The 56,893-nt window shown below is 73.3% G+C and carries 51 protein-coding genes (2 of these 51 running past the window's edge); 31 read left to right on the top strand and 20 right to left on the bottom strand.

Going from position 1 to position 56,893, the window contains the following annotated elements:
• From ACQP26_RS21180 to ACQP26_RS21160, 5 genes are all read right to left on the bottom strand, one after another.
• On the bottom strand, positions 1–612 hold the 5' portion of the coding sequence (locus ACQP26_RS21180) for an SDR family NAD(P)-dependent oxidoreductase (RefSeq protein WP_281577222.1). It extends 138 nt beyond the left edge of the window; 612 of the gene's 750 nt are visible here — the first part of the coding sequence; its start codon is at positions 610–612; its stop codon lies off the left edge, out of view.
• Positions 613–652: 40 nt separating this feature from the next.
• Positions 653–1,519: a lysostaphin resistance A-like protein gene (locus ACQP26_RS21175; RefSeq protein WP_433493803.1), complete on the bottom strand. Its 867-nt coding sequence runs from the start codon at positions 1,517–1,519 to the stop codon at positions 653–655.
• A 41-nt stretch (positions 1,520–1,560) separates the two neighbouring features.
• The gene (locus tag ACQP26_RS21170) at positions 1,561–1,908 is read right to left on the bottom strand and encodes a DUF3140 domain-containing protein (protein ID WP_194803517.1); all 348 of its coding nucleotides are present in this window, start codon (positions 1,906–1,908) and stop codon (positions 1,561–1,563) included.
• Positions 1,895–2,113, bottom strand: coding sequence for a DUF2945 domain-containing protein (locus tag ACQP26_RS21165; protein ID WP_030503817.1), 219 nt, complete (start codon positions 2,111–2,113; stop codon positions 1,895–1,897). The genes ACQP26_RS21170 and ACQP26_RS21165 overlap by 14 nt, the downstream gene beginning before the upstream one ends.
• 125 nt (positions 2,114–2,238) lie before the next feature.
• Positions 2,239–3,042, bottom strand: a complete 804-nt coding sequence (locus tag ACQP26_RS21160) for a class I SAM-dependent methyltransferase (RefSeq protein WP_269704978.1) — start codon at positions 3,040–3,042, stop codon at positions 2,239–2,241.
• 312 nt (positions 3,043–3,354) lie between these two features.
• Here ACQP26_RS21160 and rpsA point away from each other — a divergent pair, with 312 nt between their 5' ends.
• Positions 3,355–4,884: a 30S ribosomal protein S1 gene (rpsA, locus tag ACQP26_RS21155; RefSeq protein WP_051611429.1), complete on the top strand. Its 1,530-nt coding sequence runs from the start codon at positions 3,355–3,357 to the stop codon at positions 4,882–4,884.
• Positions 4,885–5,045: 161 nt separating this feature from the next.
• Positions 5,046–6,224, top strand: a complete 1,179-nt coding sequence (gene coaE / locus ACQP26_RS21150) for a dephospho-CoA kinase (RefSeq protein ID WP_269704979.1) — start codon at positions 5,046–5,048, stop codon at positions 6,222–6,224.
• A 30-nt stretch (positions 6,225–6,254) separates the two neighbouring features.
• Here coaE and ACQP26_RS21145 read toward each other — a convergent pair whose 3' ends face one another.
• The gene (locus tag ACQP26_RS21145) at positions 6,255–7,877 is read right to left on the bottom strand and encodes a hypothetical protein (RefSeq protein ID WP_269704980.1); all 1,623 of its coding nucleotides are present in this window, start codon (positions 7,875–7,877) and stop codon (positions 6,255–6,257) included.
• A gap of 314 nt (positions 7,878–8,191) precedes the next feature.
• Between ACQP26_RS21145 and uvrB the strand changes: the two genes are divergently transcribed.
• The 4 genes from uvrB (at position 8,192) to ACQP26_RS21125 (ending at position 12,538) form a co-directional block, all read left to right on the top strand.
• Positions 8,192–10,297, top strand: coding sequence for an excinuclease ABC subunit UvrB (uvrB, locus tag ACQP26_RS21140; protein WP_269704981.1), 2,106 nt, complete (start codon positions 8,192–8,194; stop codon positions 10,295–10,297).
• A 25-nt stretch (positions 10,298–10,322) separates the two neighbouring features.
• Positions 10,323–11,159 carry a helix-turn-helix domain-containing protein gene (locus ACQP26_RS21135; RefSeq protein ID WP_433493802.1) on the top strand — a complete coding sequence of 279 codons (837 nt, stop codon included), beginning with the start codon at positions 10,323–10,325 and terminating at the stop codon, positions 11,157–11,159.
• 25 nt (positions 11,160–11,184) lie between these two features.
• Positions 11,185–11,553, top strand: a complete 369-nt coding sequence (locus ACQP26_RS21130; protein WP_269704984.1) for a VOC family protein — start codon at positions 11,185–11,187, stop codon at positions 11,551–11,553.
• Positions 11,554–11,638: 85 nt separating this feature from the next.
• The gene (locus ACQP26_RS21125; RefSeq protein WP_269704986.1) at positions 11,639–12,538 is read left to right on the top strand and encodes a DUF5753 domain-containing protein; all 900 of its coding nucleotides are present in this window, start codon (positions 11,639–11,641) and stop codon (positions 12,536–12,538) included.
• Between the two features lie 108 nt (positions 12,539–12,646).
• Here the strand turns inward: ACQP26_RS21125 and ACQP26_RS21120 are convergent, their stop codons facing one another.
• Positions 12,647–12,940 carry an antibiotic biosynthesis monooxygenase family protein gene (locus tag ACQP26_RS21120; RefSeq protein ID WP_281577229.1) on the bottom strand — a complete coding sequence of 98 codons (294 nt, stop codon included), beginning with the start codon at positions 12,938–12,940 and terminating at the stop codon, positions 12,647–12,649.
• Between the two features lie 381 nt (positions 12,941–13,321).
• Between ACQP26_RS21120 and ACQP26_RS21115 the strand changes: the two genes are divergently transcribed.
• Complete coding sequence (locus ACQP26_RS21115) at positions 13,322–14,320, top strand: TerC family protein (protein WP_433496176.1); 999 nt, start codon at positions 13,322–13,324, stop codon at positions 14,318–14,320.
• 58 nt (positions 14,321–14,378) lie between these two features.
• Here the strand turns inward: ACQP26_RS21115 and ACQP26_RS21110 are convergent, their stop codons facing one another.
• Both ACQP26_RS21110 and ACQP26_RS21105 read right to left on the bottom strand, forming a co-directional pair.
• Positions 14,379–15,524: an NlpC/P60 family protein gene (locus tag ACQP26_RS21110; RefSeq protein ID WP_433493801.1), complete on the bottom strand. Its 1,146-nt coding sequence runs from the start codon at positions 15,522–15,524 to the stop codon at positions 14,379–14,381.
• A 57-nt stretch (positions 15,525–15,581) separates the two neighbouring features.
• Positions 15,582–16,679: a mandelate racemase/muconate lactonizing enzyme family protein gene (locus ACQP26_RS21105; RefSeq protein ID WP_433493800.1), complete on the bottom strand. Its 1,098-nt coding sequence runs from the start codon at positions 16,677–16,679 to the stop codon at positions 15,582–15,584.
• A gap of 44 nt (positions 16,680–16,723) precedes the next feature.
• Between ACQP26_RS21105 and ACQP26_RS21100 the strand changes: the two genes are divergently transcribed.
• On the top strand, positions 16,724–17,521 hold the full coding sequence (locus ACQP26_RS21100) for a tyrosine-protein phosphatase (protein WP_281577233.1): 798 nt from the start codon (positions 16,724–16,726) through the stop codon (positions 17,519–17,521).
• 41 nt (positions 17,522–17,562) lie between these two features.
• On the opposite strand, the gene ACQP26_RS21095 is transcribed toward ACQP26_RS21100, so the two are convergent.
• Positions 17,563–18,429 (bottom strand): serine hydrolase, encoded by an 867-nt coding sequence (locus ACQP26_RS21095; RefSeq protein ID WP_281577234.1) that lies wholly within the window; start codon positions 18,427–18,429, stop codon positions 17,563–17,565.
• A gap of 61 nt (positions 18,430–18,490) precedes the next feature.
• On the opposite strand from ACQP26_RS21095, the gene ACQP26_RS21090 reads away from it, so the two are divergent.
• Entirely contained in the window at positions 18,491–19,156 is a 666-nt protein-coding gene (locus ACQP26_RS21090) for a class I SAM-dependent methyltransferase (protein ID WP_281577235.1), read from the top strand.
• Positions 19,157–19,837: 681 nt separating this feature from the next.
• Here ACQP26_RS21090 and typA read toward each other — a convergent pair.
• Positions 19,838–21,706: a translational GTPase TypA gene (gene typA / locus ACQP26_RS21085; protein ID WP_433493799.1), complete on the bottom strand. Its 1,869-nt coding sequence runs from the start codon at positions 21,704–21,706 to the stop codon at positions 19,838–19,840.
• A gap of 131 nt (positions 21,707–21,837) precedes the next feature.
• Between typA and ACQP26_RS21080 the strand changes: the two genes are divergently transcribed.
• A complete protein-coding gene (locus tag ACQP26_RS21080) occupies positions 21,838–23,337 on the top strand; it encodes a DedA family protein (RefSeq protein ID WP_433493798.1) in 1,500 nt (499 codons plus the stop codon).
• 31 nt (positions 23,338–23,368) lie between these two features.
• Entirely contained in the window at positions 23,369–24,238 is an 870-nt protein-coding gene (locus ACQP26_RS21075) for a lytic transglycosylase domain-containing protein (RefSeq protein WP_433493797.1), read from the top strand.
• Positions 24,239–24,323: 85 nt separating this feature from the next.
• Here ACQP26_RS21075 and ACQP26_RS21070 read toward each other — a convergent pair whose 3' ends face one another.
• Complete coding sequence (locus ACQP26_RS21070) at positions 24,324–26,450, bottom strand: MMPL family transporter (protein ID WP_433493796.1); 2,127 nt, start codon at positions 26,448–26,450, stop codon at positions 24,324–24,326.
• Between the two features lie 136 nt (positions 26,451–26,586).
• Between ACQP26_RS21070 and ACQP26_RS21065 the strand changes: the two genes are divergently transcribed.
• The 5 genes from ACQP26_RS21065 to ACQP26_RS21045 all read left to right on the top strand — a co-directional run bounded on the left by ACQP26_RS21065 (position 26,587) and on the right by ACQP26_RS21045 (position 31,829).
• Positions 26,587–27,102 carry a MarR family winged helix-turn-helix transcriptional regulator gene (locus ACQP26_RS21065; RefSeq protein WP_269707055.1) on the top strand — a complete coding sequence of 172 codons (516 nt, stop codon included), beginning with the start codon at positions 26,587–26,589 and terminating at the stop codon, positions 27,100–27,102.
• Between the two features lie 2 nt (positions 27,103–27,104).
• A complete protein-coding gene (locus ACQP26_RS21060; RefSeq protein ID WP_433493795.1) occupies positions 27,105–28,754 on the top strand; it encodes a CocE/NonD family hydrolase in 1,650 nt (549 codons plus the stop codon).
• A 170-nt stretch (positions 28,755–28,924) separates the two neighbouring features.
• Positions 28,925–29,833 (top strand): hypothetical protein, encoded by a 909-nt coding sequence (locus tag ACQP26_RS21055; protein ID WP_269705003.1) that lies wholly within the window; start codon positions 28,925–28,927, stop codon positions 29,831–29,833.
• Between the two features lie 96 nt (positions 29,834–29,929).
• The gene (locus ACQP26_RS21050; protein ID WP_433493794.1) at positions 29,930–30,502 is read left to right on the top strand and encodes an ArsR/SmtB family transcription factor; all 573 of its coding nucleotides are present in this window, start codon (positions 29,930–29,932) and stop codon (positions 30,500–30,502) included.
• Positions 30,503–30,554: 52 nt separating this feature from the next.
• Positions 30,555–31,829, top strand: coding sequence for an MFS transporter (locus ACQP26_RS21045; RefSeq protein WP_433493793.1), 1,275 nt, complete (start codon positions 30,555–30,557; stop codon positions 31,827–31,829).
• A 49-nt stretch (positions 31,830–31,878) separates the two neighbouring features.
• Here ACQP26_RS21045 and ACQP26_RS21040 read toward each other — a convergent pair whose 3' ends face one another.
• Positions 31,879–32,082: a cold-shock protein gene (locus ACQP26_RS21040; protein ID WP_013287480.1), complete on the bottom strand. Its 204-nt coding sequence runs from the start codon at positions 32,080–32,082 to the stop codon at positions 31,879–31,881.
• Positions 32,083–32,263: 181 nt separating this feature from the next.
• Here ACQP26_RS21040 and ACQP26_RS21035 point away from each other — a divergent pair, with 181 nt between their 5' ends.
• Together ACQP26_RS21035 and ACQP26_RS21030 are read left to right on the top strand one after the other, a co-directional pair.
• Positions 32,264–32,938: a class I SAM-dependent methyltransferase gene (locus tag ACQP26_RS21035; RefSeq protein WP_433493792.1), complete on the top strand. Its 675-nt coding sequence runs from the start codon at positions 32,264–32,266 to the stop codon at positions 32,936–32,938.
• 96 nt (positions 32,939–33,034) lie between these two features.
• Positions 33,035–33,643 carry a DedA family protein gene (locus ACQP26_RS21030; RefSeq protein ID WP_433493791.1) on the top strand — a complete coding sequence of 203 codons (609 nt, stop codon included), beginning with the start codon at positions 33,035–33,037 and terminating at the stop codon, positions 33,641–33,643.
• Between the two features lie 45 nt (positions 33,644–33,688).
• On the opposite strand, the gene ACQP26_RS21025 is transcribed toward ACQP26_RS21030, so the two are convergent.
• Positions 33,689–34,342 (bottom strand): MBL fold metallo-hydrolase, encoded by a 654-nt coding sequence (locus ACQP26_RS21025; RefSeq protein WP_269705008.1) that lies wholly within the window; start codon positions 34,340–34,342, stop codon positions 33,689–33,691.
• Positions 34,343–34,350: 8 nt separating this feature from the next.
• Positions 34,351–35,067, bottom strand: coding sequence for a maleylpyruvate isomerase family mycothiol-dependent enzyme (locus ACQP26_RS21020; RefSeq protein WP_269705010.1), 717 nt, complete (start codon positions 35,065–35,067; stop codon positions 34,351–34,353).
• 224 nt (positions 35,068–35,291) lie between these two features.
• On the opposite strand from ACQP26_RS21020, the gene rsgA reads away from it, so the two are divergent.
• The 5 genes from rsgA (at position 35,292) to ACQP26_RS20995 (ending at position 43,711) form a co-directional block, all read left to right on the top strand.
• The gene (rsgA, locus tag ACQP26_RS21015) at positions 35,292–36,371 is read left to right on the top strand and encodes a ribosome small subunit-dependent GTPase A (protein ID WP_433493790.1); all 1,080 of its coding nucleotides are present in this window, start codon (positions 35,292–35,294) and stop codon (positions 36,369–36,371) included.
• Between the two features lie 208 nt (positions 36,372–36,579).
• A complete protein-coding gene (uvrA, locus tag ACQP26_RS21010) occupies positions 36,580–39,522 on the top strand; it encodes an excinuclease ABC subunit UvrA (protein ID WP_433493789.1) in 2,943 nt (980 codons plus the stop codon).
• A 118-nt stretch (positions 39,523–39,640) separates the two neighbouring features.
• Entirely contained in the window at positions 39,641–40,129 is a 489-nt protein-coding gene (locus tag ACQP26_RS21005; RefSeq protein ID WP_269705015.1) for a Rieske (2Fe-2S) protein, read from the top strand.
• Between the two features lie 83 nt (positions 40,130–40,212).
• Positions 40,213–42,159, top strand: coding sequence for an excinuclease ABC subunit UvrC (uvrC, locus tag ACQP26_RS21000; protein WP_433493788.1), 1,947 nt, complete (start codon positions 40,213–40,215; stop codon positions 42,157–42,159).
• Between the two features lie 892 nt (positions 42,160–43,051).
• On the top strand, positions 43,052–43,711 hold the full coding sequence (locus tag ACQP26_RS20995; protein ID WP_281578052.1) for a C39 family peptidase: 660 nt from the start codon (positions 43,052–43,054) through the stop codon (positions 43,709–43,711).
• 104 nt (positions 43,712–43,815) lie between these two features.
• Here ACQP26_RS20995 and recQ read toward each other — a convergent pair whose 3' ends face one another.
• The gene (recQ, locus tag ACQP26_RS20990; protein WP_269705020.1) at positions 43,816–45,702 is read right to left on the bottom strand and encodes a DNA helicase RecQ; all 1,887 of its coding nucleotides are present in this window, start codon (positions 45,700–45,702) and stop codon (positions 43,816–43,818) included.
• Between the two features lie 172 nt (positions 45,703–45,874).
• On the opposite strand from recQ, the gene rapZ reads away from it, so the two are divergent.
• From rapZ to ACQP26_RS20950, 8 genes are all read left to right on the top strand, one after another.
• The gene (gene rapZ, locus ACQP26_RS20985) at positions 45,875–46,798 is read left to right on the top strand and encodes an RNase adapter RapZ (RefSeq protein WP_433493787.1); all 924 of its coding nucleotides are present in this window, start codon (positions 45,875–45,877) and stop codon (positions 46,796–46,798) included.
• Positions 46,795–47,799, top strand: a complete 1,005-nt coding sequence (locus ACQP26_RS20980) for a gluconeogenesis factor YvcK family protein (protein ID WP_120568917.1) — start codon at positions 46,795–46,797, stop codon at positions 47,797–47,799. The genes rapZ and ACQP26_RS20980 overlap by 4 nt, the downstream gene beginning before the upstream one ends.
• Positions 47,800–47,853: 54 nt before the next feature.
• The gene (whiA, locus tag ACQP26_RS20975; protein ID WP_018788213.1) at positions 47,854–48,834 is read left to right on the top strand and encodes a DNA-binding protein WhiA; all 981 of its coding nucleotides are present in this window, start codon (positions 47,854–47,856) and stop codon (positions 48,832–48,834) included.
• A gap of 264 nt (positions 48,835–49,098) precedes the next feature.
• Positions 49,099–50,103: a type I glyceraldehyde-3-phosphate dehydrogenase gene (gene gap / locus ACQP26_RS20970; RefSeq protein WP_013287466.1), complete on the top strand. Its 1,005-nt coding sequence runs from the start codon at positions 49,099–49,101 to the stop codon at positions 50,101–50,103.
• Positions 50,100–51,299 (top strand): phosphoglycerate kinase, encoded by a 1,200-nt coding sequence (locus tag ACQP26_RS20965; protein WP_433493786.1) that lies wholly within the window; start codon positions 50,100–50,102, stop codon positions 51,297–51,299. Before gap ends, ACQP26_RS20965 begins: the two co-directional genes overlap by 4 nt.
• A complete protein-coding gene (tpiA, locus tag ACQP26_RS20960; RefSeq protein ID WP_433493785.1) occupies positions 51,300–52,091 on the top strand; it encodes a triose-phosphate isomerase in 792 nt (263 codons plus the stop codon). It begins immediately after the preceding gene.
• 95 nt (positions 52,092–52,186) lie between these two features.
• The gene (secG, locus tag ACQP26_RS20955) at positions 52,187–52,447 is read left to right on the top strand and encodes a preprotein translocase subunit SecG (protein ID WP_018788217.1); all 261 of its coding nucleotides are present in this window, start codon (positions 52,187–52,189) and stop codon (positions 52,445–52,447) included.
• A 130-nt stretch (positions 52,448–52,577) separates the two neighbouring features.
• The gene (locus ACQP26_RS20950; protein WP_269705032.1) at positions 52,578–52,922 is read left to right on the top strand and encodes an RNA polymerase-binding protein RbpA; all 345 of its coding nucleotides are present in this window, start codon (positions 52,578–52,580) and stop codon (positions 52,920–52,922) included.
• Positions 52,923–52,987: 65 nt separating this feature from the next.
• Here ACQP26_RS20950 and pgl read toward each other — a convergent pair whose 3' ends face one another.
• The 4 genes from pgl to ACQP26_RS20930 all read right to left on the bottom strand — a co-directional run.
• On the bottom strand, positions 52,988–53,758 hold the full coding sequence (gene pgl, locus ACQP26_RS20945; protein ID WP_433493784.1) for a 6-phosphogluconolactonase: 771 nt from the start codon (positions 53,756–53,758) through the stop codon (positions 52,988–52,990).
• A 69-nt stretch (positions 53,759–53,827) separates the two neighbouring features.
• Complete coding sequence (locus ACQP26_RS20940; RefSeq protein WP_281577246.1) at positions 53,828–54,844, bottom strand: glucose-6-phosphate dehydrogenase assembly protein OpcA; 1,017 nt, start codon at positions 54,842–54,844, stop codon at positions 53,828–53,830.
• Between the two features lie 31 nt (positions 54,845–54,875).
• The gene (gene zwf, locus ACQP26_RS20935) at positions 54,876–56,390 is read right to left on the bottom strand and encodes a glucose-6-phosphate dehydrogenase (RefSeq protein ID WP_269705036.1); all 1,515 of its coding nucleotides are present in this window, start codon (positions 56,388–56,390) and stop codon (positions 54,876–54,878) included.
• A gap of 50 nt (positions 56,391–56,440) precedes the next feature.
• Positions 56,441–56,893, bottom strand: the 3' end of a protein-coding gene (locus ACQP26_RS20930) for a glucose-6-phosphate isomerase (protein ID WP_433493783.1). It continues 1,125 nt past the right edge of the window; the window shows 453 of its 1,578 coding nt (coding positions 1,126–1,578); its start codon lies off the right edge, out of view; it ends in the stop codon at positions 56,441–56,443.

Raw genomic sequence — 56,893 nt, 5'->3', positions numbered from 1 at the left:
CCAGTCCCGCACCGCCGCGCGCCGCTCGGGGGACAGGCCACTGTGCACCCCGATGGGAGTGTCGATCGCGCCCGGCGCCACCGCCACCACCCGGACGCCGCGCGGCGCGAGTTCCACCGCCCAGCTGCGGGTCAGGGAGTCCAGCGCCGCCTTGCCCGCCGCGTACACCGAACTGCCCGGCCAGGCACGCAGGCCGACCGACGTGGTGACGTTGACCAGCACACCGCGTGTCGCGGCGAGCGCCTCGACGGCGGCGTGCGCCAGCCGGACGGGCGCGAGGAGGTTCGTCTCCAGTTGCCGCCGGGCGGCGTCCTCGTCCAGATCCGCGAGCGGCCCGCCGCCGGCTACGCCCGCGTTGTTGACCAGGACGTCCAGGCGGCCGTACCGGTCGAGCGTGACGCTGACGATCCGGCCGGGCCCGTCGGGCGCGGTGACGTCGGCGGTCAGTGGCGTGATGTCCGGCCGGCCGGCGGCGGTCTCCGACAGCGGCGCGGCGCGCCGGCCGACGGCGACGACGGCGTACCCGGCGGTGGCGAGGGCGTGTCCGGTGGCCCGGCCGATGCCGGTGCCCGCACCGGTGACCACGGCGACGCGTGGTGTGCGGCGTTCCATGCCGGCATCGTCCGACCCTGCCGCCTGCGGCAGGGTCAAGTCAGAGGCCGAGCAGGACGGGCATCGCGTTCACCGCGCCGTGCACCACGAGCAGCGGCCACATCCGGCGGTACCGGGACCACAGGTAGCCGAGGAACAGCCCGATCACGCCGTGGTTGACCAGCACCGCGGCCAGGTCGATGCCGGGCCGGCCGCTGCCCTGGATGGCCACGTGCCATACCGCCCACACCAGCGACGCGAGCACGATCGCCGGCCACCGGCCCAGCAGCGACTCCCACCGGGTCTGCAGCCACCGCCGGTAGAAGACCTCCTCCAGCAGTGCGTTCACCGCGAAGGCCACCAGCAGCGTGACGGCCAGCTCGACCGGCGTGACGGTCCGCCCCCAGTCGCTGGCCGGCACGGCCAGCGGCGTCGCGTAGCTGAGCACCAGCCACACCGCCACCGGCAGCGCCGGACCCCACCGGTGGGCGGCGTCCGCCGGGGCCGGCCCCGGACGCCACCGTGGCGGCCGGCGGCGCGCGGCCAGGAACACCACAAGGGGTACGCCGAGCAGCAGCGCGAGCTTCAACACCGTGTACGCGGGTTCGCCGCCGAGCAGCGGCATCACGGCGGCGAACGCGATCCCGGCCAGCAGCAGTGGCACCGCCTCGCGGTACGGCGCGACCGGGTCGGGCCACCTCGGGTCGGGCGCGGGCGGGATCAGCCGGATCAGCGCGATCCCGGCCAGCGCCGGGATCCAGCGGCTCCACATCGGCACGGTGCCGTCGTGGTCGGCGCTGTACCTGACGCCGGTGTTGCCGGTCACCACCAGGACAAGAGCCGCGACGGCGACGAGCCCGAGGCCCGCCAGGAGAACTACCCGTCCGGCGCGGGGATGACGGCCGGCGGTCGAAACGTCTGTCGTCATCGCCGGCACGGTACCAACGCGCGGCGAACGGCTCGGGCGGCTCAGCCCTTGAGCGGGTCGTGCCCCCAGTTCATCAGCGACCACCGCCACCGGGTGTCCCGGACGTCGCCGGACGGGCGCTGCGCCAGGTGGCGGTGGACGTACCCGATCACCTTGCGCATGTGCTTGTAGTCGGCGGCGGTCAGGTCGGCGCGCTTGCGGCGCAGCAGGTCGACGATGCGCCGGCCGGAGTCGTGCCCGACCGACTCGCCGCCCTGGGTGCCCTTCTTGTGCCAGCCGACGTGCTTGGACTCCTCGGTCTCCAGCCAGCGGGTCAGCTCACCGGGCTTCATGTTCACCGCGTCGGTGAACTCCCGGTACGTCTGCTGCGGGTCCTCAGCGCGACTCATGGCGCAGCACCTCCGGGCGGTGGGCGACGTCGCGGCCCGAGTCGTCGTTGGTGATCCGGTACTGCGGCTGCTCCGGCGAGGCGTTCACGGTGTGCCCGCGGACGTGGGTGCGCTCGGTCAGCTTCTCCTTGACGACCCCGTACGCCCGGCCGCTGTGGCTGGCCCAGGAGACGTGGTCGCCGGCGCGGAACTCCTTCTCGGCCATGCCGGCCGGTTACCCGCGGCCGGTACCGAGTAACGGAGAGGGTGGTGTCGCGATCGGCTCGGCGCTCACCGGGGCAGCATGGGGGCGCTACCGCCGGCCCGATCGCACCGCGCGTCCGTCCGGCGTCAGCGGGCCGGCTTCTCGGCGACGAAGATCGCGGTGCCGGGGAACAGCCGCCCGCGCAGCGGGCTCCACTGGCCCCAGATCCCCTCGTGCCCGGCCGGCCACTCCGGCTCCACCAGGTCCAGCAGGCGGAACCCGGCGCCGACCAGCTCCCGGATCCGGTCGCCCAGCGTGCGGTGCTGCTCGACGTACGTGGCCACGCCGTGCTCGTCCTGCTCGACGTAGGGGGAGCGGTCGAAGTACGAGTGCACGGCGGTCAGCCCGCCCTCGCCCGGGTCGTCCAGGAAGATCCAGCGCATCGGGTGGGTGACCGAGAAGACCCACCGGCCGCCGGGGCGCAGCACCCGGGCCACCTCGCGCATCGCGGCCGCCGAGTCGTCCACGAACGGGATCGCGCCGAACGCGGTGCAGACGGTGTCGAACGCGGCGTCGGCGAACGGCAGGGCGAGCGCGTCGGCCTGCACCAGCGGCACGCGTACCCCGGTGCGGTCGGCGGCCTCGGCGGCGTGCCGCAACATGCCGGCGGACAGGTCGAGCGCGACCGGCCGGGCGCCCTGGCCGGCGAGCCAGCGGGCGGCGGCGGCCGCCCCGGCGCCCAGTTCGAGGATCCGCCGGCCGGCCACATCGCCGAGCAGCCGCGCGTCGGCCTCGCGCAGGCCCTCCGGGCACCAGACGAAGTCGGCGTCGCCGAGGAACGCGCCGTGCTCGGCCTGGTACGCGTCGGCGTCGGTGTCCCACCAGCCGCGGTTGGCCCGGCGGATCTCACCGGCGTCGACCCGTCGGCGGGTCACCCTGTCGTCGTCCACCCGTCCAAGCTAGGTCCGGCGGCCTCCGGCCGGACGGGTGGGGTGGCGGTTGGGACGGGTGTGACGGACGAGACAGCTGTGGCCCCTTACCGCGCAAAATCTCCGCTTTCGCAGCGGATGAGTTCGCACGGACCCGGGAGGGCTTGCACGCTGTGGTAATGCAGCGGGTAGGCTAGACGATGCGCTCGCGGATCGTGTGCCTCGGCAGGGAGCAGGTGCGCGGTCACCGGAGCCACTAATGATCTTCTCGCGTCGATCGTTCGGTGTGCCCGGCGACGGATCCGTTGGCGCGGAAGAGTCACTGCGACACCCATGCCCGCTGTGACAACCCATCCGACCGGAGCAACCGCCCACATGACGAGCAGCATCGAGGCCACCTCGAGCGCCAACAAGGTCACCCACGACGACCTCGGCTCTGAGGAAGCTTTCCTCGCCGCGATCGACGAGACCATCAAGTACTTCAACGACGGCGACATTGTCGAAGGCACCGTCGTCAAGGTCGATCGGGACGAGGTCCTGCTCGACATCGGCTACAAGACCGAGGGTGTCATCCCCTCTCGGGAGCTGTCGATCAAGCACGACGTGGACCCGGCCGAGGTCGTTTCGGTGGGCGACCACATCGAGGCCCTCGTCCTCCAGAAGGAGGACAAGGAGGGTCGGCTGATCCTCTCCAAGAAGCGGGCGCAGTACGAGCGGGCCTGGGGCACGATCGAGAAGATCAAGGACGAGGACGGCGTCGTCCGCGGCTCGGTCATCGAGGTCGTCAAGGGTGGTCTCATCCTCGACATCGGCCTGCGTGGCTTCCTGCCCGCGTCGCTCGTCGAGATGCGGCGCGTGCGTGACCTGCAGCCGTACGTCGGCCGCGAGCTCGAGGCCAAGATCATCGAGCTGGACAAGAACCGCAACAACGTGGTCCTGTCCCGCCGTGCCTGGCTGGAGCAGACGCAGTCCGAGGTGCGCACCGAGTTCCTCAACAAGCTCCAGAAGGGGCAGGTCCGCAAGGGCGTCGTCTCCTCGATCGTCAACTTCGGCGCGTTCGTCGACCTGGGCGGCGTGGACGGCCTCGTGCACGTCTCCGAGCTGTCCTGGAAGCACATCGACCACCCGTCCGAGGTCGTCGAGGTGGGCCAGGAGGTCGAGGTCGAGGTCCTGGACGTCGACCTGGACCGCGAGCGGGTCTCGCTGTCGCTGAAGGCGACGCAGGAGGACCCGTGGCGTCAGTTCGCCCGCACCCACGCGATCCAGCAGATCGTGCCGGGTAAGGTCACCAAGCTGGTTCCGTTCGGCGCGTTCGTCCGGGTGGACGACGGCATCGAGGGCCTGGTCCACATCTCCGAGCTGGCCGAGCGCCACGTGGAGATCCCGGAGCAGGTCGTGCAGGTCGGCTCCGAGGTCATGGTCAAGGTCATCGACATCGACCTGGAGCGCCGCCGGATCTCGCTGTCGCTCAAGCAGGCCAACGAGGGCTTCGTCGAGGGCGAGGAGCACTTCGACCCGACCCTCTACGGCATGGCCGCGACCTACGACGAGCAGGGCAACTACATCTACCCGGAGGGCTTCGACCCGGAGACGGGCGAGTGGCTCGAGGGCTACGACAAGCAGCGCGAGACCTGGGAGCAGCAGTACGCCGAGGCGCGTCAGCGCTGGGAGGCCCACACCAAGCAGGTGCAGACCTCCCGCGCCGCCGACGCCGAGGCCGCTGCCAACCCGGCTCCGCCCGCCACCAGCGGCACCACCACCTCGACCTCGGCCCCGAGCCGTCAGGCCGAGGAGCCGGCCGGCACGCTCGCGACCGACGAGGCGCTCGCCGCGCTGCGGGAGAAGCTCGCCGGCGGCAAGTGACCGGACGCTGACGCCCGTTCGTCCCACCGGACGAACCGGCGACTGCCTCTGACGACGGGCCCCGTCCCCGCGTTCCGCACCAGCGGAGCGCCGGGGGCGGGGCCCGCGTCGTGTGCCGGGGCGGTTTGGCATGCCGACACCGCATCCGGTTGACTGTCCGGGTGCTGAAGGTGGGGCTGACCGGCGGAATCGGATCGGGCAAGAGCGCGGTGGCGAGCCGGCTCGCCACGCTGGGCGCGGTGATCGTCGACTCGGACCGCATCGCCCGCGAGATCGTCGCGCCCGGCACCGACGGGCTGGCCGAGGTGGTCGCCGCCTTCTCCGACAGGGTCCTGGACGCCGACGGGGCGCTGGACCGGGCCGCCCTCGGCGCGCTGGTATTCGGCGACGAGGCCGCCCGCCGCACGCTCGAAGGGATCACCCATCCCCGGGTACGGGCGCGCAGCGCCGAACTGGTGGCCGCCGCTCCCGCCGACGCGATCGTCGTGAACGACGTACCGCTGCTGGTGGAGGTGGGACTCGCGCCGACGTACCACCTGGTGGTCGTGGTGCAGACGGCCGTGCCGATCCGGACGGCCCGGCTGACCCGCGACCGGGGGATGGCCCCGGCGGAGGCGCAGCGGCGCATCGCCGCGCAGGCCGACGACGCCACCCGCGGCGCGGCCGCCGACGTGCTGCTGAGCAACGACGGCACGCTGACCGAGTTGCACGCCGCGGTGGACGCCCTGTGGCGGGACCGCCTGCTGCCCTACGAGCGCAACGTCCGCGAGCACCGCGCCGTCCCGCCCGACCCGGTGGCGCTCGCCGGGCCGGACCCGACGTGGCCCGAGCAGTACGCCCGGCTCGCCGCCCGGATCCGCCACGCCGCCGGCGGTGACATCCGGGTCGACCACGTCGGCTCCACCGCCGTGCCCGGGCTCGCCGCGCCGGACGTGATCGACATCCAGGTGACGGTGTCCTCCCTGGACGAGGCGGACGGGCCGCTCGCGCAGCGGCTGGCCGAGGCGGGGTTCCCGCGTCTGCCGGGTGACTGGTGGGACGCGCCGCGACAGCCGGAACCGGTGCGCTGGGCCAAGCGGCTGCACGGCGGTGCGGACCCGGGGCGTCCGGTGCGCCTGCACCTGCGGGAGGCCGGTTCACCCGGCTGGCGGTACGCGCTGCTGATGCGCGACCACCTGCGTGCCGACCCGGCACGGCGGGCCGACTACCTCCAGGTGAAGCGGGAGTTGGCGGCCGCGGCGCCGGAGCACGCCGCGTGGGGCACGGTGACCGATCCGTGGTTCGACGAGGAGCACCTGCGCGCCGAGGAGTGGGCCGCGCAGACCGGCTGGCGCCCCTGAACGGGCCGTCCCGCCCGCGCCGGGTCCGGTTCAGCGGGCCGTCGACGCCGACGAGCCGCCGCCGCCCGCCGCGCCCGGGGTGAGGTCGAGCCGGATCCACACACCCGGCCCGGTCCGCAGTTCCAGCCGGTGCGGCAGGCCGCCCCGGTCCAGCCACCAGCGCCTGCCGCCCGGCACCTCGAACACGTCGACCGCCCGGTCGCCCAGCCGGTCCTCCCGGACCCGGACGGTGTCGCCGGCCGGTGCGCGCCGGGTTGTCCGCAGCGCCGCGTCGAGCAGCCGGTCCAGGTCGTCGCCGGGCGGGCGCGCGGGGGCCGCGAGCAGCGCTGCCGGCATCGGCGCCGGGGGTGTCGCGGGTCCGTCGGGGGAGCGCTGCACCTCGGCCACCCGTCCCGGCCGGGCCCACCGCAGGGTACGCCGGCCGCTGCCCTGCTCGATCACCGTGACGTACGCCGACGGCGTCGTCCCGTTCACCGTGCCGGTGGCCCGCAGGTTTGCCGACGGGGCGAGCGGAGCGTCCACCGCCACCGTCGCGCCGCGCAGTGCCCGGAGCCGGGCGGGCAGCGCGGCCAGCCGGGCGGTCTCGTCGTCGGTGAGCGCCCGGGGCTGCCCGGGCCGGCCGCCGAGGGCGTCCACCGGATGCACGGTGGGCCGGTCGGCGCGGGTCAGGTCGACGGTGACGGGGGTGCCGTCGGCCAGCCGACCGGTGAGCCGGTGCAGCCGGGCGTCCGCGTCCACCCACAGCGTCGGCGGCGGGTCACCGGGCGGTCCGAGGGGCGCCTGGAGCACGTCCACCGGGATGCCGCCGACCCGGTCGCCGCGCAGCCACCGCCCGTCGGTGGCGGGCCTGTCGACCCGGTCGGCGCCGAGCCCGATCAGCAGGTCGCGTACCGCGCCCAGGCCGTGCCCGCCGACCGGCTCCCGCATCCGCCAGCGGTCCGCCGGCGGCACCAGCGGGGGACGGGCGGGGGTGGGGAGCGCGCCGGGGTCGGGCCGCACCAGCAGCGCGGACGCGGTGGCCTGGACCAGGCCCCGGTCGGCGCTCGCGCCCGGGCCGCCGACGTCCAGGTAGACCAGGGGGCGCGCCCAGTCGACCCAGCCGACAAGTTCGGTACGGGCACCGCCGGCCCCGACGGTGACCCGGACGCCGGCGCGTACGTCGCGCAGGTTGGTGACCCGCAGCGCTGCCACCCGGTCGGCCTCGGCGGTGGTGAGCGGACGTGCGGTCCCGGTGTCGTCGGCCCGGTCGGGTACCCAGGCGAGAAGGGCGGCGACGAGCATGGCGGCGGAGAGCGCGGCCGCCGCCACGAGCGTGACGAGCGCGATGCGGCGCCGGTCCGGCCCGTCCGGCGGGTCGTCGGCGCCGTCCAGTTCCGGGTCGACTCCCGGCCGGGTGGTGAGTGTGGGGTGGCGGCCGCCGAGCGGGTCGGCCCGGCGGCGCCGGCCGGCCACCGCGGCGGGCCGGGTCGGTGTGCTGGTGCGGCCGCGGCGGTGGCCGCGTCCCGGCTCCCGGGGTACGGCCTGGTCGCCGTCGCCCCGGGCGGAGAGCCGGTGGGGGCGGCTCGCGCCGCGGCGGCGGCCCGGCTCGTCGGCGGGCGGGGGCGCGGCGGGGTCGGGCTCACGTCGCGGCCGGCGCTCGGGAGAGGTCCCCACGAGTGGAGAACGCGAGAGCGGGGTTTCGGTGACGAGCGGGCTCGGTGACGAGCAGGGGCGCTCGCGGCGGCCGGTCAGCGCTGCGCGCGACCACCGTCGGCGCGCACGCCGGTCGTCCCGGGTGCTGCGGCCCTGGCGCCGGGGGCGACCGGCCCCGCGAGGGGGCGATCACCGGCCCGGTCGGCCGCCGCGAGCGGCCTACGGTACGAGGGTAGACCGGTGAGATGAGCCACACAATGGGAATATCGAAGCCGATCAGGGACGGTCCGTGGTCGTGGCCGGAAGTGTCGGACCGCGGGCGTACGGTTGGTGTCATGGCGCTCGACATTCCCCGGCTCGACGGCCGCTTCCAGGTCGTCAGTGAGTTCCAGCCGGCCGGTGACCAGCCGGCTGCCATCGACGAGCTTGAGCGTCGCGTGCGGCGCGGCGACCGCAACACGGTGCTGCTCGGCGCGACCGGCACGGGCAAGAGCGCCACCACGGCGTGGCTGGTCGAGCGGCTCCAGCGGCCGACCCTGGTGCTCGCCCCCAACAAGACCCTCGCGGCCCAGCTGGCGAAGGAGTTCGGCGAGCTGCTGCCGCACAACGCGGTGGAATACTTCGTCTCCTACTACGACTACTACCAGCCCGAGGCGTACATCCCGCAGACCGACACCTACATCGAGAAGGACTCCTCGGTCAACGAGGAGGTCGAGCGGCTGCGCCACTCGGCCACCATGTCGCTGCTCACCCGGCGCGACGTCATCGTGGTCGCCACCGTCTCGGCGATCTACGGCCTGGGCACGCCGGAGGAATACCTCGACCGGGCCGTGCGGGTGAAGGTGGGGCAGGAGCTCGACCGCGACCAGCTGCTGCGGCGGCTGGTCGACATCCAGTACACCCGCAACGACATGGCCTTCCAGCGCGGCACCTTCCGGGTCCGCGGCGACACGCTGGAGATCATCCCGGCCTACGAGGAGCTGGCGGTCCGCATCGAGCTGTTCGGTGACGAGATCGAGAAGCTCTACTACCTCAACCCGCTGACCGGTGACGTGGTCCGCGAGGTCGACAGCCTGATGATCTTCCCGGCCACGCACTACGCCGCCGGCCCCGAGCGGATGGAGCGGGCGATCCGCGACATCGAGGCCGAGCTGGGCGAGCGACTGGCCGAGCTGGAACGGCAGGGCAAGCTGCTGGAGGCCCAGCGCCTGCGCATGCGCACCACCTACGACATCGAGATGATGCGCCAGGTGGGCTTCTGCTCCGGCATCGAGAACTACTCCATGCACATCGACGGCCGGCTGCCGGGCAGCCCGCCGCACTGCCTGCTCGACTACTTCCCCGACGACTTCCTCACCGTGGTCGACGAGTCGCACGTGACGATCCCGCAGATCGGCGGCATGTACGAGGGCGACGCCTCCCGCAAGCGGATGCTGGTCGACCACGGCTTCCGGCTGCCGAGTGCCGCCGACAACCGGCCGCTGCGCTTCGACGAGTTCCTGGAGCGGGTGGGCCAGATGGTCTACCTCTCCGCCACCCCCGGCCCGTGGGAGCTGGAGCAGGCCCAGGGCGAGTTCGTCGAGCAGGTGATCCGGCCCACCGGCCTGATCGACCCCGAGGTGGTTCTCAAGCCGACGAAGGGCCAGATCGACGATCTCATGCACGAGATCAAGCTGCGCACCGAGCGGGACGAGCGGGTGCTCGTCACCACGCTGACCAAGAAGATGGCCGAGGACCTCTCCGACTACCTGCTGGAGAACGGCATCCGGGTGCGCTACCTGCACTCCGAGGTCGACACGCTGCGCCGGGTCGAGCTGCTGCGCGAGCTGCGCAAGGGCGACTACGACGTGCTCGTCGGCATCAACCTGCTCCGGGAGGGTCTCGACCTGCCCGAGGTCTCCCTGGTGGCGATCCTCGACGCCGACAAGGAGGGCTTCCTGCGCAGCGGCCGGTCGCTGATCCAGACCATCGGCCGCGCGGCCCGGAACGTCTCCGGCCAGGTCCACATGTACGCCGACAAGATCACCCCGTCGATGGCGAGCGCCATCGACGAGACCAACAGGCGCCGGGCCAAGCAGATCGCGCACAACGAGGCCAACGGCATCAAGCCGGAGCCGCTGCGCAAGAAGATCCACGACATTCTCGACGACATCTACCGCGAGGCGGAGGACACCGAGAACAGCAACGTCGGCGGTGCCGTGCGGCAGTTGTCCCGGGGCAAGGCGCCGGTCAAGGAGACGCGGAGCCGCCGGGGTGCCGCCGCGACCCCGTCGCGCGAGGGGATGGCCCGGGCCGACCTGGCCAACCTCATCCAGGAGCTCAACGACCAGATGCTCGCCGCCGCGCGCGAGCTGCAGTTCGAGTTGGCCGCGCGGATCCGCGACGAGGTCGCCGACCTCAAGAAGGAGCTCCGCGGGATGGACGCTGCAGGGGTCCGGTGACCGGCGTGACGGCCGGGGTGGCGCGATGCTGACCGAGGCCGTCATCGCACGCCCCGACCCGCGGCTGCGTCAGTGGGTGGACCGCTACCTCGGATACCGCGAGGACGCGCCCGTCCCGCTGGTGCGCCGGGAGGTGGCGGGCGCGTTCGTGGTGCTGATCCTCGGCTGGGGCGACCCCATGGAGGTGACCGACCCACGCGCCCCCGGCCGGGGCGGGTGCGCCGGAAACGCCTTCCTGGCCGGTCCGTTCGACGGCTGGTGCGCCACCCGGACGGCCGGGACGGGCACCGGGGTGCAGGTGCTGCTGACCGCACCGGCGGCCCGCCGCCTGCTCGGGCTGCCGCTGGCCGAGCTGGCCAACCAGGCGGTGCCGCTCGACGCGGTCACGGGCTGGCTGGCCCGGCTGCGCGACGACCTGGCCGGTGCGCCGGGCTGGCCGGAACGCTTCGCCCGGCTCGACGCCGCAGTGGCCGCACGGCTGGCGGCCACCGCGCCGGTGGACCCGCACCTGCTGGCCGCCTGGCGGCGCCTGGGCGGCAGCGGCGCGGCGGTCGGCGTGGCCGCGCTCGCCGGGGAACTCGGGTGGTCCCGCCGCCATCTGTCGGTCCGGTTCCGGCGGGAGTTCGGCCTGCCGCCCAAGACGGTCGCCCGGCTGCTGCGCTTCGAGCGGGCGTACGCGAGCCTGGGCCGGACGCTCCTCACCGCGGACGCCGCCGTGCCGGACGACGCCGGGTGGGCGGAGCGGGCCGCCCGGTGGGGCTACTACGACCAGTCGCACCTGATCCGGGAGTTCCGCGAGTTCGCCGGCGCCACCCCGGCGGCGCTGACCGCGCCCGGATCGCATTCGTCCAATCCGGCCTGACCGGCCCGGCGGCAGACTGGCTGTCATGCGAAGCATCTATCCGGTCCTGCGGTACCCCGACGTGCGAGCCGCCGCCGGTTTCCTCTGTTCCGCGTTCGGCTTCACCGTGCGCGAGGCCCACGAACTCCCGGACGGCACGATCGGCCACGCCGAGCTGGCGTACGGCGACGACCTGGTGATGCTCGGCCCGGGGCCGGCGCCCCGGTCCCGGCCCGCCGACGACGACTACCGCGTCTACGTGGCGATCGACGACGTCGACGCGCACCACGAGCGTGCCCGGGCAGCCGGCGCGGAGATCGTCCGGGCGCCGTTCGACACCGACTACGGCTCCCGTGACTACGCCGCCCGCGACCTCGCCGGGCTGGTCTGGTCGTTCGGTACCTACCGGCCCTGAGCGCGCCGCCCGCCCGGTTGCGCTGTGTGGGCGAGGTATTGCCGAGCGTGACGGTGATGCGTACGCTCCCTCCCGGGAGGCGTGCATGCCGTTGTCAGCAAGTCCTGTGGTCCGGAGGGCGCGGCTCGGTGTGGAGCTGCGCCGGCTGCGTCGTCGCGAGTCGCTCACGTTGGAGCAGGTCTGCGCCCGGCTCGGCTGGGCGTCCACGTCGAAGCTGTCCCGCATCGAGCTGGGGCAGAGCCGGCCCGACCTGGCCGACGTGCTCGACCTGCTCGACGTCTACGAGGTGCCGCCGCCGCAGCGCGACGAGCTGATCGTCATCGCCCGCGACGCCGCCACCGGCCGGGGCTGGTCGAAGGCGCTCGGCGAGATGGGGGAACGCCAGCGGGCGTACGCCGAGCTGGAGGCGGGCGCGGAGCGCATCGTGGAATACCAGTGCGTACTCGTGCCCGGCCTGCTCCAGACCCCGGCGTACGCTCGGTTGCGCGTGTCGGCCGGTGCGGCGCTGACCGGAGAGGTGAACGTGGACGCCGACGTGCGCGCCCGGGTGGCGCGTCAGGAGCTGCTGATCCGGCCGGACCCGCCGCACTACACCGCACTTGTCGACGAGCGCGTCTGCGACCCGGACGGCCTGCCGGGGGACGTGTGGCGCGACCAGATGCGGCATCTGCTCGCCCTCGCCGAGCGGCCGCGCGTCAGCGTCCGGGTGCTGCCGTCAGCGGTGTCGAGCGGCGACGGACCGCACCCGCTGGCGCCGTTCTCCTACTACGCCTATCCCGACCCCGAGGACCCGCGCACCGTCCTGGTGGAGACGCTCACCACCGACCTGCGGCTGGTCGCCGAGGCGGACGTGACCCACTACGAGCGGATCATCGAGCGGCTGCTGGCGGCGGCGCTGCCGCCGGACGCGTCCGCCGAACTGGTGGCCCGGCGGCTCGGCGCGGCGCCGGTGCCCCGGCCGCGCGGTCCGCACGAGTCGGAGTGAGGCACAGAGGCCGCCGTCGGTCGGGCGCGGCCACCGGGCCCGGCGCCCCCGACGCCCGACGGGACCGGTGGCCGCGCAGCGCGCAGGCTACGACGGGGGTACGACAGTTCAGGCCGGAACGTCGATGAAGTGCTCGACCAGCGGCGGGCCGGCGAAGTGCGGGCCGATCAGCCCGCGCCACTGCGCGAAGCGCTCGGTCTGGCGGAAGTTCACGTCGTGTGCCTCGACCGAGTCCCACTCGACGAGCAGCACGAAGCGGCTGGGCGACTCCACGCCCCGGGTCATCCGCACGGAGCGGCAGCCTTCGGCCCCGGCGAGGATCGGCCGCGCCTGTGCGTAGGCGGCGGCGAACTCGTCCTCGTGTCCGGGCGTCACATCGATGAGCGCAACCTCAAGAACCATGCTGGCAGCCTGCCATGCCGACCCACCGCCGGTACGTCCCGGGGCAGGCGCTCGACCCGATAGAGCTAGCCTCCTAGGACGCACTGCGGGACGTGAGCCGCAGCACGTCGGGAGATCAACCGAGAGCCCGGAGATGCGCCTCCTGGGTGTGATGGTGAACAATGGCGCCCGAGGAGGGGAGTATTCCCCCGCGACGGAGTCGTCAGCACGGAAGAGCGCCGGCACCCCCGGTGGCTCGACCCGGCTCCGCCGGTCGGAACCCGGCACCCGGTTTCCGGCGGAAGAGACCTCCGACAGTCACCCCTGTCAGCGTCGACGCACCCCGGCACCCCACCCGGCGTACGGTGTGTTCCGACGCAGCGTGTCTGCCGGAGGATGGATTTGAACGTGTCCGCATTGGTGTGGGCGGTAACGCTGATCGCGATGACCGCGATCCTGCTCGCCGACCTGTTCATCATCGGCCGGCGACCCCACGAGCCCAGCGTCCGTGAGTCCAGCCTGTGGGTGGGCTTCTACGTGGGCCTGGCGTTGATCTTCGGCGGCGTGCTCTGGCTAACCGCGGGTGGTCGCGTCGCCGGCGAGTTCTACACCGGCTGGCTCACCGAGTACAGCCTCTCGGTGGACAACCTCTTCGTCTTCGTGATCATCATGGCCCGGTTCGGGGTGCCCCGGCAGTACCAGCAGAAGGTGCTGCTCGTCGGCATCATCCTGGCGCTGGTCATGCGGGGTGGCTTCATCGCGGCCGGCGCGGCGCTGATCTCCCAGTTCTCCTGGGTGTTCTACATCTTCGGCGCGTTCCTCATCTACACCGCGGTGAACCTGGCCCGGCAGGGCGAGCCGGACGAGGACGAGTTCAGCGAGAACCTGCTGATCCGGTGGAGCCGCCGGGCGCTGCCGCTGTCCCGGGACTACGACGGAGCGAAGATCACCACGCGGGAGCACGGACGGCGCCTGTTCACCCCGATGCTGATCGTCATGATCGCGATCGGCACCACCGACCTGATCTTCGCGCTGGACTCCATCCCGGCGATCTTCGGCATCACCCAGGAGCCGTACCTGGTCTTCACCGCCAACGTGTTCGCGCTGATGGGCCTGCGGCAGCTCTACTTCCTGCTCGGCGGCCTGCTGGACCGGCTCATCTACCTCAGCTACGGCCTCGCCGTGGTGCTCGGCTTCATCGGCGTCAAGCTGGTGCTGGAGGCGCTGGCCGAGAACAACCTGCCGTTCATCAACGGCGGCGAGCACGTGGGCTGGGCCCCGCACATCCCGATCTGGCTCTCGCTCACCGTCATCCTCGGCACCCTGGCCGTGGCGACGGCGGCGAGCCTGGCGAAGTCCTCGCGGGACCGGCGCCGGGAACTGGCCCAGGCCCGCCGCTGACCCACCCGTACCGTCGGGGCGCTTCCGTGCCGGGGGCGCCCCGACGCGTGTCAGGGGGTCAGACGCGGTGAGCGCCGACGAGGGTGGCGGTCCGGTCGGCCGGCAGCTCCTCCTCGACCACGCGGCGGGTCAGGTAGCAGGCGTGCAGCATCCGGCGCCGGCCGCCGCGCGGCTCGGCCGACACGATCCCGACGTGGTGGATGCGCCGGCCGGGCCGGGCGAAGAAGTAGAGGTCGCCGGGGCGCTCGGCGTCCAACGGCACCCGCGAGGTCGCCGCCGCCTGGTCGTCGGCGTCGCGGGGGAGCGTGATCCCGTACCGCCGCCAGGCCAGGTGCACCAGCCCGGAGCAGTCGATGCCGTCGGTGGACATGCCGCCCCAGACGTAGACCAGGTCGCGCAGCCGCTCGGCGACCGCGAGCACCTTCTCGGCCTCCGGGCGTTCGGCGGGCAGCGGCACCAGGTCGCTCTCCGGGGCCCAGAGCGGGTCGGCCCGTCCGGGTACGCGCACCGGTCGCGTGCCGTCCACCGGCGGCCCGGCCGGGGTGAGGCGGGTGCCGAGGACCACGCCGGTGAGGGCCGCGTCGCCGTCCGGCTCGGTGCGCAACGCGGTGTGCGCGACGTCGACGGTCAGCGGACCGTCGGCCGCCGTCCCGGAAGCGGTCGGCGCGGAGGCGGTCGGCCCGGAAGCAGCCCGCCCGGAGGCGGTCGGCCCGGGGACAGCCGGCCCGGTAGCGGCCGGTCCGGAGACGGCCCGACCGCTTCCGGGCGCACCGGCACCGGAGTGACCGGCACCGGCCGGAGCGACGCCGGCCGGAGCGATGCCGGCCGGAGTGGTGCCGGCCGACGTGGTGCCGGCGGGAACGATGCGAGCCGGATCGGCGTCGGAGGTGTCGGCCAGGTGGGCGGCTCGCAGCCAGCCCGGGTAGCCGTCGGCACCCAGCTTCGCCGCCGGCTGGCCCAGGGCCACCACCCGCACCCAGCCGTCCGGCCGGGTCTCGGTGACACGCACCGGCTCGCCGAGCAGCAGCTGGGTCAGGACGCAGTCACCGACGAGCTGGTCGCGGTCCATGCCGGCGACCCAGGCGGCGACGTTGGGGGAGCCGGCGAGGGCGGGGCAGTCGACCGGACGTACCGCCTCGGGCGCGGTCCAGAGGGTCGCCACCGGTACCCGTACGACGGCCCGGCGGCCGGGCTGAGGCGCCACGCGTACCCCTCTCTGCGGTGGTCGTCGGGGCGACCATATGAAAAATTCTGACGTTGCTCAAGCAGTTGTCTGAATTTTAGCTTCACGCAGCCCGGTGACGCCGAGGCCCGGCGCGTCCGGCAGCAGCACGCTCGCGTCCTCGTACCGGATGCCGCCGGCGACCGGCGACCAGGCCAGCCACCAGGCGGCGTCGAGGTCCGACACGGCAGTGGTGCCGCAGGCGGCGACCAGGCTGGCCGCGGCGCCGACGCCCACCGGGCCCTCCATCATCGAGCCGACGATGGTGCCCATGCCGTGCGCGGCGGCCAGGTCCAGCAGCGTGCGGGCCGGCTGCAGGCCGCCGCACTTGGCCAGCTTCACGTTCACCATGTCGGCGGCCCGCCGCCGGATCACCTCGACCAGGTCGCGCACGTCGAAGACGGACTCGTCGGCCAGGATCGGCACGTCCACCCGGTCACTGACCCAGGCCAGCCCGTCCAGGTCACGACGGTGCACGGGCTGCTCGACCAGCTCCACGTCGAGCCCCGCGTCCTCGATCGCGCGGATCACCCGGACCGCCTCCCGGGGCGTCCAGCCCTGGTTGGCGTCCAGCCGGATCCGCACGTTCGGGCCGACCGCGGCCCGCACCGCGCGGACCCGGTCCAGGTCGCCGCGGGCGTCGGTGCCGACCTTGAGCTTGAGCACGGTGAACCCCTCGGCGCCGCGCCGCGCCGCCGTCGCGGCCAGGTCCACCGCGTCGCCGGCGGCCAGCGTGACGTCCGTCGGCACGCGCAGCGCCGTGCCACCGAGCAGACGCACCAGGGGTACGCCGAGCCGCCGCGCGGCCAGGTCGTGCAGCGCCACGTCGACCGCCGCCTTCGCCGACTCGTTGCCCACCACGGCCCGGCGCACCAGCGCGCCGGCCGCCTGGAGGTCGTCGGCGTCGCGGCCGATCAGCAGGGGCGCGAGCAGTTCGCGTACGCACGCCTCGGCGCCCGCCACCGACGCGCCGGTCACCTGCCAGACCTGCGGCGCCTCCCCGAAGCCGGACCGGCCGTCGCCGTCGATCACCTCCACGACCAGGGTGTCCACGGTGGTGGTACGGCGCAGCGCGGTGACGAACGGGGTGTGTAAGGGGGCCGAGAGCCGGTGGGTGCGTACCGCGGCGATCGTCATGTGGGGCACCCTATAGCCAACTGGCGGCGAGCAGGGGAGGGCCGATGGCCGGACGGGACTGGGAGCTGGTGGGCGCGCCGAACGCGCGCGACCTGGGTGGATTGCCGACGACCGATGGGCGGCGGGTACGCGCGGGGCGGCTCATCCGCACGCCCGCGCTGGGCCGCCTCACCGACGAGGACCTGCCGGTGCTGGGCAAGCTCGGCCCGGCCTGCGTGGTCGACCTGCGCGACGTCCACGAGCAGGCGGTGGCCCCGCCGGACCGGCTGGTGGGCGAGCCCCGCACCGTGCACCTGCCGGTCTACGACGCGGCGCACCCGGTGTTCACGTACGTCTCGGCGGTGTTGCAGGGCCACGACCTGAACGCGTACGCGGCGCTGGCCCGCGAGGGCATGCCGGGGGCGATGACGGCGATCTACCGCTGGTTCGTCACCGGTGAGTCGGCGCGGACCGGGTTCGGCGCGGCGGTGCGGCTCGCCGCCGAGGGCGCGAACCTGCCGCTGCTGTTCCACTGCTCGGCCGGCAAGGACCGCACCGGCTGGCTGTCGGTGGTGCTGCTGACCGCGCTGGGGGTGGAGGAGGAGGCGATCCGCGCCGACTACCTGGTGCACAACGAGCTGACCGAGAGCCTGCGCGAGGTGCTGCTGTCGGCGATGATCGAGCGCCGGCCGGACCTGGACCCGGCGGTGGCCCGGCCGCTGCTGGAGGTGCGCCCGGAATACCTGGACGCCGCCTACGACGAGGTGCGCCGCGCGCACGGCTCGTTCGACGCGTACCTGCGCGACGGTCTGGGGGTGACCGACGCGCACCGCGCGGCGCTGCGCGAGCGGCTGCTGGAGTAGCCGGCCGCGGCCGTGCGCGGGCGGCTGCTGGAGTAGCCGGGTCAGCCGGCCAGGTCGTGCCGCGCGGCCCAGACCCGCTCGGAGACGTGCGCGATCAGCCGGCAGGCGTCGTCGGAGACCTCGTCGCCGTCCGCGCCGCCGTCGGCCAGGTCGGTGGTGGTGCAGACGACGATCGTGTACGGCGGCGCGTCGTCCGGGAACACCACGCCCGCGCCGTGGCGCACACCGCGTACCCAGCCGTTCTTGTGCGCGATCCGGGTGCCGTCGGGCAGCCCGGCGGCCAGGTCCTCGCGGTGCTCCTGGGCGACGAGCACGTCGAGCATGGCGGCGCAGCCGGACGGCGAGGCGAGCGGGCCGGGCCGGGTCGCGCCGAGCGCCAGCTCACCGAGCAGGGCGGCCAGGTCGGCGGCGGTGACCAGGTTGTCGACGCCGGAGTCGCGGGCGGCGAAGTCCTCGATGCCGCGGCCGGTGACGCTGTGCCGGGCACCGGCGAGCGCCCACGCCTGCGCCACGGCGGGCAGCCCCACCTGGCCGATGCAGATGTTCGTGGCCAGGTTGCTGGACCGGATGATCATCCGCTCGGCGAGCCAGCGCAGCGGCGCCTCACCGCCGACGCGGTCCCAGACCGCCTCGTCGTTGTCGTAGTTCCGGGCGTTGGCGAACCGGGGTGCACCGGGCAGCGCGGAGTCGAACGAGTTGCGCACCGGCACCGGCGCGTCCAGGTCGAGCCGGCCGGCCTCGGCGGCCCGGAACAGCGCCGCCAGCACCGCCAGCTTCATGGTGCTCGCCGCGTAGTGGGTGGCGTCGGCCCGCCGCGTCCACGTGGGTCGCGCGCCGGGCCGACCCACGTACGCGGAGACGGTGCCGGGCACCTTGTCCAGGTGCGCGTCGAGCTCCTCCCAGGTCATGGGGGCACCGTAGCCGATCTGCGGGGCAGCGGCGGGCCCGGTGCGGGGCTAGCGTGCGGAGATGACGACCCCGTTGTACGACGACATCGCCGACTGGTACGAGGAGTACGCCAGCGAGACCTCGTCGGTCTACATGGACCGGGTCCGGTCGGTGCTGGCCGACCTGCTCGGTGACGGCCCGGGTCGCTGCCTGGACCTGTGCTGCGGCACCGGGGCGCACGCGGCCGAACTGCACCGTCTCGGGTGGACACCGGTGGGGGTGGACCTGTCCGGCGGGCAGCTACGCCACGCCCGCGCCCGGCTGCCGGTGGCCCGGGCCGACGCGACAGCGCTGCCGCTGGCCACCGGCGCCGTACCGGCGGTGGTCTGCGTGCTCGCGCACACCGACATGCCGGACTACCCGGCGGCGGTCGCCGAGGCGGCGCGGGTGCTGGCACCCGGCGGGCGGCTGGTGCACGTCGGCGTGCACCCGTGTTTCGTGGGCGCGTTCGCCGACCGGTCCGAGCCGGAGCGGATCGTGATCGACGGCGGGTACGCCTCGCGGGAGCACACGGTCCGCTCGTGGAACTCGGTAGGCGTCCGCGCCCGGGTGGGCGCCTGGCACCTGCCCCTGGCCGGTTTGCTGAACGCCGTGACGGCCGCCGGCCTGCGGCTGACCCGGGTGGTCGAGTCCGGCTCCGGTCCTGTCCCCGACGTGCTGGCCCTGGAGGCCACCAAGCCCCACTGACCCCGCAGCCGTGACTTCGTCCCGCGCCCGTTCCCGCGGCACCGGCCCCGTGGTGCGTCTCGCGTCCGTGGCGCGGTGCGGGAACCGTGACGCCGTCCCGCGTCCGGTCGCGCGGTGGTCGGCCCGTGGCGCGTCTCGCCGTCTCGCATCTGTCGCGCAGCCGTGCACCCGTCGCGCAGCCGTGCACCCGTCGCGTCGTCTCGCGCGCCCGTCACCGCGCTCATCCGTCGGCGGAGAGGTTCCGCTGCCGCCCTGCCCTCGCAGTAGCCCGGCGACCCACTTCCGCCCTTCACCTCCCTCCTGCCTTGCCCCCAACCAGCCGCCTTCGTCGCCGTCCGATCCCAAGCAACGGGATCCGCGTCCGCAGAACGAGACACGCGGAAGATCTTGGAAGGAATGCGCCCCTATGGGGGCCATTTCGTACCAAGATCTCCCGCTCACCCCGTCGATCATGAGGTTGGCGGCGGACTTGATCTCCAGAACTGCCGCCAACCTCATGATCGACCGGCGACCGGCGACCGGCGACCGGCGACCGGCGACCGGCGACCGGCGACCGGCGACCGGCGACCGGCGACCGGCGACCGGCGACCGGCGACCGGGGGCGGGGGCGGTGGAAAGGGGGAGCCCGGTCCGCCGAGGGGCGGGCCGGGCTCCGGGTGGGGCTCGTGAGCGGGCGGTGCGTCAGCCGGCGTGCTTGCGGCGGGCGGCCATCCGGCCGCGCTGGGTCTGGTCCAGCACCACCTTGCGGATGCGCACCGCGGCCGGGGTGACCTCGACGCACTCGTCCTCGCGGCAGAACTCGAGCGCCTGCTCCAGCGACAGCTTGCGCGGCGGGATCAGCTTCTCGGTCTCGTCGGCGGTCGACGAGCGCATGTTGGTGAGCTTCTTCTCCTTGGTGATGTTGACGTCCATGTCGTCGGAGCGGGAGTTCTCACCGACGATCATGCCCTCGTACACCTCGGTGCCCGGCTCGACGAAGAGCTGGCCACGCTCCTGGAGGTTGGTCATCGCGAACGCGGTGACCGACCCGGACCGGTCGGCGACCAGCGACCCGTTGTTGCGGGTGCGCAGCTCGCCGAACCACGGCTCGTACGACTCGAAGACGTGGTGCAGGATGCCGGTGCCGCGGGTCTCGGTGAGGAACTCGGTCCGGAAGCCGATCAGGCCGCGCGCCGGGACGAGCCACTCCATCCGGATCCAGCCGGTGCCGTGGTTGACCAGCTGCTCCATCCGGCCCTTGCGGGTGGCCAGGAGCTGGGTGATGGCGCCCAGGTACTCCTCCGGGGCGTCGATGGTCAGCCGCTCGACCGGCTCGCAGGTCTTGCCGTCGATCTCCCGGGTGACGACCTGCGGCTTGCCGACGGTCAGCTCGAAGGACTCGCGGCGCATCTGCTCGACCAGGATCGCCAGGGCCAGCTCGCCACGGCCCTGCACCTCCCAGGCGTCCGGCCGCTCGGTGGGCAGCACCCGCAGCGACACGTTGCCGACCAGTTCCTTGTCGAGCCGGTCCTTGACCATCCGGGCGGTGACCTTGGCGCCCTTGACCCGGCCGACGAGCGGCGAGGTGTTGGTGCCGATGGTCATCGAGATGGCCGGCTCGTCCACCGTGATCAGCGGCAGCGGCACCGGGTTCTCGGCGTCGGCGAGCGTCTCACCGATCATGATCTCCGGGATGCCGGCGACGGCGATGATGTCGCCCGGCCCGGCGGACTCGGCCGGCTTGCGCTCCAGGCCCTCGGTCATCAGCAGCTCGGAGATGCGTACCCGCTGGGTGCTGCCGTCGGTGCGGCACCAGGCCACGGTCTGGCCCTTGCTGATCGTGCCCTGGCGGACCCGGCACAGCGCGAGCCGGCCCAGGAACGGCGAGGCGTCGAGGTTGGTGACGTGCGCCTGCAGCGGCGCGCCCTCGTCGTACGCGGGCGCGGGGATGGTGTCCAGCAGGGTGCGGAACAGCGGCTCCAGGTTGCTGCTGTCGTCCGGCACAGCGCCGTCGGCGGGCTGGGTCACCGAGGCGATGCCGTCGCGGGCGCAGGCGTAGACGATCGGGAAGTCGATCTGCTCCTCGTCGGCGTCCAGGTCGAGGAACAGCTCGTACGTGTCGTCCACGACCTCCTTGATCCGGGCGTCCGGACGGTCCACCTTGTTGATCACCAGAATGATCGGCAGCCGCGCGCGCAGCGCCTTACGGAGCACGAACCGGGTCTGCGGCAGGGGGCCCTCGCTGGCGTCGACCAGCAGCACCACACCGTCGACCATGGTCAGGCCGCGCTCGACCTCGCCGCCGAAGTCGGCGTGACCGGGGGTGTCGATGATGTTGATGGTGACCGGTTCCGAGCCGTCCGCCGGCAGGTACCGCACGCCGGTGTTCTTGGCGAGGATGGTGATGCCCTTCTCGCGCTCGAGGTCCATCGAGTCCATGACCCGCTCGGTGTTCTCACCACGGGCGCCGTAGGCGCCGGCCTGCCGCAACATGGCGTCGACCAGGGTCGTCTTGCCGTGGTCGACGTGGGCGATGATGGCGACGTTGCGGAGGTCGGTGCGTAGCTGCATACCCTCCATACTCCTGTCTGCGGTTGCCGGGGCACGCCTCGGGGTCACCCCGAGACAACCCGGATCTGCGTCGAAAGTGCTGTGCCGACCGTTCCAGCGACTGGCATGCTGACACCCGTGCGGGGTGTCCGATGCCTGACCTGCTGAGCTGGCTGCAGGAGCTGCCGCCCCTGCTGATCTACCTGGCCGCCGCGGCGATCGTCGCGGCGGAGACCGCGGTGATCGTCGGGCTGCTGATGCCCGGCGAGGCGACCCTGCTTCTGGTCGGCTTCCTAGCGTACGCGGGCACGCTGCGCCTCGCGCCCGTGCTGGTGGCCATGACCGCCGCCGCCGTGATCGGAGACACACTCGCGTGGCGGGCCGGCCGCCGGTACGGCCCCCGGCTGCGCGCCTCGGGGGTCGGCGCCCGGATCGGCGCGCACCGGTGGCGGCGGGCCGACTCGCTGCTGGAGCGCCTCGGTGGCCGGGGCGTGCTCGCGGCCCGCTGGATCGCGTTCGCCCGCACCCTGGCGCCCCGGCTGGCCGGGTCGGCCGGGATGCCGTACCGGCGGTTCGCGCCGTGGAACCTGGCCGGGGTGGCGAGCTGGGTCGGCGCCTCGGTGCTGGCCGGATACCTGGCCGGTGAGTCGTACGAGCGGGTGTCGAAGCTGCTCGGCCGGGCCACCGGTGCGGTGCTGGCCCTGCTGCTGTGCCTGCTCGCCGTGGTGCTGGCGGGCCGCTGGCTGGGGCGCAACCCGGACCCGGTACGCGCACTGGCGGCGCGGGCCGCCGCGTTGCCGCCGCTGCGCTGGGTGCGGGCCCGGTACGGCGTGCTGTTCTTCCTGGTCGCCATGCGGGTCGGCCCGGCCTGGACGCTGCTGATCAACCTGGCGCTGGGGCTGGCGCTGCTGTTCGTCGCCGGGCTCGCAGTGGCGGTCCTGCTGGAGGCGGTCGTCGCGCACAGCGGGCTCGGGGTCCTCGACGGGCTGGTCGCCGACTGGTTCGCCGCCCGGCGTACCCCCGGGGTGGTCGACACGGCGCTGCTGGCGGTGTCGGTGCTGCGCGGCTGGGTGCTGATCGCCGCGGTCGCCCTGGTCGCCGCGGTGGTGGCGCGGCGGGCTCGGGCGTGGCGGGCTGACCCGCTCGGGGTGCTGGGCACTGCCGGCGCCGCCGTACCGCTGGTGTTGCTGGTCGTCGTCGCGGACCTGACCGGTCCGGGCGGCCCGGACCGCCCCGGTGACCTGTTCCCGACACAGAACGCGGTGGTGACCGCGAGCTTCGGCACGCTGGCCTGGCTGCTGTCGCGGGGTGCCCGCTGGCCGGTGGGCGCGGCGGTGTGGACGGCGGCGTCGGCGGGGGTGGTCACGGTCACCGGCGCGCGGCTCTATCTGGGCTTCAGCACGGCGAGCGGCACCGTCACGGCGGTTCTGCTGGGCCTGGCCTGGACGACCGTCTTCGTGGTGGCGTGGGCGACCCGGGACCGCCTGGCCGACCGGGACGAGCGTGCGGCGGGCGCGGACCGGGAGGAGCGGACCGCGTACGCGGAGCCGGACGACGGGCCGGCCGACGCGGTGGCGGGGGAGCCACCGCCCCGGCCCCGGGGCCGCCGGTCCGCGTTTCGGGTACCCCGCGGACCTGTCGATCCTTGCTAGGGTGCGCCGACGAGGACTACGGGGAGGTCCGATGCGGCGAGGACTCGGCCGGTGGGCCGTGACAGTGGTGGCGTTGCTCGCGGCGGGCACGCTGACGGCGTGCGGCGACGAGGAACGGCCGGTGCGAGAGGTCGCTGTGGAACTGCCCACGGCGGCGCCGGCGGACCAGCCGCAGGAGGCGCCCGCCGACGCGCCGAGCGAGGAGCCACCGGCGGTCGCTTCGATGGGCGGACGGCCCAGCCCGAGCGCGTCGGCGAAACCGAAGCCGCGGGCGAAGCCGTCCCGCACGTCGACGGCACCGCTGGCCCGGCCGAAGCCGCCGACCGAGACCCAGGTGCCACCGGCGCCGCCGAAGCCGGCCGACGACGGCTGCAAGCCGAGCTACCGGGGCACCAAGGCCAGCCAGAGCCAGGTGAAGGCGGCGCTCGCCGACGCCGCGGCGCGTACCTACTGGCCGACCTCGGCGCCGGACATCCGCATCCCGTCGGCGCTGCTGAAGGCCACCGCCTGGCAGGAGAGCGGGTGGCAGTCCAACATCATCGCCTGTGACGGCGGGGTCGGGCTGATGCAGGTCATGCCGGCCACGGCGGACTGGATGAACCAGCGGTTCGGCCAGTCGTACGACATCGACGCCTACCGGGACAACGCCTACCTGGGCGGCACCTACCTGGCCTGGCTGACCAAGTACATCGGCGACATGTACTTCGAGTCCGACTACCGGCTCGACGCCTCACTGTGCACCAGCGAGCTGAACTCCTGCCTGCTCAACGCCGTGATCGCGGCCTACAACTACGGGCACGGCGCGGTGGCGCGGGAGGATCAGCCGCTGACCATCCCCAACCCGCAGTACGTGCGCAACGTGCGGGCGCTGATGACCGAGTGCGAGTGCCTGAGCTTCTGAGCGAACCGACGAACGGGCGGACGGGCGGACGGGCGGACGGACGAACGGGCGGGGCCGGCGTACGCGCCGGCCCCCGCCCGTCTGGTCAGTCCCGCGCGGCGACCGGCTCGGCCGGCGTCGCGGCGGGCGCGTCGGCGTCCCGCTTGATCCGTCCGGGCCACCAGAACCGGTCGCCGAGCAGGAACGCCAGCGCCGGCACCAGCACCGTACGCACCAGCAGCGTGTCCAGCAGCACACCGATGCAGACGATGATGCCGATCTGAGTCAGTGTGATCAGCGGCAGCACGCCGAGCACCGCGAACACCGCGGCCAGCAGGATGCCGGCGCTGGTGATCACGCCGCCGGTGACCCGCAGCGCCGACAGCATCCCGTCGCGGGTGCCGGTGCGCCGGGCGTCCTCCCGGGCCCGGGTGACCAGGAAGATGTTGTAGTCGACGCCGAGCGCCACCAGGAAGACGAACGCGAGCAGCAGCACCCCGCTGTCCAGCGCCGGGAAGTCCAGCACGTGGTCGAAGAGCAGCCATGCCGCGCCGAGGCTGGCGAAGAACGAGGCGATCACTGTGAGCACCAGCAGCAGCGGCGCCAGGAGCCCGCGCAGCAGCAGCACCAGCACCGCGCCGACCAGCAGCAGGATGAGCGGCAGGATCAGCTTGAGGTCCTTGGTGTTGGCCTCGTTCGAGTCGTACGTCGCGGCGACCGAACCACCGACCAGGGCGCCGTCGGGGGCGTCCGCGCCGTCCACGGCGGGCGGGGCGGAGTCCGGTACGGCGGCCACGGCGTCGCGCAGCGCCACCACGGCCCGGTCGGAGGCGGCGCTGCCCGGCTCGGCGGTGAGCACCACGTCGATCTGGGCGACCCGGTCCCCGGCGGCGCCGGGGCGGGCCGAGGCGACCCCGTCGACGCCGCTCGCCGCGGCCAGGACCGCCTGCGCGGCCTGCGGGGTGGTGAGCACCGCGACCGGCTGGGTGCTGCCGGCCGGGAACGCCCGGGCGAGCGTCTCGGCTCCGGCGACGGCCTCGGGCTTCTCGCTGAACTGCTCGGTCTCGGACAGCCCGGTGCGGATGCCGAGGCCGCCGAGGGCGAGGCCGGCGAGCAGCAGCACGGCGAGCGCGGCGACCGGCAGCGGCCGGCGGACCACCAGCTCGCCGAGGCGGCCCCAGATCCGGCCCTCGCGGGCGGCGCTACCGACGCCGGGGATGAACGGCCAGAACAGACCCCGGCCGAACAGCAGCAGGGCGGCGGGGAGCACGAACAGCGCCGAGAGCATGGCGAGGATCACACCGGTGGCGCAGGCGATGGCGAGCGCCCGGTTGGTCTCCTGCTCGGAGAGCAGCAGCGTGAGCACGCCGAGGACGACGGTGCTGCCGCTGGCCAGGATCGGCTCGGCGGTACGGCGCAGCGCGCGCCGCATGGCGGCGAACCGGTCCTCCTCGCGGCGCAGTTCCTCCCGGTAGCGGGCGATGAGCAGCAGCGCGTAGTTGGTGGCGGCGCCGAACACCAGCACGCTGGCGATGCCCGTGACCTGGCCGCTGGGCAGGTAGATGCCGAAGGCGGGGACGAGGGACTCCACCACGCGCAGCGTGATCTGCTCGGTGGCGCCCACGACCAGCAGCGGTACGAGCCACAGGAACGGGCTGCGGTAGGTGACCAGCAGCAGCACCGCCACGACGGCGGCGGTGACCAGCAGCAGCGTGGTGTCCGCGCCCTGGAACACCTTGCCCAGGTCGGCGGTGAACGCGGGCCCGCCGGTGACCTCGACGGTCAGCTCACCGGGCAGATCACCGACCGCCTCGCGGAGCTTCTCCACCTCGTCGACCACCGCCGACGGGCCGCCCTCGGTGGACAGCGGCACCGCGACCAGCGCCACCGTGCCGTCCGGGGAGACCTGGGCGGGGGAGACCCGTCCGCCCGCGGCGAGCGAGCTCAACTCGCCGCCGAGGCCGTCGAGGACGCCCCGGTCGGCTCCGCTCAGCGGGGCCTGGTCGGCGCGGCTGACCACCACCAGGGCGGTCTGGGCGTCCTTGGAGGGCAACTGGTCCTGCAGTCGCTCGACCTGCGTCGACTGCCATTCCACGGACAGGCCGGTGCCGGAGACGGGCTCGGGATTGTCCGGCTTCGGTAGCCCGAAGGCGACCACGCCGACGACGAGCGCGGCGGCCAGGGTGAGCCAGGCGGCCAGCCGGCCCCGGACGACGCGGGTGAACAGAGACATCTGATGCCCTCACATGTTGGTCGCGGGGGATTCTCTTTAAACGAGTATCTTGATGAGCGAGATTATCCGGGGTGGTTCTATGCTGCAACCGGAACTGTTCGACAGGGGGTGGCGGCAAGCGGTGGCGGCGCACAGGATGTATCGGCGACGCGACGACCCGCGCGGGCGCATGGTCGCCGACATCACAAACGACCTGCGCCGTTACTCGGTCGACGCCCAGCACATCGGGCACGCGTTCGCCGGGCTGCACGGCCTGAACGCCACCGACCTGTACGCGCTGATCGCGGTCATGGAGGCCGAGCTGGTGGGCGACCCGATCACCCCCGGCCGGCTCGGTGAGGCGCTCAACCTCTCCTCCGGCTCGGTGACGGCGCTGGTCGACCGGCTGGAGCGCGGCGGGCACATCCGGCGCGACCGGGACACCGCCGACCGTCGCAAGATCCTCCTGCACTACGCCGACCGCGGCGCGACGCTGGCGCAGAGCTTCTTCGGGCCGCTGGGCCGCCGTACCGACGAGGTGATGGACCGCTTCAGCGACGACGAGCTGGCCGTGGTGCACCGGTTCATGGCCGAGATGGTGCACTCCATGCGCACCCACCGGGACGAGATCCGCGCCGCGCCCCGCCGTGGCGCCGCCTCCGGAGACGCCTGATCGTGCGGCTGGTCACCCGGGCCGCCGCCGCGGCGCTGCGACTGCCCGCCACCCGGACCGGGCGGGTCGCGGTCACCCGGGACATCCCGGTCCGGGTACGCGACGGCGTGACGCTGCGCACCGACCACTACGCGCCCGGCCCGGCCGCCGCGCCGTGCGTGCTGATCCGCACCCCGTACGGGCGGGGCGGGCCGATCCGGCTGCTCGGCCGCCTGATCGCCGAGCGGGGCTTCCACGTGGTGATCCAGTCGTGCCGCGGCACGTTCGGCTCGGGCGGCGAGTTCGCGCCGCTGGTGCACGAGCGCGACGACGGCCTGGACACGCTGGACTGGCTGCGCCGCCAGCGGTGGTGGACCGGCGCCTTCGGCATGTTCGGCGCCAGCTACCAGGGCTTCGTGCAGTGGGCGCTCGCCGCCGAGGCGGGCGACGAGCTGCGCGCGATGGTCGCCGTGGTGACCGCGTCGGCCACCCGGGACTCCACGTACGCGGGGGAGTCGTTCGCGCTGGACACGGTGCTCACCTGGGCCGAGCTGCTCGAGGCGCAGACGGTGCCCTGGCTGGCCCGGCAGTGGGAACTCAAGCGCGGCCAGCCCCGGCTCGCCCGGGCGCTGGCGCACCTGCCGCTGGCCGAGGCCGACCGGGTCGCCACCGGCGTCACCGTGCCGTTCTTCCAGGAGTGGCTGCGGCACCACACCCCCGATGCCGACTACTGGCGTACCCGGGTCTTCGGTGACCGGATCACCGAGGTCCGCGCGCCGGTGGCCATGGTCAGCGGCTGGCAGGACATCTTCCTGCCGGCCCAGCTCGACGACCATGCCCGCCTGCGGGCCGCCGGGGCGCGTACCCGCCTGGTCGTCGGGCCGTGGACGCACGGCAGCCCCGGGCTGCTCCTGGCCTCGCTGCGGGAAGGGCTGGACTGGCTCGACACCCACCTGGCCGGACGGCCCGGCCCGGAACGCGCGCCGGTGCGGGTGCACGTCGGCGGCGCCAGTGGCGGCTGGCGCGACCTGCCGGACTGGCCGCCACCGGCCACGCCCACCCGGTGGCACCTGCGATCCGGCGGCGGGCTGGCCGCGCAACCGCAGGAGCACGGCACGCCGGACCGGATCTGGTACGACCCGGCCGACCCCACGCCGTCGCTCGGTGGCCCGCTGCTGGTGGCCCAGCGGGCCGGAGCGGTGGACAACCGGCCGGTCGAGGCCCGCCCGGACGTGCTGACGTACACCAGCGAGCGGTTGCGTGAGCCGGTCGAGGTGGCCGGGCCGGTACGCGCCGAGATCCACCTGCGCAGCGAACTGTCGTACCTGGACGTGTTCGTGCGTCTGTGCGACGTGGACCGGCGCGGGCGCTCCTGGAACGTCTGCGACGGCCTGGTCCGCGTCGAGCCCGGGCGGTTCCCGCGCGATCCGTCCGGAGTGGTCACCGTGCCGGTGACGCTCTGGCCGACGGCGTACCGCTTCGCGCCGGGCCACCGCCTGCGGGTGCAGGTCTCCGGTGGCGCCCACCCGCGTTACGCGCGCAACCCCGGCACCGGCGAGCCACTCGGCACGGCTGTGACCCTCCGTGCTGGCTGGCGGGAGATCCTCCACGATCGCGAGCATCCTTCGGCACTGGTGCTGCCGCTCGTGCCAGCACCGTCCACAGCGGGCTGATAGTTCAAAAAACCGTCCCTGAGCTGGGCACTTCTGCCTAACCGTGGTTAAGCTCGGAGCAAGTGCCCGGTGCCGTGCAGTTATCCGGCGGGGCGCGTCCGCGGATCGCATGTCATCACGCGGTGTGATTGTCGTGCCCTCGCCGGTCATCGATCGGAAGGGGACCTGCCATGACGTCGGCCCCGGCGAACCTGCTGGCCGTCCGCAACCTGTTACTCACCTACCTCAACGTCGACAAGAAGGCCGTACGCGCCGACGACCTGGAGCCGGCGGAGGTCGGCATCGTCGGCGACGTCAACCACCGCGGCGGCTACCACTGCGGCTCCGACCGGGTCGTCACGAACGACTACTCCGTGGTGGAGTCCAACCGGGACCGGTCCGGGCTCACGCTGTACGCGTCGGCGCTGGACGTCGGCACGTTCTCCGTCCGCTCCGGCGGCGGCACGCACAACCTGCGGACGTTCTCCACCTGGATGGTGGCGCAGTGCGTGGCGAACGCGGCCGACACCCGGGACATCAGGGAGATCATCTACTCCCCGGACGGGCGGACCGTACGCCGCTGGGACCGGCTGGGGCGGCGTACCGGCGGGGACAGCAGCCACCTGTTCCACACCCACTTCAGCTTCTTCCGCGACTCCACGAAGGCGGGGCGGGACCAGACCCCGCTGTTCCGCCGCTACCTGACCGCGATCGGGATGATCGCCATCGCGAAACCGGAGGACGACATGGAACAGACCGACAAGCTCATCCGGGACACCGGCTCGAAGAACCGCACAGTGGGCGATGCCCTGGCCGACCTGCAGAACCTGCGCAACTGGCTGATCTCGCCGGTCAACACCACGGGACTCGTGAACCCGCCGATGGCGAACTCGCCGTTGCAGCAGATGCTGGCGATGCTGCGCGCCTGGCCGGCGCTGGTGGCGCAGGTGAACGAGCTGTCCGGCAAGGACTTCACCGACGAGGAACAGATCGTCTCCGGGGTGCTGGCCGGGCTGCCGCCGGAGAAGATCGCCGAGGCCATCCCGCCGCAGATCGCCAGGGACGTGGCCGACGAACTGTCCCGGCGGCTGACCGCCTGACCGCCCGGCGCCGCGACCACGGGTCGCGGCGCCGTGGTCCGGCCAATTCCGCAACAGCTGTTGCGCAACATCTCTTGCGAATGCCAGACTCGCCGCATGGAACCCACCGTCCGGCAGGTCACCGACTCGCGGGTGCTCGCCGCGCTCGCCCACCCCCTGCGCCGCCGGCTCATGGACGTGCTCAAGGTGTACGGCCCGTGCACCGTCGGCATGCTCGCCGAACGCACCGACCAGGCCCCGGCGAACGTGAGCCACCATCTCAAGGTGCTGGCCGCCGCCGACCTGCTGGTCGAGGCGCCCGAGCTGGCCCGCGACCGCCGGGAACGCTGGTGGCGGCTGCGCGACCGCGGGGTGCGCTGGTCCAACAGCGACTTCGACGACGACCCGACGGCCCGGGTCGTGGCCGACGCTGCCAGCTCGCTCAACCTGGAACGGCACGCCGAACTGGTCCGCGCCTGGCACTCGGCACCCGACGACGCGCACGCCGCGTGGGGGGAGGGGCCGTTCAGCACCGACAAGTGGCTGCACCTGACCTCCGACGAGCTGGCCGAACTCAGCCGCGAGGTGATCGCGCTGTTCGCCCGGTGGGCCGACCGGCCGATCCCCGACGACGGGCAGCGCCGCGAGCCGGTCTTCGTGTTCGCCCACGGCGTCCCGGGCCGGCCGTGACCGCCCACACCGTTGCGGCGACGGCAGCGCGCGCCTTACCGGGGTGCCCGTCGTGACCGCCCCCGCGTCTACGGCCGGGCCGGTCGCCCCGCCGCGCGGCGGGCTGTTCCGGCACCGCGACTTCCGGCTGCTCTGGACCGGCCACACGGTGAGCGCAGTGGGCAGCAACATGACCGCTGTGGCGCTGCCCCTGGTCGCGGTCGCGGTGCTCGACGCCACCACGTTCCAGGTGGCGGTGCTCACCGCCGCGGCGTGGCTGCCCTGGCTGCTCGCCGGCCTGCCGGTCGGGGCGTGGGTCGACCGGGTCCGTCGCCGCCCGGTGATGATCGCCGCCGACCTCGCCGCCGCGGCGCTGTTCGCCAGCGTGCCGCTGGCCGCCCTGGCCGGGCTGCTCACCGTCGGGCATCTGCTGATGGTGGCGCTCGGCGCCGGCCTGGCCCGGGTCTTCTTCGAAACCGCCGACCAGGTCTACCTGCCCACGCTGCTGCGTCCGGAGCAGGTGCCCGAGGCCAACGCCCGGCTGCACGCCACCCAGACCGCGAGCTACCTCGTCGGGCCCGGACTGGCCGGTCTCGTCGCCCAGCTCGTCGGCGCGGTGACCGCGGTGGCGCTGGACGCGCTCACCTTCCTGCTGTCCGCGCTCTGCCTGCGCCGGATCAGCGCGGTCGAGGCCCGCCCGCACCGTCCGGACGGGACGACGTCGCTGCGCCGCGAGGTCGCCGCCGGATTGCGGTTCGTCGTCCGCGACCCGTACCTGCGGGTGCTGACGGTCTTCGGGGCGGCGAGCAACATCGGGCTCATCGGCTACCAGGCGGTGCTCGTGGTGTTCCTGGTCCGCTCGGCCGAGCTGCCCGCCGGGCTGGTCGGCCTCCTGATCGGACTCGCCAGCCTCGGCGGTGTGATCGGGGCCGCGCTCGCCGCGCGCCTGGCCCGCCGGCTCGGCAGTGCCCGTACGCTGCTCGTCGCCGGCGCCCTCACCGGGCCGCCCGCACTGCTCATCCCGCTGGCCGGGCCCGGCGCGCGGACCGTCTGGCTGGTGCTCGGCGGCGTGCTGGTGAGCCTCGGCGTCGCGATCGGCAACGTGGTGAAGGGCAGCTTCCGGCAGACGTACACGCCACATCGGCTGCTCGGCCGCGTCACGGTGAGCATGCACCTGCTCAACTACGGCACGATCCCGCTCGCCGCGCTGCTCGCCGGCGCGCTGGGCGCGGCGTGGGGTCCGGGCGGCGCGATCCGGGTGATGACCGCCTGGCTGGCGCTGACCCCGCTGATCCTGCTGGCCGGGCCACTACGGAAACGGCGCGACCTGCCGGCCGCGCCGTCCTGATGATGCACTGCGGCGGCGGTCGGACTCCGACCGCCGCCACCGGCACGCGTTACATCGGACGAACGTTGTCCGCCTGCGGGCCCTTCTGCCCCTGGGTCACCTCGAACTCGACCTTCTGGCCCTCGTTCAGCTCGCGGTAGCCACTGCTCTGGATGGCCGAGTAGTGGACGAACACGTCCGGGCCTCCGCCGTCCTGCTCGATGAAGCCGAAGCCCTTTTCCGAGTTGAACCACTTGACCGTGCCGGTTGCCATGCGTCTCTCCCTGTTCCAATGCGGGCGAACACCGGCTCCGCGGCCGGTGATCGCCCTGTACCACCCCGACAGTAACCGTCCGCGCCGGAATTCGCTGCCGGAAGCGCGCGGCGCGCCCGTGAATACGTGCGCGACGGGAAAAAGACCCCGCCGTCGCGCGGCGCACGGCATGCTTGCCCCGATGAGCAGGCAGACGGCTCTGGCCGACCTGGAGCAGGAGATCGCGGCGCCCGGCGCGGGCCCGGACCGCCTGCGCCTGGTCGGTACGCCGTTCGTGCCGGAGGTGCGCCTGCACCTGGCCGAGGACGCCATCCTGTGGTGGGCCCGGATGGAGGCCGCCGCCGGGCGGTCGCTGCCGCCGCCGTACTGGGCGTCGGTCTGGGCCGGTGGGCAGGCGCTCGCCCGGCACCTGCTGGACCATCCCGAGCTGGCCGCCGGGCGGCGGGTGCTCGACCTGGGCGCCGGATCGGGGCTGGTGGCCATCGCCGCCGCGCTCGCCGGGGCCGACGAGGTGGTCGCCAACGACATCGACCCGTACGCGGTGGCGGCCGTCACCCTGAACGCCCGGGCCAACCGGGTCCGGGTGGCCGCCGACGGCGCCGACCTGCTCGACGGGGTGGCGGGCGCCGACCTGCTGGTGGCCGGGGACGCGCTCTACGACGCGGGCCTGGCCGCCCGGGTCCTGCCCTACCTGCGGCGCTGCGCCGACCACGGCGTCGAGGTGCTGGTCGGCGACCCGGACCGGGGCCACCTGCCACCGGACGGGCTGGAACTGGTGGCGAGCTATCCGGTGCCGACCACGGAACCCTCCGTCGACTCGCCGGTGCGCCGGGTGCAGGTGCTCCGGCCCCGCTGACCCTAGGGGTCTCCCGGGCGGGTGTCGGGGACCACTGGGGGATCATGCCCGATGTGCCGGGGTGCCGGGGTGCCGGCGCGGCATAGCGTGCAGCTCATGAACGAACTCGTGGCCGCCGCCGGTGAGCTGCCCACCACCCTGCTGATGGGGCTGCTGGGCGTGGTGATGCTCGCCGACGCCGTACCCCTGATCGGGGTGCTGGTGCCCGGCGACGCCGCGGTCCTGGCCGCGGTCGGCGCGGGTCGCCCGGCCGGAGGCGCGCTCACCGTCGCGGCGGTGGTCGCCGGCTGCCTGGCCGGCTGGTCACTGAGCTTCTTCGCCGGCCGGCGCTGGGGCGGGCAGCTGCGCGACAGCCGGGTGGGCGGCTGGATCGGCGAGTCCCGCTGGGTCGCCGCCGAGACGCTGCTGCACCGCGGCGGCGGGCGGATCGTGCTGGTGGCGCCGTTCCTGCCGGTGTTCAACGCGTTGCTGCCGCTCGCGGCGGGCGGGCTGCGGATGTCGTACCGGCGGTTCCTGGCCTGCGCGGCGGCCGGGGCCACCGCGTGGGCCGCGCTCTACGTGGCGCTGGGGCTCGCCGCGCGGGCGCTGACCGGCCTGCTGCCCGGGGCGCTCGATCCGACGGTGCTGACCATGGCGGTCGGGCTGCTGCTGGCCGGACCGGTGCTGCTCGCCACCCGGCGCCGGCTGCGGGCGGTCACCGGCTGACCGCGCCCGGCCCGGCCGTCACGGGGGAGGCCGGACCGGGCGTGCTCACCAGCCGCGGGCGCGCCACTGCGGCAGTGCGGGCCGCTCGGCGCCGATGGTGCTGTCCTTGCCGTGGCCCGGGTAGAACCAGGTGTCGTCCGGCAACTGGTCGAAGAGCTTGGCCTCGACGTCGTCGATGAGCCGGCCGAAGCGCTCCGGGTCCTGGTCGGTGTTGCCGACTCCACCCGGGAAGAGCGAGTCGCCGGTGAACAGGTGCGGGGTACCGGCCGGGTCGCGGTAGAGCAGCGCGATCGAGCCCGGCGTGTGCCCGCGCAGGTGGATGACCTCCAGCGCGCAGTCGCCGACCGGCACCGTGTCGCCGTCGGCGAGCCGCTCGGCGGAGATGGGCAGCCCCGCGGCGTCGTCGGCGTGCACCAGCGCGCGCGCCCCGGTCTTGGCCACCACCTCCTCCAGCGCGACCCAGTGGTCCATGTGCTGGTGCGTGGTCACCACGGCGGCCAGCCCGCCGTCGCCGACCAGCTCCAGCAGGCGCGGCGCCTCGTTCGCGGCGTCGATCAGCACCTGCTCGCCGGTGGCGTGGCAGCGCAGCAGATAGGCGTTGTTGTCCATCGGGCCGACCGACAGCTTGGTGACGGTGAGCCGGTCGAGCTCGCGCACGGCCGGCGGACCGCCGGGCGTGACGTGTCCGGTGTAGGTCATGACGATGTTCAGATCCATTCCGGTGGGTTCGGCAGGGGGCCGTCGGGTTCGACGGTGAGCAGTTCGCCCGCGCCCCGGCCGGTCAGCCAGGCGGCGAGTTCCGGCGCGGGGCCGGTGACCGTGGGCGCCCCCTCGGGGTCACCCACGACGAGTTCGGACGCCGCGCCGTCGAAACGCAGCACCATGGCCGGGGCGGCCGGGTTGCCGGCCAGCCCGGTCACCACCTCGTGCAGCAGCCGCTGGGCGAACGCCTCCGGCCAGTCCGCGGGCCGGTAACCGGCCGCCAGGTCGACGTGGTGCACCTCGACCTCGCGCAGCCGGCCCCAGACCAGCATCGCCGCCGGCCACGGGCCGCGCCGGGTCTGCACCGTGGCGCCCCAGGCGTCCACCGGCATCGCCGCGACCGCCGCGTCGAAGCGCTGGCCGCTGCGGCGTACGTCGTCCAGCAGGTCGGCGGGACCGCGGTCGGCGCCGGCCTCGATGTCGTCGGCGCGGGCCTGCGCCGAGGCGTACATCGGGATCTCCTCGCCGGTGCGCGCCGAGGTGAGGAGGTTGACGAACCCGTCGGCGTTGCGGGCCAGGTGGGTGAGCACATGCGCGCGGGACCAGCCCGGCAGCAGGGAGGGCGCCGCGACGTCCGCCGCGGTCAGGCCGGACACGGTACGCACCAGCCGGTCGTTCGCCTCGGCCAGCGCGCCGGTCAGCAGCAGGGGGTCGGCGGTCATCTCGTACTCACGCGTCCGACCCTAGCGGGCCGGACCTTGCCGTGCCCGCGGGGAAATCGCTTTCGGCGCGTCGGCGCGCCACCTACCGTCGGGGCCGACGAGGTCGGGCCGCGCGGTCCACCTCGTCGCGAACGCGGCACCGGGAGTCGGAGGGGAGGTGGTGCGCATGCCGGTCGCAGCGCGTGTGTTCCGCCGTACCTCCCCTCGACACCGATGAGGACACCATGACTCTCGATCTGACCGCCCTCGGCTGGGACGCCGGCTGGGTGGCCCATCTCGACCGGCGCGCCGGCCACCGTCACGGGCGCGTCGCCCGGGTGGACCGGGGCGTCTGCACCGTGCTGTGCCCGCAGGGGCCGGTGCGGGCCAGCCTCGGCGGCGGCGTGCTGTCCGCCGCCGCCCGTGACCTGACCGCGTTGCCCTGCGCGGGTGACTGGGTGCTGCTGTCCACCTGGCCGGACGGCCCGGTCACGGTGGAGGCGGTGCTGCCGCGGCGGACCGCCCTGGTGCGGCGTACCGCCGGCAAGGACGCCAGCGGCCAGGTGCTGGCCGCCAACCTCGACGCCGCCGCGGTGGTCGAGCCGGTGCACCCGGAACCGGACGCCGCGCGGATCGAGCGGCTGCTGTCCCTGGTGCACGAATCCGGGGCGGAGCCGCTCGTCGTGCTCACCAAGGCCGACCTCGCCGCCGACCCGGAAGCGGTGGCCCGGCAGCTGGCCGACCTCGCGCCGGGGGTGCCGGTGCTGCCGGTCAGCGCCGAGCGGGGCACCGGCCTGGCGCCGCTGCGCCGCCACGTCGCCCCGGGGCGCACGCTCGGCCTGCTCGGCCCCTCCGGGGCCGGCAAGTCGAGCCTGGTCAACGCGCTCGCCGGGGCCGACGTGATGCGTACCCAGGCGATCCGCCGGGTCGACGGCAAGGGCCGGCACACCACCACCTGGCGGTCGCTGGTGCCGCTGCCGGGTGGGGGAGCGGTGCTGGACACCCCCGGCGTACGGGCGGTCGGCCTGCTCGACGGCGCGGCCGGCCTGGACCGGGCGTTCGCCGACATCACCGAGCTGGCCGCCGGCTGCCGGTACGGCGACTGCGCCCACGACGCCGAGCCGGGCTGCGCGGTGCGGGCCGCGCTGGACGACGGCGAGCTGCCGGTGCGCCGCTGGGAGAGCTGGCGGCGGCTCCAGCGGGAGATCGAGTACGAGAGCGGTCGCCGCGCGGCCCGGCTGGCGGCCGAACGGCGGGGTGGCCGGCGGGGCGGGAGGCGACGGACCGGACGTCCGGCGACCCCGCCCGCTCCCGGGGGATTCTGAACCGGCCCGGGCCGGTCGGGCCGACCTGCGTGGTTCGCGCCCGACCGGCCTGAGCTGGGGGAATGTTCGCGCGACGGAAGTTGTCATACGTCGGGGCTAGAGTTGCCGAGGCGTCTTTTCTGCGCCCCGACAACCTGTGAAAACCACCCAGACCCGGCGTCTGGTGCACAGATCAGCCTCATATCTTTCTTCCGGGAGCACACGCACCGTGGCCGACCGACTGATCATCCGTGGCGCGCGCGAGCACAACCTGCGTGACGTCAGTCTCGACCTGCCCCGGGACGCCCTGATCGTCTTCACCGGGCTCTCCGGTTCGGGCAAGTCGAGCCTGGCGTTCGACACCATCTTCGCCGAGGGGCAGCGCCGCTACGTCGAGTCGCTGTCGTCGTACGCCCGGCAGTTCCTCGGTCAGATGGACAAGCCCGACGTCGACTTCATCGAGGGCCTCAGTCCCGCCGTCTCCATCGACCAGAAGTCCACCTCGCGCAACCCGCGCTCCACGGTCGGCACCATCACCGAGGTCTACGACTACCTCCGCCTGCTGTTCGCCCGCATCGGCGAGCCGCACTGCCCGATCTGCGGCGAGCGGATCTCCAAGCAGAGCCCGCAGCAGATCGTCGACCGCGTCCTGGCCATGGCCGAGGGCACCCGGTTCATGGTGCTCGCGCCGGTGGTGCGCGGCCGCAAGGGCGAGTACGTCGACCTGTTCGCCGAACTCCAGGCCAAGGGCTACGCCCGGGCCCGGGTCGACGGCGTGGTGCACCCGCTGACCGAGCCGCCGAAGCTCAAGAAGCAGGAGAAGCACACCATCGAGGTGGTGATCGACCGGCTCAGCGTCAAGCCGAGTGCCAAGCAGCGGCTGACCGACTCGGTCGAGGCCGCGCTCGGGCTGTCCGGCGGTCTGGTGCTGCTCGACTTCGTCGACCTGCCGGAGGACGACCCGGCCCGGGAGCGCCGCTACTCCGAGCACCTGGCCTGCCCGAACGACCACCCCCTCGCCATCGAGGACCTCGAACCCCGGGTCTTCTCCTTCAACGCCCCCTACGGCGCCTGCCCGGAGTGCACCGGCCTCGGCACCAAGAAGGAGGTGGACCCGGAACTGGTCATCCCCGACCCGGAGCGCACGCTGCGCGAGGGCGCGATCCAGCCCTGGGCCACCGGGCACAACCTCGAATACTTCCTGCGGCTGCTGGAGGCGCTCGGCGAGGCCGAGCACTTCGACATCGACACGCCGTGGCGGGCGCTGCCGTCGCGGGCGCAGAAGACGATCCTGCACGGCTCCGACGACCAGGTGCACGTGCGCTACCGCAACAAGTACGGCCGCGAGCGCTCCTACTACACCGGCTTCGAGGGCGTGGTGCAGTGGATCGAGCGCCGGCACACCGACACCGAGTCGGAGTGGTCCCGGGACAAGTACGAGGGCTACATGCGGGACGTGCCCTGCGCGGCCTGTGGCGGCACCCGGCTCAAGCCGGAGGTGCTCGCGGTCACCCTGGCCGGCAAGAGCATCGCCGAGGTCTGCAACCTCTCCGTCGGCGAGGCGGCCGACCTGCTCGCCGGCATCGAACTGACCGACCGGCAGAAGATGATCGCCGAGCGGGTCCTCAAGGAGATCAACGCCCGGCTGAAGTTCCTGCTCGACGTCGGCCTGGACTACCTCTCGCTGGACCGCCCGGCCGGCACGCTCTCCGGCGGCGAGGCCCAGCGCATCCGGCTCGCCACCCAGATCGGCTCCGGTCTGGTCGGCGTGCTCTACGTGCTCGACGAGCCGTCGATCGGCCTGCACCAGCGTGACAACCACCGGCTCATCGAGACGCTGCTGCGGCTGCGCGGGCTGGGCAACACGCTGATCGTGGTCGAGCACGACGAGGACACCATCCGGGTGGCGGACTGGATCGTCGACATCGGCCCGGGCGCGGGCGAGCACGGCGGCAAGATCGTGCACAGCGGCTCGGTACCGGCGCTGCTCGACAACACCGAGTCGGTCACCGGGGCGTACCTGGCCGGGCGCAGGTCCATCCCGACGCCCGCCACCCGCCGGCTGCAGACCCCTGGCCGGGAGCTGGTGGTGCAGGGCGCGCGCGAGCACAACCTGCGCAACCTCACCGTGAGCTTCCCGCTCGGCCAGCTCATCGCCGTCACCGGTGTCAGCGGCTCGGGCAAGTCGACGCTGGTGAACGACATCCTCTACGCCGTGCTGGCCAACCAGATCAACGGCGCCCGGCTGGTGCCCGGCCGGCACACCCGCATCACCGGCCTGGAGAACGTGGACAAGGTCGTCGGCGTGGACCAGTCGCCGATCGGGCGGACGCCGCGCTCCAACCCCGCCACGTACACCGGCGTCTGGGACCACATCCGCAAGCTGTTCGCCGAGACCACCGAGGCCAAGGTCCGGGGGTACGGTCCGGGCCGGTTCTCGTTCAACGTCAAGGGCGGCCGCTGCGAGGCGTGCTCCGGTGACGGCACGATCAAGATCGAGATGAACTTCCTGCCGGACGTCTACGTCCCCTGCGAGGTGTGCAAGGGCGCGCGCTACAACCGCGAGACGCTCGAGGTGCACTACAAGGGCAAGACGGTCGCCGAGGTGCTGGACATGCCGATCGAGGAGGCGGCCGAGTTCTTCTCCGCCATCCCGGCCATCCACCGGCACCTCCGGACGCTCGTCGACGTCGGTCTCGGCTACGTCCGCCTCGGCCAGCCCGCGCCGACGCTGTCCGGCGGCGAGGCGCAGCGCGTCAAGCTCGCCTCCGAACTGCAGAAGCGCTCCACCGGCCGCACCGTCTACGTGCTCGACGAGCCCACCACCGGCCTGCACTTCGAGGACATCCGCAAGCTGCTGATGGTCCTGGAGGGCCTGGTCGACAAGGGCAACACGGTCATCACCATCGAGCACAACCTCGACGTGATCAAGACAGCCGACTGGCTCATCGACATGGGCCCCGAGGGCGGCCACCGGGGCGGCACCGTGCTCGCCACCGGCACGCCCGAGGAGGTCGCCGAGGTGCCGGAGAGCCACACCGGGCAGTTCCTGCGGCCGATCCTCAAGCTCGACGGCGAGGCCAAGGGCGCCAAGGCGGCCACCACCCGGGCGGCAAAGGCCAACGGCAGCGCCAAGTCGCGGACCCGCAAGGTTCCCGCCGGGGCGCGCTGACCCATCCGGTACGCGTTTTCGCAGGCCGGACCGTCGGTGCCCGGTCTGTGACGCGCCAGTATGAACCGTGCCCCACGCTGGTGCGTGTTTCCGCAGTAAGCCAAGAGAAAGGCCGGATATGAGTGATGATCAGGCGTTGACCCGACCGGTCACCCAGAGCCGCCGTACCCTGCTCGCCGGGGCCGGAGCACTCGGCGCGGCCGTGGTGCTCGCGGGCTGCGGCAGCGACGACGACGCGTCCCCGGGGGCGGCCCCGACCAGCGGCGGCCCGCCCGGCGCCACCGCGACCGGCGACGCCGGCGGCGGCGACCGGGACGGCAGCAGCGCGCTGGCGCGCACCTCGGACATCCCGGTCGGCGGCGGTGCCGTCTTCGCCAGCCAGGGCGTGGTGATCACCCAGCCCGAGGCCGGCCAGTTCAAGGCGTTCGACCCGATCTGCACGCACCAGCGCTGCCCGGTGTCGAACGTCGACGGCGGCACGATCAACTGCACCTGCCACAACAGCCGGTTCTCGATCGTCGACGGCTCGGTGAAGGGTGGCCCGGCCACCAAGCCGCTCGCGGCGAAGGAGATCAAGGTCGACGGCGACCAGATCAAGCTGGCCTGACCCGTTCCGCGCCCCCGCCGGCACGTCGTCGGCGGGGGCGCGGCGACGGTCGCGTGTCAGGGGTGCGGACTAGGCTTGACACCGTGGCTGACCCCTCGACCTACCGTCCCGCGCCCGGCACCATCCCGGAGTCGCCAGGGGTCTACCGCTTCCGCGACGGCACCGGCCGGGTGATCTACGTCGGCAAGGCGCGCAACCTGCGCAGCCGGCTCAACTCCTACTTCGCCGACCCGGTCGGCCTGCACCAGCGCACCCGGCAGATGGTGTTCACCGCCGAGTCGGTCGACTGGATCACCGTCGCCACCGAGGTCGAGGCGCTCCAGCAGGAATACACCTGGATCAAGCAGTACGACCCCCGGTTCAACGTCCGCTACCGCGACGACAAGTCCTACCCCTACCTCGCGGTCACGCTCGACGAGGAATACCCCCGGTTGCAGGTGATGCGCGGGGTGAAGCGCAAGGGCGTGCGCTACTTCGGGCCGTACTCCCACGCCTGGGCGATCCGCGAGACGCTCGACCTGCTGCTGCGCGTCTTCCCGGCGCGGACCTGCTCGTCCGGGGTGTTCAAGCGGGCCGGGCAGGTCGGCCGGCCCTGCCTGCTGGGCTACATCGGCAAGTGCTCCGCGCCGTGCGTCGGCAGCGTCACCGCCGACCAGCACCGGGAGATCGTCGACGGCTTCTGCGACTTCATGGCCGGCCGCACCGACACCATGGTCCGGCGGCTGGAGAAGGAGATGCTCGACGCCAGCGAGCAGCTGGAGTTCGAGCGGGCCGCCCGGCTGCGCGACGACGTCGCGGCGCTGCGCCGGGCGATGGAGAAGCAGACGGTGGTGCTCGGCGACGGCACCGACGCCGACGTGGTCGCCTTCGCCGACGACCCGCTCGAAGCCGCCGTGCAGGTGTTCCACGTCCGCGGCGGCCGGGTGCGCGGTCAGCGCGGCTGGGTGGTGGAGAAGACCGAGGAGCTGACCACCGGCGACCTCGTGCACCACTTCTGCACCCAGGTGTACGGCGGCGAGCAGGGCGAGGCCGACGTGCCCCGCGAACTGCTCGTCCCCGAGCTGCCGGGCGACGCCGACGCGCTCGCCGACTGGCTCACCGCCCGCCGGGGCAGCCGGGTGTCGCTGCGGGTGCCGCAGCGCGGCGACAAGCGGTCGCTGCTGGAGACCGTCGAGCGCAACGCCAAGGACGCTCTGGCCCGGCACAAGCTCAAGCGGGCCGGTGACCTGACCACCCGCAGCCAGGCGCTCGACGAGATCGCCGAGGCGCTCGGCATGAACACCTCGCCGCTGCGCATCGAGTGCTTCGACGTGTCCCAGATCCAGGGCACCGACGTGGTCGCCAGCATGGTCGTGTTCGAGGACGGGCTGCCCCGCAAGAGCGAGTACCGCCGGTTCATCGTGCGCGGCGCCACGGACGACCTGTCGGCCATGTCCGAGGTGCTGCGGCGGCGGTTCGCCCGCTACCTCGACGCCCGCGCCGAAACCGGCGAGCTGGGCGAGGAGACCGCCTCCGACCCCGACCGCCCCGGCATCGACCCGACCACGGGGCGACCGCGCAAGTTCGCGTACCCGCCGCAGCTCGTGGTGGTCGACGGCGGCCCGCCCCAGGTCGCTGCCGCCGCCAAGGCGCTCGCCGAGCTGGGCATCGACGACGTGGCGCTGTGCGGGCTGGCCAAGCGGCTGGAGGAGGTCTGGCTGCCCGACGACGAGTTCCCGGTGATCCTGCCGCGCACCTCCGAGGCGCTCTACCTGCTGCAGCGGGTCCGCGACGAGGCGCACCGCTTCGCCATCACGTTCCACCGGCAGCGGCGTTCCAAGCGCATGACCGAATCCGCGCTGGACAACGTCCCCGGCCTCGGTGAGGTACGCCGCAAGGCGCTGCTGCGGCACTTCGGCTCGTTGAAGCGGCTGGCGTCCGCCACGGTGGAGGAGATCACCGAGGTGCCCGGGGTGGGCAGGCGTACGGCCGAGGCGATCCTGGCCGCGCTGGACGGCTCCACCACCACCGAAGCCGCCCCCCGTTCCTGACCCTTCTCCTGCTCGCGCCTGCTCGCGCCTGCTCGCGCCTGCTCGCGCCTGCCGTCGTGGGCCCCGGCCGCTGTCCGGCGTGCGTCAACAAACGCCCGGTGTCCGGTCCGCCGGCCCGCCACCGCCGTCGCTGCCGCGGGTGGAACGCCATGGGTGTCTCGGGCTGCTTTTGGCACCCATGCCGCTCCAGTCGCCGTCGCCAGGTGCCTCGGGTGGAACGCCATGGGTGTCTTCGCCCGCCTTTGACACCTACGCCGTTCCAGCCACGCCTCTTCCCGATAGGCGAAACCGCCATCCCGTCCCCTGATCTTGCAGTTGGTGCCCAACAAGTGCCCGCTTTGCGAGGCTTGTTGGGCACCAAACTGCAAGATCGGCCGTGCGCGTTCACCGCGCGAAGGCGCCGCCCAGCGCGCCCTGGGACCGGTGTCCGGTTTGCCGGGGTGGCGCGTCGTGGTCGGCGCCATGCTCACGGCGGAATCCGGGGTGGGGCGCAGGCGTTGTACATGGCTGACCGCCCAGGCACCAGGTCGAGCGCCGGACACCGGCCCGCCGAGGCGCCCGGATTGGTCAGGGAATCGGCCCGGCCCGGTCGTCGTTACATCCCCGAGCGACGGGCACCGCCGTCCCGGAATGACCCCGGCCCGCCGGCCGTTACATCCCCCCGGATCGAGCCGCGAGGCCACGCCGCCGGACAGGCCCCGTCGGGTCGCACCGACCCGACCGGGAGCCACGGCGGGAATGAACCCGGCCCGGTGGTCGTTACATCCCCGAGCCGCGGAGCAGCCCTCTTTCGGGCCGCCCGCGTGCCGCCCGTCCGACGGGCACCCCTCAAGACTTTCCCCTTCGCGGCATCCCCCTGCCGCGTATCCCCCACTTCAGGGAGGCAACCATCATGGCTACCACTCTGCTGCGCAAGACCGTTCTGACCGCTGCCGGTGTCGTCGCCACCGCTGGTGGCATCGCCGGCCCCGCCATCGCCGCCCACGCCGCCCCCACCACCGGCACCACGAGCGTGGTCGCCGACCGCAAGAGCGGTCATGGCGAGCGGGAGCTGGACGTGCGCTACGAAGCCCAGCCCAACTTCTACTTCTGCGGCCCCGCCGCCGCCCGCAACGCGCTGAGCGTGCAGGGCAAGAACATCGACGTGCACGCCATGGCCAAGGAGATGGGCACCACCGAGGCCGGCACCAACTCCATCAACGACATCACCCCCGTGCTGAACAAGGAGACCGGCGCGAAGGACGCCTACAAGTCGGTCGAGATCAGCACCCCCAAGGCCGACGACAAGCAGACCGACAAGCTTCGCGCCGACGTGGTCAAGACCGTCGACGCCGGCCGGGCCGTGGTCGCCAACATCGCCGGCACCGCCACCGACACCGACGGCACCACCCACTCCTTCGAAGGCGGCCACTACATCAGCGTCATCGGCTACCGCGACGACGGCCGCACCGTCACCATCGCCGACAGCGCCGACCCGAACACCGCCACCTACCGCATGAGCATCGACAACCTCGCCGACTGGATCGCCACCCGCGGCTACAGCACCAGCTGACCAACCGCACCACCCCGCCGCGCCCACGAGTGCAGAGCAAAAGAGCAAGACGCACGCGGAAGGGCCCGACCCCCACCACGGGGGCCGGGCCCTTCTCGCGTGCGTCAGGACTCGGCGAGGACGGCCAGGATCGCCTCGCCGTACTTGGCGAGCTTGTTCTCACCGACCCCGTTGACCCGGGACAACTCGGCCAGCGAGACGGGTGGCTCGGCGGCGATTTGCCGCAGCGTCGCGTCGTGGAAGATGACGTACGCCGGGACGCCCTGCTCCTTGGCGGTGGCCGCGCGCCACGCGCGGAGCCGCTCGAAGACGGGCGCGGCGGCGGGGGACAGGTCGGCGACCACCGTGGCGGCGCCCCGGGGTTTGGCGGACCGGCCGCCCGCCGGACGTTCCGGCTCCTTGCGCAGGGTGACAGTGCGGCGGCGGCCGAGCACGTCCGCGCTCGCGTCGGTCAGCGCCAGCGTGCCGTAGTCGCCCTCGACGGCGAGCAGCCCTTCGGCGAGCAGTTGCCGCACCACGCCCCGCCACTCGGCCTCGCGCAGGTCGGTGCCGATGCCGAAGGTGCTCAGCGCGTCGTGGCCGTACTGGTCGATCTTGTCGGTGTGCTTGCCGAGCAGGATGTCGATGCTGTGCCCGGCGCCGAACCGCTGGTTGCGTTCGCGGTCGAGCCGGTAGACGGTGGACAGCAGCTTCTGCGCGGCGACGGTGCCGTCCCAGGACTCCGGCGGGTCGAGGCAGGTGTCGCAGTTGCCGCAGTCGGCCACCTCGGTCTCGCCGAAGTATTCGAGCAGCTGGGCGCGGCGGCAGCGGACCGTCTCGCAGAGCGCCAGCATCGCGTCCAGGTGGGCGGCGAGGTTGCGCCGGTGCGCCAGGTCGCCCTCCGACGTCTCGATCATCTTGCGTTGCTGCACCACGTCCTGGAGCCCGTACGCCAGCCAGGCCGTGGACGGCAGCCCGTCGCGCCCGGCGCGGCCGGTCTCCTGGTAGTAGCCCTCCACCGACTTCGGCAGGTCCAGGTGGGCGACGAAGCGTACGTCGGGCTTGTCGATGCCCATGCCGAACGCGATGGTGGCGACCATGACCAGGCCGTCCTCGCGCAGGAACCGCTGCTGGTTGGCGGCGCGGGTCGAGGCGTCCAGCCCGGCGTGGTACGGCAGCGCGGGGATGCCGTTGGCGACCAGGAACTCGGCGGTCTTCTCCACCGAGGCCCGGGACAGGCAGTAGACGATCCCGGCGTCGCCGGGGTGCTCGTCGCGCAGCAGGCTCAGCAGCTGGCGGCGCGGCTCCCGCTTGGGCACTATGCGGTACTGGATGTTGGGCCGGTCGAAGCTGGCCACGAAGTGCCGGGCCTCGGTGAGCCGCAGCCGGGTGGCGATCTCGGTGCGGGTCGCCCGGGTCGCGGTGGCGGTCAGCGCGATCCGCGGTACGTCCGGCCAGCGCTCGTGCAGCATCGACAGGTTGAGGTAGTCGGGGCGGAAGTCGTGGCCCCACTGGGAGACGCAGTGCGCCTCGTCGATCGCGAACAGCGCGATCCGCCCGCGTTCCAGCAGGCCGAGCGTGGACCGCACGGCGAGCCCTTCCGGGGCGAGGTAGAGCAGGTCCAGCTCACCGGCGAGGTAGGCCGCCTCGACCCGGCGCCGCTGCGCCGGATCCTGGGTCGAGTTGAGGAACCCGGCCCGGACGCCGACCGCGGTGAGGGCGTCGACCTGGTCCTGCATGAGCGCGATCAGCGGCGACACGACCACCGCCACACCGTCGCGGACCAGCGCGGGGATCTGGTAGCACAGCGACTTGCCGCCACCGGTGGGCATGAGCACCAGCGCGTCGCCGCCGGCCACCACGTGCTCGACGACCTCCTGCTGGAAGCCGCGGAAGGCGTCGTACCCGAAGACCCGCCGCAACACGTCGAGCGCATTGCCGGTCGGTGGGGAGCCGGCCGGTGGGGAGGTGGCCGATGGGGAGGTGGTCCGCTCGTCGGTGGGGGAGACCATCCGCGCAGTCTACGAGCGTCCCCCGACAGCGCCCGCCTCGGCGAGCCGTCCCGAGGGCGGCGAACTGTTCCGGTCGTCACCCCGTGGAATCCCGAGCCGGGTCGCAGCCGTTAGAGTCGCTGATTGACCATGCGCGGCCGACCGGCCGCGGCGCCACGGCTGGGGGTAGCGGGTGAGCGAGGCGCGTACAGCGGGTGACCTGGGGCCTACCGAGGGGGAGACGGTGCCGGCCGAGTCGGACACCTCCCTGGTGGTGGTGACCGGCCTGTCCGGCGGCGGACGCAGCACCGTGGCCCGGGCGCTGGAGAACGTCGGCTACTACGTGGTCGACAACCTGCCGCAGGCGTTGCTGCTGGACATGGCCGAGCTGGCGTTCAAAGCCGGCGGCGCGGCCCGGCGTACGGCGATGGTGCTGGACGTGCGCTCCCGCGCGTTCTCCACCGACCTGGCCGGGGCGATCCGGGAGCTGCGCGAGCGCGGCTTCTCCCCCCGGGTGGTCTTCGTCGACGCCGACGACGAGGTGCTGATCCGCCGGTTCGAGAGCGTGCGCCGCTCGCACCCGTTGCAGGGCGACGGGCGGCTGGCCGACGGCATCGCGGTCGAGCGGACCCTGCTGGAGGAGGCCCGCGAGCAGGCCGACGTGATCATCGACACCAGCCACCTGAACGTGAACCAGCTGCGCCGCCGGGTCGAGGAGCTGTTCGGTGGTGAGGACGCCCGCCGGCTGCGGATCACCGTGATCTCGTTCGGCTTCAAGTACGGCCTGCCGCCGGATGCCGACTTCGTGATGGACGCGCGCTTCCTGCCGAACCCGTACTGGGTGCCGGAGCTGCGTGAGCACACCGGCCGGGAGGAGGCGGTCAGCGCGTACGTGCTGGGCCAGGAGGGCGCCGACGCGTTCGTGGCCGGCTACGCCGACCTGGTCAACGCCACCACCGCCGGGTTCGAGCGGGAGGGCAAGCGCTACCTGACCGTGGCGGTCGGCTGCACCGGCGGCAAGCACCGCAGCGTGGCCATCGCCGAGGAGCTGGCGTCCCGGCTGCGCCACTCCGGCATCGCCGCCAACGCCCAGCACCGGGACCTGGGGCGGGAGTGACCCCGACCAGGGTGGTCGCCTTCGGCGGCGGGCACGGGCTCTCGGCGTCGCTGCGGGCGCTGCGTCACTGCGTACCCGAACTGGACCTGGACATCACCGCGGTGGTCACCGTCGGTGACGACGGCGGCTCCAGCGGCCGGTTGCGCGCCGAGCGCGGCGGCCTGCCGCCGGGCGACCTGCGTCAGGCGCTCGTCGCCCTGGCCGGTGACCACCCGGCCACCCGGCGCAGCGCGGCGTTGTTCCAGCACCGCTTCGCCGCCGCCGTGCCGCCGGCGCCGACGATCGCCGCGCCGGTACCGGTCGCGGTGGGCGACTCGCTGGCCGGTCACGCGGTCGGCAACCTGCTGCTGCACGGGCTCACCGAGCTGCTCGGCGACCCGGTGGCCGCGCTCGACCACGCCGGGGCGATGCTCGGCGCGGTGGGACGGGTGCTGCCGATGTCCCGCCAGCCGGTCGGCATCGAGGCCCGGGTCCGCGGCGCCGACCCGGAGCATCCGGACGAGGTGTCCACGGTGCGCGGCCAGCATCAGGTCGCGGTCACCCCGGGCACCGTCGAGTCGCTGCGGCTCAACCCGTCCGCGCCGGCCGCGTGCGCCGAGGCGGTGACGGCGGTACGCGCGGCGGACTGGCTGATCTTCGGGCCCGGCAGCTGGTACACCAGCGTGCTGCCGCACCTGCTGGTGCCGGGGCTGGCCGACGCGATCGTGTCCAGCCCGGCGCGGCGGCTGGTGACACTCAACCTGGTGGCCGAGAAGGAGACCTCGGGGCTCTCCCTGCCCGACCATCTGGACACACTGCGGCGCTATCTGCCTGAGCTGAAGGTGGACCGGGTGCTCGCCGACTCCACGGCGGTGGGTGATCCCGCGGCGGTCGAACGTGCGGCAGAATCGCTTGGTGCCCGGCTGGTCCTCGCTCCCGTCGCCGTCCTGGACGGCACGCCCCGTCATGACCCAGCCGCCCTGGGCGCCGCGCTGGTGCCTGTCCTGCGCGCCGATCGTTAGACACGTACGTAAACACCGGCGACACGCCGGAACCGGTCCGTGAGGGGGCGCACTATGGCGATGACGGCTGCGGTCAAGGACGAGCTGAGTCGGGTCGACGTGCCCAAGCCCTGCTGTCGCCGGGCGGAGATGGCCGCCCTGCTGCGTTTCGCCGGCGGCCTGCACATCGTGTCGGGCCGCGTCGTGGTCGAGGCGGAGCTGGACACCGGCGCGGTGGCCCGCCGGCTGCGGCGGGAGATCGCCGAGGTCTACGGCTACCCGAGCGAGATCCACGTGCTCGCCTCCGGCGGCCTGCGCAAGGGCAGCCACTTCATCGTGCGGGTGGTCAAGGACGGCGAGGCGCTCGCCAGGCAGACCGGCCTGCTCGACGTGCGGGGCCGCCCGGTGCGCGGCCTGCCGCCGCACGTGGTCGCCGCGAACGTCTGCTGTGCCGTGTCGGCCTGGCGGGGCGCGTTCATGGCGCACGGCTCGCTGACCGAGCCGGGCCGTTCGAGCGCCCTGGAGATCACCTGCCCCGGCCCGGAGTCGGCGCTGGCGCTGGTCGGCGCCGCCCGCCGGATCGGCATCACCGCCAAGAACCGCGAGGTGCGCGGCGTGGACCGGGTGGTGGTCAAGGACGGTGACGCGATCGCCGCGCTGCTCACCCGCATCGGCGCGCACTCCAGCGTGCTGGCCTGGGAGGAGCGGAGGGTACGCCGGGAGGTGCGCGCCACCGCCAACCGGCTGGCCAACTTCGACGACGCCAACCTGCGCCGCTCCGCGCGGGCCGCGGTCGCCGCCGCCGCCCGGGTGACCCGCGCGCTGGAGATCCTCGCCGACGACGCCCCGAACCACCTGACCTCGGCCGGGCGGCTGCGGCTGGAGCACCGTCAGGCCTCGCTGGAGGAGCTGGGCGCGCTCGCCGAGCCGCCGCTGACCAAGGACGCCATCGCCGGCCGGATCCGCCGGCTGCTCGCGCTGGCCGACAAGCGTGCCCGTGACCTGGGCATCCCGGATACGGAAGCGGCAGTCACGCCGGACATGCTCGTGGTCTGATAGGACTCGGGCGGCAGCGCACCGCGAGCGGGATCACCACCCGCCGCAGCGCGACGCCGCGCGCTCGGATATGGTCGCTGCGTACGGCAAGGGGGCCGGAACAGGCGCTCCTCGCCGTGCTCACCGCCTCGGGCGGTCAGGTCTCCGGGACCGCGGCGGGGTGGCCGAGATGACATGTCGACGGCCGGCTCCAACGGTCGGCGCACACACCTCCGCCGGCCCCGGTCTGGCGCCGGCGGACCAGAACGCGAGGAGATGGGACCTGTGACCATCCGGGTTGGCATCAACGGCTTCGGCCGGATCGGCCGCAACTTCTTCCGGGCAGTGCTGGCGTCCGGCGCTGACATCGAGGTCGTGGCGGTCAACGACCTGACCGACAACGCGACGCTCGCCCACCTTGTCAAGTACGACAGCATCCTGGGCCGCCTCCCGCACGAGGTGAAGGCCACCGCCGACGAGATCACCGTGGGCGGCAAGACCATCAAGGCGTACGCCGAGAAGGACCCGGCCAAGCTGCCGTGGGGCGAGGTCGGCGCCGACGTCGTCATCGAGTCCACCGGCTTCTTCACCGACGGCACCAAGGCGAAGGCGCACCTCGACGGCGGGGCCAAGAAGGTCATCATCTCCGCGCCGGCGAAGAACGAGGACGTCACCGTGGTCATGGGCGTCAACCAGGACCAGTACGACCCGGCCAAGCACAACATCATCTCGAACGCCTCCTGCACGACGAACTGCCTCGCGCCGATGGCGAAGGTCCTGCAGGACACGTTCGGCATCAAGCAGGGTCTGATGACCACCATCCACGCGTACACGCAGGACCAGAACCTGCAGGACGCGCCGCACAAGGACCTGCGCCGGGCCCGGGCCGCCGCGCTCAACATCGTGCCGACCTCGACCGGCGCCGCGAAGGCCATCGGCCTGGTGCTGCCGGAGCTCAAGGGCAAGCTGGACGGCTACGCGCTGCGCGTGCCGATCCCGACCGGCTCGGCCACCGACCTGACCGTCGAGGTCGGCCGGGAGACCACTGTGGACGAGGTGAACGCCGCGCTCAAGGCCGCCGCCGAGGGCCCGCTGCGGGGCATCCTCACCTACAACGAGGACCCGATCGTCTCCGCCGACATCGTGACCGACCCGGCGTCGTGCATCTTCGACGCGCCGCTGACCAAGGTGATCGGCAACCAGGTCAAGGTCGTCGGCTGGTACGACAACGAGTGGGGCTACTCGAACCGCCTGGTGGACCTGGTGAAGCTGGTGGGTCAGTCGCTGTGACGATCCGTAACCTCGACGACCTGCTCGCCGAGGGGGTGTCGGGTCGGCGCGTGCTGGTGCGCGCCGACCTGAACGTCCCGCTCGACAAGCAGACCGGGGAGATCACTGACGACGGCCGGATCCGGGCCGTCCTGCCGACGCTGAGCGCGCTGGTGCAGGCCGGCGCGAAGGTGGTCGTCTGCTCGCACCTGGGCCGCCCGAAGGGCGCGCCGGACCCGCAGTTCAGCCTCCGCCCGGTCGCCGGGCGGCTCGGTGAGCTGCTCGGCTCCCCGGTGCACTTCGCCGAGGACACCGTCGGCGACTCGGCGCGGGCATGCGTGGCCGACCTGGCCGACGGGCAGGTCGCGCTGCTGGAGAACCTGCGGTTCAACAAGGGCGAGACCAGCAAGGACGACGCGGAGCGGGGCGCGTTCGCCGACCAGCTCGCCGCGCTCGGTGACGCCTACGTGGACGACGCGTTCGGCGCGGTGCACCGCAAGCACGCCAGCGTGCACGACGTACCGGCCCGGCTGCCGCACTTCGCGGGCCGGCTGGTGCTGCGCGAGGTCGAGGTGCTCAGCCGCCTCACCGGCTCCCCGGAGCGGCCGTACGTGGTGGTGCTGGGCGGCTCGAAGGTCTCCGACAAGCTCGCCGTGATCGAGGCGCTGCTGCCGACCGTGGACCGGCTGCTCATCGGCGGCGGGATGTGCTTCACCTTCCTCAAGGCCCAGGGCCACGAGGTGGGCACGTCGCTGCTGGAGAAGGACATGGTCGAGACCTGCCGCAACCTGATAGAGCGCGCGCCGGGCAAGATCATGCTCCCGGTCGACGTGGTGGCCGCCGACGCGTTCGCGCCCGATGCCGCGCACGACACCGTGCCGGCCGACGGCATCCCCAGCCACCGGCTGGGCCTGGACATCGGCCCGGAGACGGTGGCCGGTTTCGCCGCCGCGCTGTCGCAGGCGAAGACCATCTTCTGGAACGGCCCGATGGGCGTGTTCGAGATGGCGGCGTTCGCCAACGGCACCCGGGGCGTGGCCGAGGCGATCACCAAGGCCGACGCGTTCAGCGTGGTCGGCGGCGGCGACTCGGCCGCGGCGGTGCGCGCGCTGGGCCTCGACGAGTCGTCGTTCGGGCACATCTCCACCGGTGGTGGCGCCTCCCTGGAATACCTGGAGGGCAAGACCCTCCCCGGCATCGCGGCCCTGGAGAACTGAATGGCGAGCACGACCCGCCGGCCGCTGATGGCCGGCAACTGGAAGATGAACCTGAACCACCTCGAGGCCAACCTGCTGGTGCAGAAGCTGGCCGCGAGCCTGAACGAGAAGCAGCTCACCGACGTCGAGTGCGTGGTGCTGCCGCCCTTCACCGACCTGCGTACCGTGCAGACCGCCGTGGACGGCGACAAGCTGCTGATCGGCTACGGCGCGCAGGACCTCTCTCCGCACCCGTCCGGCGCGTACACCGGTGACATCGCCGGGTCGATGCTGGCCAAGCTGGGGTGCGGGTACGTGGTGGTCGGCCACTCCGAGCGGCGGCAGTACCACAACGAGGACGACGCGCTCGTCAACGCGAAGGTGGCGGCGGCGCTGGCGAACGGGCTCACCCCGATCCTCTGCATCGGCGAGGGCCTGGAGGTCCGGGAGCAGTCGGGTCAGGTGCGGCACTGCTGCGACCAGCTCGACGGCGCGCTGAAGGGGCTCACCGCCGAGCAGGTCACCAAGGTCGTCGTGGCGTACGAGCCGGTCTGGGCGATCGGCACCGGCAAGACGGCGACCCCGGAGGACGCCCAGGAGGTCTGCGGCGCGGTGCGCAAGCGCATCGCCGAGACCTACGACGAGGGCACCGCCGCGCAGGTCCGGATCCTGTACGGCGGGTCGGTCAAGGCGTCGAACGTCGCCGCGATCATGGCGCAGCCGGACGTGGACGGGGCCCTGGTCGGGGGCGCCAGCCTGGACGCGGACGAGTTCGCGCAGATCTGCCGGTTCCCGGAGCACATCGCTCGCTGATCGCTCGCTATCCTTGACGCTGCCCGTCCACCGGTCGGTGCCGCCGTGCCCGACAGGTCCGGGCAGTGATCGCAACGAGAGGACTGACCCCCGCCATGCCGATCTGGTTCGCCTACACGATGATCACGTTGCTGGTCATCACCAGCGTGCTGCTCGTCCTGCTGATCCTCCTGCACCGCGGCAAGGGCGGCGGGTTGTCGAGCATGTTCGGCGGCGGCGTCAGCTCCAGCCTGGCCGGTTCGTCGGTGGCCGAGAAGAACCTCGACCGCTACACCGTTCTGGTGGGAATCGTCTGGTTCGCCTGCATCGTCGGGCTCGGACTCTGGCTGCGGCTGCAGATGGCCAGCGGCACCTGAGTCGGCGCTGAGAAGCGTACAATCTGCGCGCGGTCCGTCACGGACCGCGCGCAGTTTTGTTTCTCCGCGCGTCGCCCGTCGCCTGCCCCCTCCGGCGGCGGTCCCCTCCGACGACAGGGAGCGAGCAACCGTGCCCAGCAACAACGTCATCCGCGGCACCCGGGTCGGGTCCGCCCCCGAGCGGTTCGACCAGCGGGTGGAGCCCGCGCCGCGCCGCCCGGTCGTCTACTGGTGCCGCCACGGGCACCGGGTCGAGTTCCTGATCGCCGCCGAGGCGGAGACGCCGGCGGCCTGGGAGTGCCCCCGCTGCGGTGAGCCCGCCGGCCCCGACCCGGGCGCCCCGCCGGACCGCGAGCGCGCCGAGCCGTACAAGACCCATCTCGCGTACGTGCAGGAGCGGCGCACGCCGGAGGAGGGGGAGGCGCTGCTGGCCGAGGCCCTCGACGCGCTGCGCCGACGTCGTGGCCGCGCCTGAGCCGAGGTGTTGAGAAGGGGCCCCTTCTCTACCGGAGACGTTAAGAAGGGGCCCTTCCTTACACCTCAGCGGAGGCTTCGCAGGCGCGGCGGCACGTTCGCCGCCGCGGCCCGGTCGAGCAGCCAGAGGGTACGGGAGACGCCCTGCACCCCGGCGGCCGGCACCTGCACCGGCCCGGCCCCGGCCAGCGCCATGCCCACCGCCCGGGCCTTGTCCGCCCCGGCGGCGATCAGCCAGACCTCCTCGGCCGTGTTGATCGTCGGCAGGGTCAGCGTGGTCCGCACCGGCGGCGGCTTCGGGCTGCCCCGCACCGCGCTGACCGGCCGGTTGTCGTGGTGCACCGGGTGCTCCGGGAACACCGACGCCACGTGCCCGTCCTCGCCGACGCCGAGCATCAGCACGTCGAAGTGCGGCACGATCGCGTTACCGGGCCGGGCGGCGGCGGCCAGCTCCCGGGCGTACCCGGCGGCGGCCGCCTCCGGGTCGTCACCGGCGGGGCCGTCGGAGGCAGGCATCGGGTGGATCCGGGCCGGGTCCAGCGGCACCGTGTCCAGCAGCGCCGCCCGCGCCTGCGTCTCGTTGCGCTCCGGGTCACCGGCGGGCAGGAACCGCTCGTCACCCCACCACACGTCGACCCGGGACCAGTCGACCGCGTCCCGGGCGGGCAGCTGCCCGACCGCCCGGTACACCGCCGCGGCGATCCGCCCGCCGGTCAGCACCACCGACGCCTGGCCGCGCTCGGCCTGCGCGTCGAGCAGCTTCACCACCAACCGGGCCGCCACCGCCTGCGCCAGCAGGTCGGGGTCGGCGTGTACGGCGACACTCGCCTCAGTCATCCGTCGAGCCCTCGTGTTCCGACCGCCCACCGGCGGTCACCTGTGCCTCCGACCGCCCGGTCCGGGCGGTCACTCGTTCGCGGTCGCGCCCGCGTGCGCGGTCACGCCGGCCTCGGCCCGCTGGGCGGTCGCCGGATCCTTCCACACGTGCACCCGCTGAGCCGGACGCTGGTCGAGCCCGGTGATCCCGGCGGTGGCGCCGAGCGCCTCCGCGTACACCTGGTCGGCGTCGAGGCGGCGCAGCTCCTCGGCCAGTTCGTCGCCGAGCGGCCGGCGTACCAGCGGCAGCATGCGGTCCTCCTGCCCGGTACGCCGGAACACCGCGACGCTGTCGTCCCGGGTGAGCGTCAGCTCGTCGCCGTTGGCGCAGCGCAGCTGCACCTGGCGCATCCGCGGGAACTCGTCGGTGGCGGTCAGGACCGGGTCGATGCCGAGCCGGGCGCTGAGCCACCCGCGCATCAGCGCCGCCGTCGGGTCCGACGGGGGCGCCACCACGCTCGCCTCGGTGACCCGGGCCTGGGTGGTGTCGAACGCGCCCGCCACGAGCGTGCGCCACGGCGTGATCCGGGTCCACGCCAGGTCGGTGTCGCCGGGGGCGTAGTCGTGAGCCCGTTGCCGCAGCGCGGCGATCGGGTCGGCCGCCTGCGCCGAGTCGGTGATCCGCCGGTCCGCGACCACGCCGAGGAAGTCGGTGGAGATCTCCTGCGGCGGTTCGCCGTGCCACCACGTCACCACCGGTACGTCGGGCACCAGCAGCGGCATCACGACGGATTCGGCGTGCAGGGCGAGCCGCCCGTACATCCGGGTCACGACCGCCTCGCACGGGCCGAGCCGGCCGCCCACGACGATCTCCGCGTCCAGCCGGTTGCGGTCCCGTTCCACGTCGGAGCGGACCACCACGAGCAGACGGCACGGATGCGCCGCCGCGGCGATGGTGGCCGCGGCCTCGGCCTCGCGTACCCGCTTCTCGTCCACCACCACGATCAGCGTGAGCGCCATGCCACTGGCCACCCCGCCCGCGCTGCGCCGTTCCGCGGCCAGCGCCTTCACCACCTCGTTGCCGGTGGTGTCCCACAGCCCGATCAATGGAGCCTCCTGGTTCGCTCGCAGTGCTCGCTCACGCTCTCCGCCAAGCCCGGCCCTCGCGGGCCAGCATCTCGTCGGCGGCCCGGGGCCCCCACTCACCGGCCCGGTACGGCTCCGGGGTGGTGCCCTCCCAGGCGTGCTCCAGCGGGTCGACGACCTGCCAGCTCTGCTCCACCTCGGCGGCGTCCGGGAACAGCGTCCGGTCGCCGATCAGCACGTCCAGCACCAGCCGCTCGTACGCCTCGGGGCTGGACTCGGTGAACGCCTCGCCGTACTGGAAGTCCATCGCGATGTCGCGGACCTCCATCGTGGTGCCCGGCACCTTGGAGCCGAACTTCAGCACCACGCCCTCGTCCGGCTGCACCCGGATGACCAGCTGGTTGGGGCCGAGGGACTCCATGTCGGCGGCGTTGAACGGCAGGTGCGGCGCCTTCTTGAACATGATGGCGACCTCGGTGACCCGCCGGGGCAGCCGCTTGCCGGCCCGGATGTAGAACGGCACCCCGGCCCAGCGGCGGTTCTGGATGCCCAGCTTCACCGCCACGTACGTCTCGGTGGTGGAGCCCTCCGGGACGCCCTCCTCCTCGAGGTAGCCCTTGGCGCGTTCGCCGCCCACCCAGCCGGGCAGGTACTGGCCGCGCACGGTGTCCTCGGAGACGTCGTGCGGCACGGTGATCGCCTTGAGCACCTTGAGCTTCTCGGCCCGGATCTCGTCGGCGTCGAAGCTCGTCGGCTCCTCCATCGCGACCAGGGCGAGCAGCTGGAGCAGGTGGTTCTGGAGCACGTCGCGGGCCGTGCCGACGGAGTCGTAGAAGGCCGCGCGGGTGCCGATGCCGACGTCCTCGGCCATGGTGATCTGCACCGAGTCGACGTACTTGGAGTTCCACAGCGGCTCGAACAGGTTGTTGGCGAAGCGCAGCGCCAGGATGTTCTGGACCGTCTCCTTGCCCAGGTAGTGGTCGATCCGGAACACGTCCTGGCGGGTGAACACGTCGTCGACGAGGTCGTTGAGGGCCTTGGCCGAGGGCAGGTCGTTGCCGAACGGCTTCTCCACGACCACCCGCCGCCAGCCGCCGGACTTGGCGTTGTCCGCCATGCCGGTACGGGCGAGCTGCTTGAGCACCACCGGGAAGGCCGCCGGGGGGATGGAGAAGTAGAAGGCCGCGTTGCCGGCGATGCCGTGCGAGTCGCGCAGCTCGTCGAGCGTGGCGGCGAGCTGGTCGAACGCCGCGTCGTCGTCGAACGAGCCGCCGACGAACTTGATGTTGCCGGCGAGCCGGGCCCACACCTCCTCCCGCCACGGGGTGCGGGCATGCTTCTTGGCCGCGTCGTGCGCCACCGACTCGAAGTCGCCGTCGCCCCAGTCCCGGCGGGCGAAGCCCAGGACCACGAAGCCGGGCGGCAGGAGCCCCCGGTTGGCCAGGTCGTAGACCGCCGGCAGCAGCTTCTTGCGGGCCAGGTCACCGGTCACCCCGAAGATCACCAGGGCACACGGCTCGGGGATCCGGGGCAGCCGCCGGTCCTGCGGATCGCGCAGCGGGTTCACCGGGCCACCTCCTCCTGCGTCTCGGTCCGCTGATTCCAGGTCATTGATCGTCACGTGCGTGTCCGTCCGGCCGTTTCCAGGAGCTGGGCGACACCCGCCGCCCGCTCGGTCAGGTGCAGGCGCAGCACCCGGTGCTCCCGGCCGGCCAGGGCCCGCCGGTCGCCGGCGGCCTGGGCCGCCTGGAGCTGCGCGAAGGTGTACGGACGACCGGGCACGTCCAGATCATCGGTGACCGCACCGGTGATCTGGAGATGCCGGCCGTACGGGTCGGTGTGCTCCGGCCGGCGCGGTCCCCAGCCGAAGGTGACCGGCCGTCCGGCGGCCCGGGCCAGCAGCGGGCGCAGCCCGGCGAGGGCCGCGTCGGCGTGCCGGTCGAGGTACGCGGTCACCACGAGGTGCTCCCGTTCGCCCAGCCCGTCGAGCAGCCAGCGCAGCGCGCCGGTCAGGTCGGCCGGTGCGCCGCTCGGGGCGTACACCTCGATCGCGTCCCGGACCGACGACGG

The sequence above is a fragment of the Micromonospora sp. CA-248089 genome (assembly GCF_050948515.1).
GTDB lineage: Bacteria > Actinomycetota > Actinomycetes > Mycobacteriales > Micromonosporaceae > Micromonospora.
Note: the sequence above shows the minus strand (reverse complement) of the source record. Positions and strands in the feature narration are given on the sequence as shown.

Bases quoted from the DNA above. Each gene is read 5' to 3' on its own strand.
- ACQP26_RS21175 (WP_433493803.1), bottom strand. From the start codon at position 1,519: ATGACGACAGACGTTTCGACCGCCGGCCGTCATCCCCGCGCCGGACGG.
- ACQP26_RS21170 (WP_194803517.1), bottom strand. From the start codon at position 1,908: ATGAGTCGCGCTGAGGACCCGCAGCAGACGTACCGGGAGTTCACCGAC.
- ACQP26_RS21165 (WP_030503817.1), bottom strand. From the start codon at position 2,113: ATGGCCGAGAAGGAGTTCCGCGCCGGCGACCACGTCTCCTGGGCCAGC.
- rpsA (WP_051611429.1), top strand. From the start codon at position 3,355: ATGCCCGCTGTGACAACCCATCCGACCGGAGCAACCGCCCACATGACG.
- uvrB (WP_269704981.1), top strand. From the start codon at position 8,192: ATGGCGCTCGACATTCCCCGGCTCGACGGCCGCTTCCAGGTCGTCAGT.
- ACQP26_RS21135 (WP_433493802.1), top strand. From the start codon at position 10,323: ATGCTGACCGAGGCCGTCATCGCACGCCCCGACCCGCGGCTGCGTCAG.
- ACQP26_RS21130 (WP_269704984.1), top strand. From the start codon at position 11,185: ATGCGAAGCATCTATCCGGTCCTGCGGTACCCCGACGTGCGAGCCGCC.
- ACQP26_RS21125 (WP_269704986.1), top strand. From the start codon at position 11,639: ATGCCGTTGTCAGCAAGTCCTGTGGTCCGGAGGGCGCGGCTCGGTGTG.
- ACQP26_RS21120 (WP_281577229.1), bottom strand. From the start codon at position 12,940: ATGGTTCTTGAGGTTGCGCTCATCGATGTGACGCCCGGACACGAGGAC.
- ACQP26_RS21105 (WP_433493800.1), bottom strand. From the start codon at position 16,679: ATGACGATCGCCGCGGTACGCACCCACCGGCTCTCGGCCCCCTTACAC.
- ACQP26_RS21100 (WP_281577233.1), top strand. From the start codon at position 16,724: ATGGCCGGACGGGACTGGGAGCTGGTGGGCGCGCCGAACGCGCGCGAC.
- ACQP26_RS21095 (WP_281577234.1), bottom strand. From the start codon at position 18,429: ATGACCTGGGAGGAGCTCGACGCGCACCTGGACAAGGTGCCCGGCACC.
- ACQP26_RS21090 (WP_281577235.1), top strand. From the start codon at position 18,491: ATGACGACCCCGTTGTACGACGACATCGCCGACTGGTACGAGGAGTAC.
- typA (WP_433493799.1), bottom strand. From the start codon at position 21,706: ATGCAGCTACGCACCGACCTCCGCAACGTCGCCATCATCGCCCACGTC.
- ACQP26_RS21080 (WP_433493798.1), top strand. From the start codon at position 21,838: ATGCCTGACCTGCTGAGCTGGCTGCAGGAGCTGCCGCCCCTGCTGATC.
- ACQP26_RS21075 (WP_433493797.1), top strand. From the start codon at position 23,369: ATGCGGCGAGGACTCGGCCGGTGGGCCGTGACAGTGGTGGCGTTGCTC.
- ACQP26_RS21070 (WP_433493796.1), bottom strand. From the start codon at position 26,450: ATGTCTCTGTTCACCCGCGTCGTCCGGGGCCGGCTGGCCGCCTGGCTC.
- ACQP26_RS21065 (WP_269707055.1), top strand. From the start codon at position 26,587: ATGTATCGGCGACGCGACGACCCGCGCGGGCGCATGGTCGCCGACATC.
- ACQP26_RS21055 (WP_269705003.1), top strand. From the start codon at position 28,925: ATGACGTCGGCCCCGGCGAACCTGCTGGCCGTCCGCAACCTGTTACTC.
- ACQP26_RS21050 (WP_433493794.1), top strand. From the start codon at position 29,930: ATGGAACCCACCGTCCGGCAGGTCACCGACTCGCGGGTGCTCGCCGCG.
- ACQP26_RS21040 (WP_013287480.1), bottom strand. From the start codon at position 32,082: ATGGCAACCGGCACGGTCAAGTGGTTCAACTCGGAAAAGGGCTTCGGC.
- ACQP26_RS21035 (WP_433493792.1), top strand. From the start codon at position 32,264: ATGAGCAGGCAGACGGCTCTGGCCGACCTGGAGCAGGAGATCGCGGCG.
- ACQP26_RS21030 (WP_433493791.1), top strand. From the start codon at position 33,035: ATGAACGAACTCGTGGCCGCCGCCGGTGAGCTGCCCACCACCCTGCTG.
- ACQP26_RS21025 (WP_269705008.1), bottom strand. From the start codon at position 34,342: ATGACCTACACCGGACACGTCACGCCCGGCGGTCCGCCGGCCGTGCGC.
- ACQP26_RS21020 (WP_269705010.1), bottom strand. From the start codon at position 35,067: ATGACCGCCGACCCCCTGCTGCTGACCGGCGCGCTGGCCGAGGCGAAC.
- rsgA (WP_433493790.1), top strand. From the start codon at position 35,292: ATGACTCTCGATCTGACCGCCCTCGGCTGGGACGCCGGCTGGGTGGCC.
- ACQP26_RS21005 (WP_269705015.1), top strand. From the start codon at position 39,641: ATGAGTGATGATCAGGCGTTGACCCGACCGGTCACCCAGAGCCGCCGT.
- ACQP26_RS20995 (WP_281578052.1), top strand. From the start codon at position 43,052: ATGGCTACCACTCTGCTGCGCAAGACCGTTCTGACCGCTGCCGGTGTC.
- recQ (WP_269705020.1), bottom strand. From the start codon at position 45,702: ATGGTCTCCCCCACCGACGAGCGGACCACCTCCCCATCGGCCACCTCC.
- whiA (WP_018788213.1), top strand. From the start codon at position 47,854: ATGGCGATGACGGCTGCGGTCAAGGACGAGCTGAGTCGGGTCGACGTG.
- tpiA (WP_433493785.1), top strand. From the start codon at position 51,300: ATGGCGAGCACGACCCGCCGGCCGCTGATGGCCGGCAACTGGAAGATG.
- secG (WP_018788217.1), top strand. From the start codon at position 52,187: ATGCCGATCTGGTTCGCCTACACGATGATCACGTTGCTGGTCATCACC.
- pgl (WP_433493784.1), bottom strand. From the start codon at position 53,758: ATGACTGAGGCGAGTGTCGCCGTACACGCCGACCCCGACCTGCTGGCG.